Below are 48,159 nucleotides of genomic sequence, written 5' to 3' on the forward strand. Positions count from 1 at the left end.
TTTGACAACCTGTACGGCTGCCGCGAGTCCTTGGTGGATTCCATCAAGCGCGCCACCGACGTGATGATCGCCGGCAAAGTGGCCGTGGTCGCCGGTTACGGCGACGTGGGCAAGGGCTCGGCCCAAGCTTTGCGCGCCTTGAGCGCCCAAGTCTGGGTGACCGAGATCGACCCGATCAACGCCCTGCAAGCGGCCATGGAAGGCTTCAAAGTGGTGACCATGGAATACGCCGCCGACAAGTGCGACATCTTTGTCTCGGCCACTGGCAACAAGAACGTGATCCGCTACGAGCACATGGCCGCCATGAAAGACGAAGCCATCGTTTGCAACATCGGTCACTTTGACAACGAGATCGATGTGGCTTCGCTGGAAAAGTGCCAGTGGGACGAGATCAAGCCGCAAGTCGACCACATCATCTTCCCCGATGGCAAAAAGATCACCCTGTTGGCCAAAGGCCGCTTGGTCAACCTGGGTTGCGCCACGGGCCACCCCAGCTTTGTGATGAGCGCCAGCTTTGCGAACCAGACGATTGCCCAAATCGAGCTGTTCACCAAGCAAGACCAGTACGAAAACGGCAAAGTCTATGTGCTGCCCAAGCACCTGGACGAAAAAGTGGCGCGTTTGCACCTCGAAAAGGTGGGCGCCATGTTGACCGTGCTGAGCGAAGAGCAAGCCGCTTACATCGGTGTCTCGAAAAACGGCCCTTACAAGGCTGACACCTACCGTTATTGACCCCACCGCATGCGCATTGACCAACTTCTCGTCGAACGTGGCTTGGCCGCTTCTCGCTCGCAAGCCCAGCGCTTGATCGCCGGGGGCTTGAAGTGGCAGCAGCCTGACGGGCTCTGGCGCAGCGTCGTAAAAAACCGCGACGAGGTGCCCGAAAGCGCCGCTTTGGAACTGTTGGACGATGCCGAGTCGCGTTATGTGTCGCGCGGTGGCCTCAAGCTCGAAGGGGCTTTGAAGGCCACAGGCCTTCAGGTGAAGGGTTTGCGCTGCTTGGATGTGGGCCAAAGCACCGGGGGTTTCACAGACTGTTTGTTGCAACACGGCGCGTCTGAGGTGGTGGGCATTGACGTGGGCCATGCCCAAGTGCATCCGCGCATCAGCCAAGACGAACGGGTGGTGTGCATCGAGGGTGTGAACGCCCGCGAGCTCGAGCCAGGAGACGAACGCGTACCCGATGCACTGGCGGGCTTTGACTTGGTGGTGGGTGATGTGTCCTTCATCTCACTCACCCTGGTGCTGCCCGGCGTGGTGCATTTGCTCAAGCCCACGGGCCAGCTGCTGATGCTGGTCAAACCCCAGTTTGAGTTGCAACCGGGCCAAGTGGGCAAAGGCGGCATTGTGAAAGACGACACGCATTTCCCCTTCATCGAACAGCGTGTGCGCACGGCCTTGACCGAATTGGGCATGACAGTGACGGCCTGGCTCGACAGCCCCATTGCGGGCGGTGACGGCAACCACGAGTTTTTTGTCCAGGCCTGCTGGCCTGAGCCTGCTGCGGTGCAGCCTGCGCGTGAAAAAACGCGTCTGGCGCACGAGGCCGATCTGGCCGCCAAGGCCTATGCCAAGGCCAACGACTATTGAATTTGAAGGTGTTGTGATGTCTGGTTTGAAGCTGCCCATCAGCCTGGAATTTTTTCCGCCCAAAACCCCCGAAGGTGCAGAAAAACTGCGCGGCGTGCGTGAAAAGCTCTACGCCTTGAAGCCCGAGTTTTGCTCGGTCACTTACGGTGCGGGCGGCTCGACACAAGAGGGCACCTTTGCCACGGTGAGCGCGATCCAAAGCGAGGGCGTGTCAGCGGCCTCCCATTTTTCTTGCATCGGTGCCAGCAAGGCCTCGGTGCGCGCCGAGCTGGCCACGCTCAAAGCCATGGGCGTCAAGCGCTTGGTGGCTTTGCGCGGCGATTTGCCCAGCGGCTATGGCGCAGGCGGTGAGTTCCACTACGCCAGCGATCTGGTGGCTTTCATCCGCGCCGAGACCGGTGACGACTTCCACATCGAGGTGGCCGCTTACCCCGAGATTCACCCGCAGGCCAAGTCGCCCGAGGCCGATTTGCAAGCCTTCGTCACCAAGGTGAAGGCCGGGGCCAACTCGGCCATCACGCAATATTTTTACAACAGCGATGCGTACTTCCGCTTTGTCGACGATGCCTACAAATTGGGCGTGGACGTGCCGGTGGTGCCGGGCATCATGCCGATCACCAGTTCTTCGCAGTTGCTGCGGTTCTCGGATGCCTGCGGGGCCGAGATCCCGCGTTGGATCAGGCTGCGTTTGCAGGCCTATGGTGACGATGCCGAGTCGATCAAGGCGTTTGGCCTGGACGTGGTGTCTGACCTGTGCGAGCAACTCGCCAACGGCGGCGTGCCCGCGATCCATTTCTACACCATGAACCAGAGCGCACCCACGCTGCACATTGTGCAGCGCCTCGGTGAGCTCAGCCGCTGACTTGGCCTGCGCATGCTGGACCTGACCGATTGGCCCCGCCCAGCGCAGCCCTGGCTGGGCGTTTTCACCGACATCGACGACACCTTGACCACCGCAGGTGCCATCACGGCCGATGCCCTGCAAGCCTTGGCCGACCTGAAAGCCGCAGGCCTGCTGGTGGTGCCGATCACGGGGCGGCCTGCCGGCTGGAGTGAAGCCTTTGCGAGCCGCTGGCCTGTGGACGCGATCGTGGCTGAAAACGGCGCGGTCGGGCTGCTGCACCCCGCTGGCCAAGCCCTTCGCAAGCTGTACCAGCAAGATGCCAACACGCGGGCCTCCAACTTTGCCCGCATGCAACAAGTGTTGGCGCAAATCGAACACCAGGTGCCTGGCGCAAAGCGCTCACAAGACAGTCTGGGGCGTGAGACCGACATCGCCATTGACCACGGCGAGTTCACACATTTGCCGCAAACAGCCATCGACAGCGTGGTGCGCTGCATGCAAAGCGCAGGCATGACCGCAACAGTGAGCAGCATCCACATCAACGGCTGGTGGGGCGAGCACAGCAAACTCACCGGTGCCCGCTGGATCTTGCGCGAGTTGTGGGGCCGTGATCTGTCGGCCGAAATCGACCGATGGGTTTATGTGGGAGACTCAGGCAACGACCAAGTGATGTTTGCACACTTCCCGCACAGTGTGGGGGTGGCCAACATCCGCCGCTTTGAGGCGCAGTTGACCCACCCTCCGCGCTACATCACCCCCAGTGAGCGTGGTGCCGGTTTTGCCGAAATGGCCAGGCACCTGCTGGCGCAAAGGGCCTGACCCACGGCGCTGTCCAAGCGCCATTCCCACTCAGTTGCTGCGTTGTGCCCCTTTGGCGCACCATGGCCAATGCAGTTGGGTCCAATCGGTGTTTGGGCTGATCCCGAGGTCGCTCGTGTTCATCCGAGGCAAAGGTCCAAGATGACAAAAATTGCGGCGCGAGTCGCCCTTGCCAAAAGCCCCTTGCCCTACACCCACAACGACAGCCTTTTTCACTGAAATGGACAGCGCATGACCGCCCCCACCCTCTTGACATGGTCTGAAAAAGACGGCCCACGCTCTGCCCTTTGGCGCTCTGACCAAGTGCTGCCCAAAACCGTGGTGCTGGCCGACGACACCATGAGCGCCGACACCGCTTACCGCCTGGCCTGCGCGGGCACAGCTTTGCTGTGGCGCAGCGACTTTCAGAACGCGCGGCAAATGCTGCAAGCGCTGACACGGCGCATCGACAAGCCCAAAAAAGCCCGCGTCAAAAAGCCCAACACCGAGACACCCGCCCCCCCCGGCACGGCCTTCCACACCCACCGGCAAGCGCAAGCACAGCGCACGCGCATCTTGAGCCAAGTCTTGCTGGAGCTGAACAGCGACTACGGCATTGACCTGCGCCGCGCGCCCGATGTGCAAGCCGCCTGCGTGCAGGCTTTTGGCCCGTCCAACGCGCAAGCCTCGGTCATCTCGCTGCGCAGCTTGCAAGGCGTGATCGGCGCTTTTGAGTGGCGCAAAAACGGTGTTGAAGTGCCTGCCATGGGCGAGGCCTTGCGCATTTACCCGCATTACGGCGTGTTCTCGCCAGTGCGCGGCGAGTATGTGGCTCTGGTTGCCAAAGCCCCGCTGCCGCAAGCGCTGCGCACACACTCTGTGGCGTTTGACATCGGCGTGGGCACTGGCGTTTTGTCGGCGGTGTTGGCGCGGCGCGGCGCAGCGCAGGTGGTGGGCACCGACCTGTCCGAGCGTGCCATGGCCTGCGCCTTGGACAACTTGCAACGCTTGGGCTTGCAAAACCAAGTGCAACTGGTGCAGACCCCTTTGTTTCCACCAGGCCAAGCGGCCTTGGTGGTTTGCAACCCGCCTTGGTTGCCCGCCCGCCCCACCACCTTGCTGGAGCAAGCGGTGTACGACGAGGGCAGCCAAATGCTCAGGGGCTTCTTGACCGGCCTGCCCGCCCACCTGTGTGCAGGTGGCGAAGGCTGGTTGATTTTGTCGGACCTGGCCGAACACCTGGGTTTGCGCACCCGCGAGGCTTTGCTGGGCTGGATCGCAGATGCGGGCTTGCAGGTGCTGGGCCGCATGGACGTCAAACCCGAGCACGCCAAGGCCCAAGATGCGAGCGATCCGCTGCATGCTGCGCGCTCGGCCGAAGTCACCTCTTTGTGGCGTTTGGCGGCGCTGCCCGCATGAGCCTGAAAACCCTTACCGAACCCTTCCTGAACCCTCCCTGAAACCTTGCTGAGCCCTGTTGCTTGCCCGCCTGCCAGCCCCAGCAGTGCGGGGCCCCAAGTTTAAAAAAGGTAACTCAGCGCCAAATCTGCTCGGTTGTTCACGGGCTTGGACTCGGACGCATGGGGCACCCCAAGCGCATGGCTTTTTTGGCCCCTGGCCCACGTCAAGGTGTAGTGCAATTGCGCAACCTGGCCCTGCAATTGCACACCCACCGCCTGCAAGGCATAGCGGGTCACAGACGCGGCTTGCAAAGGGTCCGCCTGCAGCTGCACGCGCCCGCCGTCATAAAAGGCCGAGACCGACACGGCTTGGCCAATGTCTTGGATCAAGGCCGCACTGACCAAAAAGCCGTGGTCACCCACACCGTCGGCAGAGGTGTACGCCCGCACCCCTTGGACACCTCCCAGCGCGATTTGGTTGTGGGCCGACAAGTTGCGACTGGCCCACTGCGCTTTGGTGTGGCCTGCCAAGCGCAAACTGCCGCTGTGGTTCAACAAGACATGCCCTTTGAACGCCGCATTGACACGCGCGTAATGCCCGGCCCGCACCGCCTCGCTGGCCGCTTGGAGGTGATAGCCGTGCACCAGCGACAACTCGGCCCGCATGGGATAGCGTGACAGGCGCTCGTTGTCCATGGCCCAGCGCCAGCGCCACTGGTGGTCATGCAATTTGAATGGTGGTGCAGCCGCGTCCTGCCTGCGGCTTTCGCTGGCGCGGCTGAACAGCAGCACATCGGCTTGGTAGACCCGGTCCCTGCTGCTGCCCACGTTGCGGCTCAAGCCCATGCCGAATTCAGCGACCTCGCCCTCCGTGGCGCTGGCCTGGTGTGTCACCGAACGCTGGCGCAGGCTGGTGCCAAACACCGTCCAACGTGCGTCAAACTGGGGCCACAGCCCTTCGTAATCGGCACGCAGGTAGGCCAAACCCTCCGCGGCCTGCGCCAACAAGGCCAGTTGCGACTTGGCCGCTGGCATGCCCAGCGTCAGTGCGGCCAACAAATGGGGCTGTCCGTGCTCGCGCAAGCCATGGGTAGCCAACATCACCCCACCCCGGGCGGGGCGGTCCGGCATGGCCGCGGCGGGCAGGATGTTGACCCGTAAATCAATCAACTCAGAGCTCACTGCCGACAAGCTGGCCTCCAGTTGAATCGGCAGACCATAGGCGGCCGAATCCAGCACCTGACTCAAGGCCACGGTGTCCAAGGGCAAGCCCGCCTGAAAAACCCGCCCCACGCGGGTTTGGACAGACGCCAGATGGGCGGCAGCCTGCGGATTCTCGGGCCGCACAATGCGCACGCTGTTGAGCTTGGGCTGCACCACTTGGATGTTCAGTTGTTGGCCCCCACGAACGGTCAACACCTCGGTTTTGGCATAGGCCGTGAAGCCTTTTTGGGCGGCATGTTCATCAAACCACGCATGAAAAGCACGGATGTCATCGACCGACACCGCCCCCCCGATGCGGGCCCGCCAAAAGCTTTCAAGGGTGTCGGGCAAGACCGCGCTTTTGACCTGAACCGCCACCAGAACGTCTATGGGCGTGTTGGCCACCAGGCCCAAAGTGTCCACATGCGCGGGGGCTTGGGGCCGCAGGCCCGCACGCAGCTGCAAGCCCAAGTCCTGCATCAGTCTGTGCGCCGCTGCGGTATCGGGCGGCGCTGCCGACACCGCCGCACCACCTGAGGCGGCCACCAGCGTCGCCAGCCCCATCTGGGCGAACCTGGGCATTGAAAAAAAGCTCGTCATGGCAAGCACTCCTGTCCATCCACATTCAACCTGCAAGCCCCCACCGGCACAAAGCGAGAGCGCAAGCGCCATTTTGGCTCAATTGGCCGCAGACCCACCAGAGGGTTCACACCCGTGCCAGCACCGGCCCCAAGGCCACACCCGTGTGCGTGCCCAACATCACCAAGGCCTCGGGTGTCATCGCCGCCACAATGCGGCCCCCGGCGTTGCCGCCTTCTGGCCCCAGATCGATCACCCAATCGGCTTCGGCGATCACATCCAGGTCATGCTCGATCACGATCACACTGTGGCCCGCGTTGACCAGCCGGTGCAGCACCCTGATGAGTTTGTCCACATCGGCCATGTGCAGGCCCACGGTGGGCTCGTCCAGCACATACAAAGTGTGCGGGGCCTTGTTGCCGCGTTTGCCCACTTCGTCGCGCACCTTGGTCAACTCGGTCACCAGCTTGATGCGCTGGGCTTCGCCGCCACTGAGCGTGGGCGACGGCTGGCCCAAGGTGAGGTAACCCAAGCCCACATCCTTGAGCAACTGCAGCGGGTGTGCGATGCTGGGCATGCTGACGAAAAAGTCCACCGCCTCGTCCACCTCCATCTGCAGCACATCGCCAATGCTCTTGCCGCGCCAAGTCACCGCCAGGGTCTCGGGGTTGAAACGCGCGCCCCGGCAAGTCTCGCAAGACACCTTCACATCGGGCAAAAAGCTCATCTCGATGGTGCGCATGCCCTGCCCCTCGCAGCCCGGGCAGCGGCCTTCGCCGGTGTTGAAGCTGAAGCGCCCGGCGGCATAACCCCGTGCTTTGGCCTCCAGGGTTTCGGCAAAGAGTTTGCGGATGGTGTCCCAAAAGCCAATGTAAGTGGCAGGGCAGGAGCGCGGTGTTTTACCGATCGGGGTTTGATCGACCTCCAGCACGCGGTCAATCGTCTCAAAGCCTTGCACATCGCTGCACGCCGTCAAAGCCACACGCTGACCGGCGTCTTGTGCCGTGCGGCCTGCAAAGGTGGCGCGCTGGCTGACCAGCGCCTGCACATTGGCCAACAACACGTCGCGGGCCAGGGTGGACTTGCCGGAGCCACTGACACCGGTGACGGCCACCAGGCGCCTGAGCGGCACGTGCACATCGACCTGGCGCAGGTTGTGCAGGTTGGCACCCGTGAGGGTGAGCCATTGCGGTTCAGGCGTTTTCGGTGCATCAGGCATGGATTGCCGCGTCGCTTCGCTCCTCGCAATGACAGCCTGCCCGTCATCGCGTGCAGTTTTCGATTCGTCATCGCGAGCGAAGCGTGGCGATCCAGTGACGCCACGCCGGGGCTGCATCGGGTGCCCGTCATCGCGTTCAGTTTTCGATTCGTCATCGCGAGCAGATTTCCGTTCATCATCGCGTGCAGTTTTCAATTCGTCATCGCGAGCGAAGCGTGGCGATCCAGTGACGCCACGCCGGGCCTGCATCGGGTGCTTCATCGCGTGCAACAAATAGCGGCCGGTTTGCGAATCGGCCGACGCCGTGATGTCGGCCACCGAGCCCTCGGCCACCAAGCGGCCACCGCGCTTGCCCGCGCTCGGGCCGATGTCGATGATGTGGTCGGCGCGGCGGATGGTGTCTTCGTCGTGCTCCACCACCACCAGGGTGTTGCCCTTGTCGCTCAAGCTTTTCAAAGCCTTGAGCAATATCTGGTTGTCACGCGCATGCAAGCCAATGGTGGGCTCGTCCAGCACATAGCACACGCCTTGCAGGTTGCTGCCCAACTGAGCGGCCAGGCGGATGCGCTGGGCCTCGCCGCCCGACAGCGTGGGCGCACCCCGGTCGAGCGTGAGGTAACCCAAGCCCACTTCTTCCAAAAACGCCAAGCGGCTTTGGATCTCAGGCACCAGGTCGCGGGCGATCTCGGCGTCGCGCCCGGTCAGGTGCAGCTTTTGCACCCAATGCCGCACGTCGGTCACCGACAAGCTGGCGATGTCGGTGATGCGCCAGCCTTGTCCCGGCGCTGAGCCCAGGCGCACGGCACGCGCCGTGGCGTTCAGGCGGGTGCCCGAGCAGCTGGGGCAGGCCACGTTGGCCAGGTCTTCGATCTCGGGCTCGGCAAAGGTTTGCTCGCGGCCTTTGTTTTTGTCGTCTTGCACCGAGTCGTCAAACACCAAGCGCTCGTCTTTGCTCAGCTTGACGCCCGTGCCCACACAGTCGGTGCACCAGCCGTGCTTGCTGTTGTACGAGAACAAACGGGGGTCAAGTTCCGCATACGAGGTGGCGCACGCGGGGCAAGCGCGCAGGGTCGAGAACACGCGGTGCTGGCCGATGCGGGCAGTGGACTCGCCCTGAAACATGGCTTCGCGCAGGCCATGCAGATCGCTCAGCACATGCACCACGCCTTTGCCGTGCTCCAGGGTTTTGGCCAAGGCTTGGCGCAAGGCGGCCTCTTGCTTGGGCAGCACATCCAGGCTGGCCACGGGCAGCTCGATGTTGTGCTCTTTGAAGCGGTCGATGCGCGGAAAACCTTGTGTGGGCAAAAACTCGCCGTCCACACGCAGGTGGGTGTAGCCACGCGGCCGCGCCCAGTCGGCCAACTCGGTGTACACGCCCTTGCGGTTGACCACCAGCGGGGCCAGCAGGCCGATGTGCTGGCCTTTGAACTGCGTCATCAGCTGGGCAATGATGCTGTCGGGCGTTTGGGGTTGCACGGGCGTGTTGTCGTGCACGCAATGCTGAATGCCCAGCTTGACGTAGAGCAAACGCAAAAAGTGCCAGACCTCGGTGGTGGTGCCCACAGTGGATTTGCGACCGCCGCGCGACAGGCGCTGCTCAATCGCCACGGTGGGCGGGATGCCATACACCGCATCGACCTCGGGCCGGCCTGCGGGCTGCACGATGGAACGGGCGTAGGCGTTCAGGCTTTCCAAATAACGGCGCTGGCCTTCGTTGAACAAAATGTCAAAGGCCAGCGTGGACTTGCCCGAACCGCTGACGCCGGTGACCACATTGAACTTGCCGCGTGGAATGTCCACGCTCAGGTTTTTCAGGTTGTGCTCTTTGGCGTTGACGATCTGGATGTTGTTGTTCAGCGCTGACTGGCGACGGGCATGCACCTCACCGTGTCCCACACCGGTATTGCGGTCATCGCGAGCGTAGCGTGGCGATCCAGACATGGACTGCCGCGCTTTGCTCGCAGTGACGGACCCTGGGTCGTCAATTCCCGTCTCCCGCACCGCCCCCTTCTCCCGCACCGCCCCCTTTTCCCACACAAACCCCTTCTCCCGCACCACCCCCACCTCGCCCATGGCCTGTGCGTACTCACGCAGCGCAAGCCCGGTGTGCGATGTGGTGTGTTGGCGCACATCTTCGGGCGTGCCCTCGGCCACGATCAGGCCACCGGCATAGCCGCCCTCAGGCCCCAAATCGATCAACCAGTCGCTGGCGCGGATCACGTCCAGGTTGTGCTCGATGACGATGAGCGAATGCCCGGCTTCCAGCAGCTTGCGCAGGGCGCGCATGAGCTTGGCGATGTCGTCAAAGTGCAGGCCGGTGGTCGGCTCGTCAAACAAAAACAGCGTGCCCTTGCGCGCCAAACTCTGGCGGCTTTTGGCGGCGCTTTTGGCGGCCTCGGCCAAAAAGCCTGCGAGCTTCAAGCGCTGTGCCTCGCCGCCAGACAAGGTGGGCACGGGCTGGCCCAGGCGCACGTATTCCAAGCCCACATCGACAATCGGCTGCAGGGCACGGATCACGTCGCGGTCTTGCGCAAACAAAGCGGCGGCTTCGCTCACCGTCAAGTCCAGCACGTCGGCCACGTTCAGGTGCCTGACACCAGACCCCACAGGCATGGACTGCCGCGCTACGCTCGCAGTGACAGCACCAGAAACACCACCACCATCTCTAGCCGCACCCGGCGTTATGGACTGTCGCGCTGAGCCACCAATAAGGGCGCTTGAAACATTGCCGTCATCGCGAGCCAAGCGTGGCGATCCACCCAGAGCCTGGCGCTCGATGGTGATTTCCAAAATCTCGGGGCGGTAACGCTTGCCATCGCAGTCGGGGCAACGCAAATACACGTCACTCAAGAACTGCATCTCGACGTGCTCAAAACCCGAACCGCCGCAAGTGGGGCAACGCCCATCGCCGCCGTTGAAGCTGAACTTGCTGGCGGTGTAGCCGCGCTGGCGCGACAGCGGCGCAGTGGCAAAAATCTCGCGGATCGCGTCCCACGCGCCCACATAACTCACCGGGTTGGAGCGGGCGGTTTTGCCAATCGGCGACTGGTCGACAAACACCACATCGCTCAGGTGGTCAGCGCCCAGCAGGCGGTCGTGAGCGCCGGGTGTTTCGGTGGCTTTGCCAAAGTGGCGCTGCAAGGCCGGGGCCAGCACGTCTTGAATCAAACTCGACTTGCCCGAGCCACTGACACCGGTGATGGTGACCAGGCGCTGCAGCGGAAAGTCCACGCTGATGTTTTGCAGGTTGTGCTCGCGGGCACCTTCCAAGATCAAGCGCGGCGTGCTGTCGCTCACCATGCGCTTGAAGCCCAGGCCCACTTGCTTGCGTCCACCCAGATACGCACCCGTGAGGGTGTCGGCATTGCGCAGCTCGGCGTTGCTGCCGTCAAAGACAATTTGCCCGCCGCGCTCACCGGGGCCAGGGCCCATGTCGATCACGCGGTCGGCGGCCATCATCACGGCCGGGTCGTGCTCGACCACCACCAGCGTGTTGCCCGCATCGCGCAGGCGGTGCATGGCCAAGGTGATGCGGTGCATGTCACGCGGGTGCAGGCCGATGCTGGGCTCGTCCAGCACAAACAGCGTGTTGACCAAACTGGTGCCCAAAGCCGTGGTGAGGTTGATGCGCTGCACTTCACCGCCGCTCAGGGTGCGGCTTTGGCGGTCGAGTGTGAGGTAACCGATGCCCACGTCGCACAGGTATTTCAAGCGGGTGGTGATTTCTTCGAGCAACAGTTGCAGGGCTTTTTGTTCGGCGCTTGGGCCTTGGGTTTTTGCCTGGTTTGCTTCGGTGGTTTCTTCGGAGAAGCGGTCTGCATTTGAGCGTTTGAATGCAGTGGTTTCTTTGGCGGTTCGGTCTGCATCAGAGCGGGGGGCGGGCTCCTCATACGGCGGGGGTACGCCCAAATCGTCGCCCGCCCCCCGCTCTGACACAGACCTTGTGGTCGATCGTGCGTCTGGCGCCCTCTCGATCGCTGTATCAATCGCCGTCTTGGTGACTCCGTGTTTAGGTGCGTTTGCACCCGCCCCCACGGCTTCGGCCGGGGATGGGCTGGGCGACGATTTGGGCGTACCCCCACCGTATGAGGAGCCCAGTCCATCCCCGGCCGGAGCCTCCCCAGCCACGAGCACCGTGCCCTGCCCCAAATGACCCGAAGCCGACACCCGGTCAAAGAACAAGCGCAGCCGATCCAGCGGCATGATCATCATGTCGTGCAGACTCAAACCCGGCAACGCCTCCAACTGCGCCCGCGTCCACTTCACACCTGCGGGCATGAAGCGTTTTTCGACCGGCAGCACCCCATCGGCATCCGAATGGCTGCCGATGCGCCAGAGCAAACTCTCGGTCTTCAAGCGCGCGCCTTGGCAGCTGGGGCACTCGGTGTAACTGCGGTACTTGGACAAGAGCACGCGGATATGCATCTTGTAGGCCTTGCTCTCCAGGTACTCAAAAAAGCGCTTCACGCCATACCACTGGTGGTTCCAGCGACCCTTCCACTCGGGCGAACCTTGAATCACCCAGTCTTGCTGCGCTTTCGTCAACTTGTCCCAGGGCGTGTCGCGCGGAATGCCGGCCGCCTCGGCGTGGCGCATCAAGTCGTCCTGGTTTTCTTGCCAGGCCGGGGTTTGCAGCGTCTTGATGGCCCCGGCGCGCAAGGTCAGCTTGGGGTTGGGAATGACCAGGCCATAGTCAACGCCAATCACCCGACCAAAACCCCGGCAGGTCTCGCACGCGCCCACGGCCGAGTTGAAGGAAAACATCGACGGGATCGGGTCGGTGTAACGCTGGTCGCTGTCGGGGCAATGCAGGCCTGTGGAAAAACGCCAGATGTCAAAGCTGCTGGCCGTCTCAGCGATGGATGGCCGCGCTTCGCTCGCCATGACAAGACCCGCTTCATCGCGAGGCACGAAGCGATCCATGGTGGAAGAGGCACTGCTCGCCATGACAAGACCCGCGTCATCGCCAGGCACGAAGCGATCCGTGGTTGAAGAGGCACTGCTTGCCATGACAAGACCCGCGTCATCGCGAGGCACGAAGCGATCCGTGGTTGAAGGGGCACCGCTTGCCATGACAAGACCTGCGTCATCGCGAGGCACGAAGCGATCCGTGGTTGAAGAGGCACTGCTTGCCATGACAAGACCTGCGTCATCGCGAGGCACGAAGCGATCCGTGGTTGAAGAGGCACTGCTTGCCATGACAGGAGGCGAATTGGGGTCTGACCCCAATTTCTCTGCATACACATTCAGGCGACCGCCGCGCTTCAAGGCCACTTCGATGGCTTCGACCACGCGGGTTTTTTCGGCCTTGCCGATGCGAAAACGGTCGGCGATCACGTCCAGCAACTTGCGCGGGCCGGTGGGTGTGGCCACTTCGCGCTCGGCCTGCACCTTGGTGAAACCGCTGGCCGACAGCCATTGCGCAAGCTGCTCGGCGCTGGTGTTGGCGGGCAGCTCCACCGGGAAGGTCAGGTACAGGCGCGGGTCTCCTGCCTGCGCGGCACGCTGGGCCAGTTCGGCATAAATCGTGTCGGGGTTGTCGTGGCGCACCGGCTGCGCGGTGTCTTTGTCAAACAGCTGACCCAAACGGGCAAACAAGAGCTTGAGGTGGTCGTTCAGCTCGGTCATGGTGCCCACCGTGGAGCGAGAGCTGCGCACCGGGTTGGTCTGGTCAATCGCAATCGCGGGGGGCACGCCCTCGACCTTGTCCACCGCCGGTTTGTCCATGCGGTCCAGAAACTGTCGGGCGTAGGCGCTGAAGGTCTCCACATAACGGCGCTGGCCTTCGGCGTACAGCGTATCAAACACCAGGCTCGATTTGCCCGAGCCGCTCGGCCCCGTGACCACGGTCAACTCGCCCGTGCGGATGTCCAAGTCGATGTTTTTGAGGTTGTGCTGACGTGCACCACGGATGCGGATGAGACCTTGGGACATGCTGGGCTTTGTGGGGTGGAGGCCAAACATTCTAGGGCCGCGCCCGATGCACCCCGAACAGGTCAAGTTTGTCCCTTTTTCTTGACCGGGATCATGAAAACCACTGGCCTTGATACCCCACAAACGTGGCGTCTGACAGAATGAAAAAACCTTTCTCACCCAGAAAGGCCGGGGCCAGATCATGTCCACTGAGAGCACCAATGAGGCTGTACCACCCCATGCCATCGCCTTGGGCGATTCAGCTCGAAGACTCGCTGAAAACGAGCCATGCCATTGCAAGCCTTGGTTCAGCGCAACCCCATCACCTTGCCATTGAATGCCAGCGTGCTCGAAGTGGCCCGCACCCTGCGCTTGATGGGCATGCTGACCACCTCCGACCTGATGCGCCAGCAAAGCACATCTCCGGTGGACTTGGCGCGCAACATCCACCGACAAAGCACGCTCGAGGGTCTGGTGGGCATCGGTCATCAAGTCAAGGCTTTGCAAAACCATTTGAGTGCAGCCAACACCAGCGCTTACCAAACCGGTCACATCATCACCGCCATCACCGATGCTTTGACTTGTCGCTTGATTGCACTGGCCGAGGTGGACTTAGGCCCACCACCCGTGCCCTGTGTCTGGGTGGCGGCAGGCTCGCAAGGGCGGTGCGAACAAACCGCCAAGTCGGACCAAGACAACTGCATGGTTCTGAGCGATGCCTACATCCCGGCTTTGCACGGCGACTATTTCAAGACCTTGGCGCGCCTGGTCTGTGACGGCTTGGCCACCTGTGGGTATGTCCACTGCCCGGGAGAGATGATGGCCATGACCGATGCATGGCGACAGCCCTTGCATGTTTGGCGACGGTATTTTCAAAGCTGGACAGAAAACCCCGAGCCCAAGGCCTTGATGCTGATCACGGTCTTTTTTGATCTGCGGGCGGTTCACGGTGAGTTCGAACTGCTGGAGACTTTGCGCCGAGACGTGTTGGCGCATACGCCCCAGAAAAGCTTGTTTTTGGCGCATGTGGTGAACAATGCACAAAGGCAACGCCCGCCACTCAACTTGTTTGGCCAAATCGCCAGCAAGCACAGCGGCGCGCACGCCGGAACGGTCGATCTGAAAAACCATGCCATCACGCCCATCGTGGACTTGGCCCGCATCTGCGCCTTGGAGGCTGGCTTGCTCGAAGTCAACACCGTTGACCGCATCGAAAAAGCCTCGAAACTGGGCGAGCTGTCTGAGCCCAGTGCGCGCGACTTGCGGGACGCTTTCGAGTTTGTGTCCCGCCTGCGCATCGCCCACCAGCGCCTTTGCATGCAGCGAGGCCTGGAGCCCGACAACCACCTGCATTTGCAAGAACTGTCGAACTTCGAACGCCATCATCTGCGCGACGCGTTCTCAGTCATTCAATCCCTGCAAGATGTCTGGGCTCAGCGCTACCCCTCGGGCATGCTTTGAAACTCTGGACGCTCTCGGGTGCTTGCCATGCACCATGGTTTGCATGCAAGGGTAAACACTGAATATCGGTGTGGCGCTGCACATACAAACGCCATGGGTTTTTTGCGTATCCTTGCGCATGCCTGAAATCCACACGCCATCTGCCGCGCTGAAAAAACGTCAAAACCGTTTGAAGTAGACCTTGTTGATGGTTTGGCTTTTGACCAGTTTTGGGCCCGGTTTTTTTGCGCGCGACTTGGCCATCGACATCAGTGGATGGCCACTTTATTTTTGGATGGCCGCACAAGGCTCTTTGCTGATTTTCATGGCCATCGTGGTGCTGTATGCATGGCTCATGAACCGCTGGGAGGCCGAAGAAGTTGCCCAACTCAGCGCGGCACCCCATCGCCCCTCTCCTGCAGACCCACACGATCCCCACTGATTGCGCCTTCAACGCACCCCACCAACACGAGGCCGTGTTGAGTTGTGCCCTTCTCCTGAGCCGCTTGAGCCGCCTGCAATCTCGACACACCCTTTGATCTGGGTCAAAACAACATGCGGGCGGCATCGCTATGGTTCAACCTGAGCACGCGCATGCCTTCAATTGATCTACAGGCACATCAAGCGGCAGCCGCCTCAATTTAAGTGTTTACCCTAGGTTTTGCGGCGTCTTATATCAGATGCAATCCCCTAGTAAGTTAACAAGCCTAAATTTATAAGGTAATTATGTGGCAGGCACACCACCCGTCCATCAGTACAGGCTTCACCTAAACCGTTGGGCTTTGAAACCCGACAACCCTTGAGGAAACGATATGTCAACAACAGATCAGTCAAGCAACGTGCGGTAGCGCTCCCGCCCGATGACGCCGGAGGAGAAGAAGGTCATCATGGCTTCTTCAGCCGGCACCATTTTTGAGTCGTACGACTTTTACCTTTACGGCGCACTGGCCGCCATCATTGGTGCGCAGTTCTTCACCGCCTTCCCGGAAAACACCCGCAACGTTTTTGCGTTGCTGGCTTTTGCCGCGGGCTTCATCGTGCGTCCCTTCGGCGCGTTGGTGTTCGGCATGCTGGGCGACATGATTGGTCGCAAATACACCTTCTTGATGACCATCGTCATCATGGGCATTTCTACTTTCCTGGTGGACGTTTTGCCCAACTACGAAAGCTGGGGCGTTGCGGCGCCCATCATCCTGATCTTTTTGCGCATGGCCCAAGGCTTGGCACTGGGCGGTGAATACGGTGGTACGGCCATCTATGTGGCCGAACACGCACCTGCCAATCAGCGCGGCTACTTCACAGCCTTCATCCAGACCACGGCCACTTTGGGCCTGCTGCTCTCGCTGATCGTCATTTTGTCGGTGCAAGGCTATGTCAACGGCCACTACCCAGACGTGCCCTTGTTGAAAGACGGCGTGGCCGTGCTCATGGCCGACGGCAACCCCACCATGGTCAAGGCATTCAATGCATGGGGCTGGCGTGTTCCGTTCATTGGTTCCATCTTCTTACTGGCGATTTCGCTGTACATCCGCTTGCAGATGAACGAAAGCCCTGCCTTCAAAAAAATGAAGGAAGAAGGCCGCACCTCCAAGGCGCCTTTGAGTGAAGCCTTTGGTAACTGGAAAAACGGCAAGATCGCCTTGATCGCTTTGCTGGGTCTGGTGGCGGGTCAAGCTGTGGTTTGGTACACCGGCCAGTTCTATGCTTTGTTCTTCATGCAGAACGTCATCAAGATCGACAGCTTCACGGCCAACGTGATGGTGGCTTGGTCGCTGATCTTGGGTACAGGCGGCTTCTTGTTCTTCGGCTCTTTGTCGGACCGCATTGGTCGCAAGCCGATCATCTTGGCCGGCTGCGCGCTGGCGGCTGCCACCTTCTTGCCCGTGTTCAACTTTTTGACTGAAACGGCCAACCCCGCCATTTACAAAGCGCATCAGACTCCGGTTTCTGTGAAAGTGTTTGCTGAAGATTGCTCTTTCCAGTTCAACCCCACGGGCACTGTGAAATTCACGTCGTCTTGCGACATTGCCAAAGCCCAATTGGCACGCTCTTCGGTGAACTACACCACCGAAGAAGGCGCTGCGCCTGGCACATTGACCGTGGTGAAGGTGGGCGAAACAGCCATCGAGTCTTATGACGCAGGCAAGCTGACCGGCGGCGATCTGAAAAAGGCCAAAGCCGCTTTCGATACCAGCCTGAACGCAGCCCTGAAGCAAGCGGGCTACCCGCTGGTGCCTGCTGACAACAAAACCATTGCCAAAGCCAACAGTTTTGTTGACATCTTCACCACACAGAAGATCACCATCATTGTGATCCTGACCTACTTGGTCCTGCTCGTGACCATGGTCTACGGCCCCATCGCCGCCATGCTGGTTGAAATGTTCCCCACCCGCATCCGCTACTCGGGCCTGTCTTTGCCCTACCACATCGGCAACGGCTGGTTCGGTGGTTTGATGCCGGCCACCGCGTTTGCGATCTCTGCGCAAACTGGCAACATCTACTCAGGTCTCTGGTATGCCATCGTGATTGCGGTCATGACGGTGGTGATCGGTACCTTGTTTGTGCCAGGCGGCACGCACAAGAAGGACATCTTCGCCGGCGACCACGACGCGCGATAAGTTCAACGTCAACCCGACTCGGTTTTAAACATCCGAGATCGGGTCCAACTGCTCCATCGCTCCTGACAAGACGATGGACTGGTTGGCTTCTTGCAAATCGGGCTCGTCCAACCCAGCCCGATTTGCAAGGCGCAGACCATGGCAAACTTCATGCTCGCTTCACGCAAAAGGAAATGACAACGTGATTGAACTGGTCCTCTCGCAATTGAGCGACGTGTTTCGCATCGGTCTGATCATTGCCTTGGTGGTCACCATGCTCAGAACTTCCACGGTGACCAGGCGTGTCTTGCCCTTGATCGCGGGCGTGGTGTTCGTGGCCGTGATCGTGCCGAGCACCCTGTCTGGCCGCACGGAAACCCTCAGCCAAGAAATCGCCGCTGGCCTGATCTCCAACCTGATCATTCTGACCCCTGTGCTGATGCTGGCAAGACTGATTGCCCACCTGCGCCGCTGACGCTGCACCTTTGCCCCCATCCCTTTGGGGCTTCATGACAGCCAAACAAGCGGGCCGCAGCCTGCGTTTGCGCTGTATATCGGCGCCATTTGCCTAAGTGTTTTCCCTCGAACCCACATCGCCCAGGCTGTAAGCCTTCGGACAGCAATTTGTCAGGCCTTTGTCAGCTTGGCAATTTCCCCGAATGAGGCCACTGAAAAGGCGTAAATAAATAAGGTTTTACATCAACTGCCATTCGGTTTTGGCCGGGACTCGCTGGGTTTGGACGATTGCAATCTTGCCCCTAGAATCCAAAAAAATTGATCCGGTCACCCCATTAATGGAGCCTTATGCTGCTTGCTGTTGTCATCGCCAAGAGTCTGATTGAACTTTCTTTGATGTTCATCATTGGGCGTTTCTTGCTGGGACTGCTGGCGGGCGCCAAACGCGACACCAATGTTTTTTACCAACTGCTGGACGTGGCCTCCAAGCCCGCGCTTTGGATCACCCGCAAGATCAGTCCCAAACTGATCCTCGACCAACACATTCCCTTGGCCACCAGCAGCTGGCTTTTGATCGCTTGGGTCGTGGTGGTGCAATTGAAGATCGAACTTTGCCTCGAAATGGGTATCGCAGCATGTCAGTGAAAACCCATCTCACACCCGCCAACACCCACACGTCGAGCCGTGGAAAGTGTTTTTGGCTGCGCCTCCAAGCCAAGGCGCTGTTGGTCGTAGGCATGCGCAGCAAAGCCCACGAGGTGTTTCAAGACATCCTGGATCTCGATCCCCAAGATGTCTTGGCCCTGAACAGCCTGGGTTTCAACGAATTGAACGATCGGCGCTGGGTTCAGGCTTTGGGGTTTTTCGAGCGCGCTTTGGCGCTCACCCCCGCCAACGCCAATGCGCACTTCAACGTCGGCTTTGTCTGCGAAGAATTAGGCCGGAGCCAAGAGGCCGAACACGCGTTCAGAGCCGCCCTTCAAATTGACGAAAAAATGGACCGTGCTTGGTATGGCCTCGGCTTGGTGCTGGTGCGTCAACGGCGATTTGATGAATCTTTGGTGGCCTTCAAGCGCAACACCGAACTGCAAGCCATGAGCCCCTACGCCTGGTACCAAATGGCCCGTGTGCACATGGAAATGCAAGACCCCGAAAAGGCGCTGGAAGTCATGCGCCACCTGAATGGTTTCGAGCCCAAAGTGGCCGCCCAACTCGAGCGGGAAACAGGGCTCAAATTGAACACGCTCATGTGATCTCAACCTGCGGGTTGGATTCAAGAATTTCAAATGTGACAGTTGGTATTTTGATTTTTTAACAAGAAGGAGATGGCGATGCTGCTCACTGCAAGTCACCAGGAATACTGGGGCAAAAACTTAAGAATCACGGGGCTGTTATTGGCCTTGTGGTTCTTTGTCACGTTCGTGGTTTTGTTTTTTTCACGTGACTTGACGTTCAGCTTTTTTGGCTGGCCGTTCTCGTTTTGGGTCGCAGCCCAAGGCGCATTGATCGTGTATTGCCTGATCATTTGGTACTACGCGCGCTATATGAACAAGCTTGACGAGGAATATGGCGTGTCCGAAGGAGAAGAATCATGAGCGTTTTCGGCGGAGAAGGCCAAAGCCAAGGCCAATTTAAACAATCCCTGAACAGGGTATTCGCGTTCTACATCGGAGGCTTTGCAGCCTTCGTCATCACGCTCGCCATCCTTGAGCAAATGGGCTTGCCCAGAGAGTACATCGGCTACGCCTTTTTAGCGGCCACCGTGCTCTTGTACGGCGGCATTGGTGTGATGAGTCGCACCAACGATGCCGCCGAATACTATGTGGCTGGCCGACGTGTGCCTGCCCTTTACAACGGCATGGCCACCGGTTCTGACTGGATGTCGGCTGCGTCCTTCATTGGTATGGCCGGTACGCTCTACCTGACAGGTTACGGCGGTCTGGCCTTCATCTTGGGCTGGACCGGCGGCTACTGTTTGGTGGCCTTGTTCCTGGCGCCTTACCTGCGCAAGTTTGGTCAATTCACCATTCCTGACTTTTTGGGCGCACGCTACGGCGGCAACATGGCGCGTCTGATCGGCGTGTTTGCGGCCATCTTGGTGTCCTTCGTGTATGTGGTGGCGCAGATCTTCGGCGTGGGCCTGATCACTGCTCGTCTGACAGGTCTGTCCTTCGACGTGGGTGTGTATGTCGGTTTGGCCGGCATTTTGGTTTGCTCATTCTTGGGCGGTATGCGTGCGGTGACCTGGACCCAAGTGGCGCAGTACATCATCCTGATCGTCGCCTACATGATCCCCGTGGTTTGGTTGTCGGTGAAACACACCGGCATGCCTGTGCCTCAGGTCTCTTATGGCTACCTGCTTGAAAAAGTGACTGCCAAAGAAGAGCAACTGCTGAAAGACCCCAAAGAACTCGAAGTTCGCGGCATCTTCAAAGCACGTGCCGATGCGGCCGCTGAAAAGCTGAAAGATGTGCCAGCCGCCATGGCTGCAGACAAACAAGCTGCCACCCAAAAGCTGGAAGAGCTCAAGGCCGCCAACGCACCTGAAGCAGACATCAAGGCCGCTGAAGCTGCTGTTGCCGCTTTGCCCAAGGACGAAGCAGCTGCCAAAGCGGCCTACACCGCTGCGCGCGCTGCCAATGCGCCCCGTGCAGCACCGCCCCTGCGCCATGCTGAGCCCTTCCCAGGCAAAGACGAAGCCGCCCAAAATGTTGCCCGCAAGAACTTCTTGGCACTGGTCTTTTGCTTGATGATCGGTACGGCCGCATTGCCGCACATCCTGATGCGCTTTTACACCGTGCCTTCGGTGCGTGCAGCGCGTGAGTCGGTGGCCTGGTCGCTGTTCTTCATCTCCTTGTTGTACCTCACAGCGCCTGCTTTGGCGGTGTTGGTCAAGTACGACATCTACACGCTCTTGGTTGGCACGCCGATAGACCAGTTGCCGGGATGGATTGCACGCTGGAACGTGGTCGACCCCACGCTGATGGCGGTGTCTGACATCAACAAAGACGGCATCTTGCAGTTGGCAGAAATCCGATTGGGTGGAGACATCATCGTCTTGGCCACACCTGAAATTGGCGGCTTGCCCTTCGTGATTTCTGGCTTGGTGGCAGCCGGTGGTTTGGCTGCGGCCTTGTCCACAGCCGACGGCTTGTTGCTGACCATTGCCAACGCCTTGTCGCACGACGTGTACTACAAAGTGATTGACCCCAACGCATCGGCCAGCAGCCGTGTCGCGGTCTCCAAAACCATTTTGGTGTTCGTGGCCTTGGCTGCGGCTTATGTCGCATCGCTGCGCATGGCCGACATTTTGTTCCTCGTGTCTGCGGCCTTCTCGTTCGCTGCTGCAGCCTTCTTCCCGGCCTTGACCCTGGGCATCTTCTGGAAGCGTGCCAACAAATGGGGCGCCTCGCTGGGCATGGTGGCGGGTTTGGGCATCTCGTTCTACTACATGACCAAGACCCACCCCTGGATGTACGGCTTGTTCCATGAGGGTTCGCTGACGCCTGAAATCCTCAAAGCCAACACCTGGTGGGACATCGCCCCCATCTCGGCCGGTATCTTTGGTGTGCCGCTGGGCTTTGCGGTGATCATCATCGTGTCCTTGCTGACCAAGGCACCGGACCAAGAAGTTCAGGACATGGTGGAGAACGTCCGCTTCCCCAGCTTTGACGGCTCGACCTCACAAAGCTCTGCTGCACACTGACAAGACAATCTTGGCAAGCTGCCACTTGCCAAGCGCTTGCTCTCCTAGCAAAAACCCCCGATCGCTCGACGCGTTCGGGGGTTTTTTTTCAGCGCGCTTCAGCCCGCAAGCTCGGATGCCTGTCCCACCTCGCACACAACCGATACGCCTCAACACCAAGCACACCCAAAGCACCCTCCCACGTCCAAGACCACTTCGAAAACACGCAGCTTGCAAGCACTGCTTTACCCGTGCGTGTTGCGCTTGCCCAGTTGTTACCCCGAGGCAAGCGGCGATCATGGGGTGTTTCTTCGCCCCGGATGACACCCAACACGCGTGAGCACGCCCTGTGCGCATCAAACCCTCAAACCGAGGGTATTCACTGGCACAAGCTCAGCTTGTTTTGTCTTTAAGCTCACCCATGCTCGAAATCCACCGCCCTTCTCTCACCTTGAAGAAACGCCAACGCAGCCTGCAGTGGGTGCTGTTGTGCGTTTGGTTGCTGGCGAGTTTTGGTCCGTCTTTTTTTGCGCGCGATTTGGACTTTGAGGTCTTTGGCGCGCCATTTCACTTTTGGATGGCAGCACAAGGTTCCGTCTTGATTTTCATGGGCATCGTGGCGCTTTACGCCTGGCTCATGAACCGCTGGGAAACGCAAGACGCGGCCACGGCAGCCCTGCATGCTTCGGCGAGCGATGGCACCTCAGCCAGCTGAGCGCACAACTTTCATGCCCAAGCAAGCCCTTTGATTCTTTGACTTTGCCCTTGCACTCTGTGGCTTGGCGGCTCAGCGGCGAGCGCCCTGCACGCAAGCCGATACGGCCTGCCAGTCAGGGCCGTCAAACCAAGCATCGCCTTGCAGAAAAGCCCGCAACATGGGCAATGCATCTTGCCCCCAAAACAAATGGCCATCGACCACCCATGTCGGCACACCAAACACGCCAGCGCCAATGGCCGCTGAGGTGTGCTCTTGTAGGGCTTGTTTGACGTGGGGGCCCGAGGGGTCTTGCACCGGCTGCATGGCGCAGCTCAGCTGCGCCATGCCTGCGGGATCGGCGGCATCCAGCCCCGTGCACCAAACATGTCTGAAAATGTGTTCGCAGACATAGCGATTGGGCTCACCACCGGGGTCACAGGCAGTGGCCAAACGCAAACAAGCCAGCGGGTTAAAAGGGTGTACGGCAGGCAATTGCAATGGCGTGCCTTGCTGGCGCGCCAACCACAACACCTGTCGGTAAGTCCAATCACGCTTGCCGGGCATCTCGGCCGGCCCTTTGTGGCCATGGTGCTTGAGCATCGCGGCAAACAGCACCGGGTGGTGCACCACCCGGTGGCTGATGCCTTGCAGCGCCCGAGGCAACGCATCAAAGCCTAACCAGGCGTAAGGCGAAATGAAGTCAAAATAAAAGTGAATCGTTTTCATGACGGCTTGGAAACACTGTGCTGCACCAAAGGCACAGTCTATAGGGTCATCACCGACTTGCAAAAATCGGTTTTTCCTTAAAATGCATTTGACCCAATGTGCAGCCCCATTACGACCTGGAGAGACCATGTACAAACACATCATCTTGGCCTATGACGGCTCGAACTCTGGACAAAAAGCCTTGCTGGAGCTGGAAGAATTGGCCCACTGGGGTCAACCCCAGCTGACCTTGGTGGCGGTTGCGCCCAATCCCATGGATGTGGGCTCTATGGAAATGGGCTATTACACCTCTGCTGACCACGGCCCTCTTGAAGAAACATTGAAAGCCCAGCTGTCCCAAGGCGTGCAAGTTTTGCAGTCCATGGGCTTTTCGGTGCAAGGGGAGGTGCTCAAGGGCGAGGTGATCCGGGAACTCTCGTCATTTGCCAGCCGTACCGGTGCCGATTTGATCGTGGTGGGGCACAAACATGAACCCAATTTGCTGCGCCGCTGGTGGAGCGGCTCGACCGCCAAATCCTTGGTGGAGGAGTCGCCTTGCAATGTCTTGATCGTGGTGGATCGCAGCACGGCGTGATCGCGTCAGCCCAACTCAATCGCCTGCGGTCGCAGCCAAGCGCTGCGCGATGCGTCGCCAAACTTGTCTTTTCTCGTCATCTGAGAATCGGCCCCAAGCGCCGATTTCATCCAAGTCGCGCAGGCAACCTTCACAAACCGCGGTTTGCGGGTGCATCACACACACCGACACACATGGCGATGGCACATGGGGCAGCTCTTTGCCCAACACGAGCGCCGCTCTTTTGCTCAGCAGCGAAAAGCGCACACTCATACGCCCATCCCGCCGCGCAAGGGGCGCGCGCCTTGTGATGAGCCGCTGACACAGGGATAAAAAACAAGGATCATGGTGGTTATCGGGCAGCACTGCCAGTGGGTCAGATAGGCCTTGATTGTGCGTTGATCTGTTTACCCCAGCAGCGCCCGGGGCTGCACGCTTTGCGAGCGCCATGACGGGGCTTGTCGGATGCTTAAGGGTTTTCACTGGACGCCGATTGGATTTGCACAAATACAATTGGCCTGCCTTTTCAACGCCAGAACAAGGCTTCAGGGAGGCTTGCCTCCCTTTTTTTGGCCCTCACGCTCTGCGCAGGACTCTGGGTTTGTCGTATGCTCAGCGGTCACGATCTTGCATAGCCATGCCACCCACCCCAGCTCTGTCAACCCACCCCGACCCAGGTGCAAGCGCTCATCCGCTGAGTCATTCACCTGCCAATGCGCCCGCATTGAGCGAACAAGCCGCAAGGGTGTTGCGGCAATTTCGCTTGATTTTCAACACGGTGCGACGGCATTTCCAGCGCATGGAAAAGCAAGCGGGCATAGGCGGTGCGCAGGTTTGGGCTTTGAGTTTGGTGGCGCAACACCAAGGCATAGGCGTCACGCAGCTTGCAGATTTGATGGACATTCACCAGTCGACCACCAGCAATTTGGTCAAGTCCTTGATGAAAATTGGTCTGCTGCACAGCGAGAAGTCGTCTCATGATCGGCGCGTGGTGGAGTTGTATGTATTGCCGGAAGGCTTGAAATTGCTGAAGAAAATTCCAGGCCCGTTCGCTGGTGTTTTGCCCCATGCTTTGCAACGCATGGACGTCGCCAATTTGCTGCAACTTGAAGAGAACCTTGCCGCTTTGATCACCCGCTTAGAAGTGGATGAAAAGGCAGCCCAAACCCCCATTGCGATGATGTGAGCGCTTGGGCCAAAACAGGCCCAATGCGTTCCTGAACGTGCTCAAGACCTGCGCCAGGCACCTGGGTGACAGGGCCAAGCCATGGGTCAAAAACGGCTTTTTTGGTATTTACATTTCTTCAAATGTAAAATGCAGCGCGCACAAGCTCTTAAGCTGAAATTGGGTGGACCAGACCTCTATTGGGGGGACAAAGGCTTCGCACAACAACCAAGAAGGTGAGAACCCATGAACTTTTGGCAACGCATCTGGCAATGGGTATCAGCGCGGGTCATTCGTTGGCAAGGCCCCGGCGCAGCCACCACGGCTGGGCCCGCAGCGTTAAAAGCACCCCCAACGCCGCTCAGTCTGGCAGCACCTTTGCCTGCTTGCGTGAGCGTGATCATCCCGGCCCTGAACGAGGAAAAACGCATTGCTGATGTTGTGCGCTATGCCCTGAGTGATCCAGCCACGGCCGAAGTGATCGTGGTGGACGACAGCTCGACGGACGACACAGTGGCCTTGGCCAAGGCGGCGGGGGCACGCGTCATCACCAGCAGCTTGCTTGGCAAGGGTGCGTCGATGAGCGATGGTGTGCAAGCCGCACAACATGACATCTTGGTGTACTTGGACGGCGACTTGATGGGCTTACGCAGCGGCATCATCAGCGACTTGGCCCGTCCCTTTGTGGCCGAGAGGGCCGACTTTGTCAAAGCCCGCTTTGGCCGGGGCGGCGGGCGCGTCACCGAGCTGACGGCCAAACCCATGCTCAAAGTGTTCTTTCCTGAGTTGGCTCACTTCAGCCAACCCCTGGGAGGCATCATCGGCGCACGTAAAGCGCTGCTCAAGCAACTCACTTTTGAAGACGGCTACGGCGTGGACATCGGGCTGCTGATTGACGCCTGGCGCACCCATGCGCGAGTGACAGAAGTGGACATTGGCCACCTTGAGCACGACAGCCAGCCGCTGGTGGACCTGACGTCAATGGCCAATGAAGTCTCGCGTGTCATTTACAGCAGGGCGCGTGAATCCGGGCGCTTGCATGTGGAGCAGATCACCGCCATGTACGAAAGCCAGCGCCAAGCCACAGCCTCATGGGACTACGCGATCACACGCCAAAAAAACCGCACGAAGCTTCTGCTACTGGACATGGATGGCACCGTCACCACCAGCCGCTTTGCCACCTTGCTGGCGCAAGCCACGGGCCAGGTTGAGGCACTCAGCCAGCATTTGGACGGCAGCAACCCCGATGTGCTGACACGCAGCGCCAGCATCGCACAAATCTTTCGCTTTGTGCACCGAGAAAAGTTTGAGGCGGTGGCCAAGGCCATGCCCATCCGTGCGGGCGTGATCGACTGTGTCAAGGCCTTCAAGCGGGCAGGCTTCATGGTGGGCGTGGTGTCTGACAGCTATTTTGTTGCTGCCGAGATTTTGAGGAAACGCATTTTTGCCGACTTTGCGCTGGCGCATACGGTGCAGTTTCAAGGCGATGTGTGCACCGGTGAATTGAGCATCAACAGCGCCTTTGTGCCCGACCCAGAAGCCGAGTCCAACCCAGCGCAGGCCATCATTTCCAAACACCATGTGGTGACGAAGTTTCGCCAAGCCGGCCTGCAGCCACGGTTCGAGCTGATCTGGGCCGTAGGTGACAACGAAAACGACATCGACATGTTGAATTTGGCCGACCGGGCTTGGATGATCGAGCCCAAATCACCTCTTATGAAAAACATCAAGGGCGTTGTTGAAATAGCGCACTTTGACGAACTCACTGCCGCATTGACTTTGGCGCTGCAACAAGCGGCGGCTCAAGCGCCCCCCGATGCCAATCAGGCCGTGCGAGCTTGACGCCAAACGCATGGGAGCGGTGGGCCCAGCCGAGGCTCATCGCAGCCCGTGCATCACGTCAATCGCATGTTCAAAATGGCCTTGGCCACGTTCGAGTGGGGTTTTCGGCCCAAAAAATCGCTGATGAACGCGCCCGCATCCACCAGCTTGCCCAGGTCAATGCCGGTGGCAATGCCCATGCCGTGCAGCATGTACACCACGTCTTCGGTGGCCACGTTGCCAGTAGCCCCCTTGGCGTAAGGGCAGCCCCCCAGACCCGCCACCGAGGACTGGAAATTCCAGACCCCCATTTGCAAAGCCGCCAGCGTGTTGGCCAGTGCTTGGCCATAGGTGTCGTGAAAATGGCCGCTGATGTGGTCAAGGTCGAAGTGCTGGAGGGTGGCCTCCATGGCGTGCTGCACCTTGAGCGGTGTGCCGGTGCCGATGGTGTCGGCCACGTCCACGCGCTGCACGCCGATCTGTTTCATCAAACCCGCCAGGTGGGCCACACTGTTCGGCGAGACCTCGCCTTCATAGGGGCAGCCCACGGTGCAGCTCATGGCCCCACGCACCGCGATGCCTGCGGCCAGCGCCGCTTGCACCACGGGCGCAAAGCGCTCCATGCTTTCTTCGATTGAGCAGTTGATGTTCTTCTGGCTGAAGGCCTGGCTGGCGGCACCAAAGACCACAATTTCGTCGGGGCGCGACGCCACTGCCGCCTGAAAGCCCACCATATTGGGCGTGAGCACCGAATAGCGCACGCCCGCTTGGCGCATGATGCCCGCCATCACCTCTGCGTTGTCGGCCATTTGCGGCACCCACTTCGGAGACACGAAACTGCTGACCTCGATCTCGGTCAGGCCTGCCGCCTGCAGGCGGTGCACCAGCTCGATCTTGACCTCGGCCGGGACCGGCTGCTTTTCGTTTTGCAGGCCGTCGCGTGGGCCGACGTCGATGAGTTGAACGCGTGAGGGAAGCTTGCTGAGGGACATCATTTCATCCAATTTTCAGGCTAACAGGAGGCAACACGGCCCCTTTGAACACAGCTGCTGCAGCAGTCAAGTTGCTTGGGGTTCTTTTTAGAGGCAACGCACTCATTTATCGCATCAAGGCAGCAGTCGCGTTTGGCCATTTTCAAACCATGCCGCATCAAACCCGTCGCGTAACAAAACCACCTGGGTTGTCGCCAAGCTGGTTTCACGCGCACGTTCGAGGTACTTGGCCAAGGTGCCGGCATCTTCGCTGATCAAGTGCGTGATGGACTCGCAATCACATTGAGCCAAGAGCTTGAAGTCGTCTTTCACTCGGACCCGGTCATCGCCAGCATCTCGTGGCATTTGTCGAATCATCAAGCCACAGCGCATGGCGTGGTCTACGTTAAACGGCAGCATGACAAAGTTGCGCAAAGGCAAATCGTGGATCGCTTGCCTCATCTGAAACTCAGAAACCACCACAGTGGACAAATACATGGCCACCTGTCGGCGAACACACTCTCTGTAGTAAGCCATAGCTGCGGCATGGTGTGGACGAGAGAGGTCGCTCAAACTGATGAGGAAGCTGGTGTCCAACAGAACGCTGTTCACGGCTTGTTTCCGCGCAACTCATCCACCCAAGCCGTGGCGTTGGGCACATCTTTCCAAGCAGCGGCACCCCTGCGCGTCAGCCGAGACAAACTCTCTTCATCCACCGTCGATGCATGCTCTACAAATTCGACCAACCGCGCATTGCGCAGCTCGCGGGTCAACACGTTGTACTCCGCCTTGATGCGCAACATGGCCAGCTTGTACAAGCGGTTCACGGTGTCGTTGCGTAAAACCTCGCGCTCTGTTGTCACCTTCAGCGTGCGTCCATCCGGCAACTTGATGTGTGCATTGGCCTTGGTGATACCGCCCAAATCTTGAATTTCGCCACGCACATAACGCTCGACTTGAACCCATTGGTCGGCATCGTCGGCGTGATAGTCGGTTTCGGCATTGATGTGAATCGACTCACCAAGGAAAGGGGCCGTGATGCGGTAAGACACTTGCTTGGATTGCCTTGACGCTTTCTGCCACCGCTCCATCACCTCGCGTCTTTTCGCGTCCAAACTGTCCAAGAGCTCGCCACCCAAAAGCGTACGCAAATCCCGGAACAAATTGGGGGCTACCAGCAAAGGCGCAGTTTCAATGGCCAAAGAACCTTTACGGACCGCGACCTCCAGGTTGTTGGTGTCGACTTCTTTGTCTTCACCGCGCAAGAAGGCGGTCACGTCTGCCGAGAAAGCAACCAAATCGCCCAAGCGCACGCGATCGGGCGTGGCTTCAAAGCCAGCCGAATGGTCTGTCATTGCGATGGTGATGCGTGGAGCTTGCATGATGGGATCATTTTAGACAGCGCAAGACTCAATAACCGCGCTGGGTGTCCACCACGCCCTTGATCGGCTCACCGCGCTGCAGTGCCTGCATTTTGCCCACGATTTGCGCGATGCTTTCTTCGCGCAAAGTACGCGCCGAGGTGTGGGGCGTGACAGTGATTTTCGGGTGTTGCCAAAACACATGGTCGGCGGGCAATGGCTCGGTGCGGAACACATCGAGCGCAGCCCCAGCCAGGTGGCCGCTGTCGATCAGGGCCAAGAGGTCGTCGTCCACCAAGTGCTTGCCGCGTGCCACGTTGATGACGTAGCCGCCTTTTGGCAGTTGCGACAGTGTGGCGTGGTTCAGGATGTTTTCGGTCTCAGGCGTGAGCGGCATCAGGTTGACCAGCACGCGCGTGGCGGCCAAAAAATCGGGCAAGGCCTGTGGCCCGCTGAAAGAACGGATACCCGGCAAGTCTTTGGCGCTGCGGCTGTAGCCGTTGACGGAGAAGTCAAACACCTGCAGCGCCTTGGCCACCCGCTCGCCCAACACGCCCAAGCCCATCACCCCCACGGCAAAGTCGGCGCGGCTGCGGGGTTTGCGGTAAGACCATTTGCCCGCTTGGGTGTCGGCGTCGTAGCCGTCGAACTCGCGGAAATGCCGGATCACCGCGTGGCACACGAACTCGGCCATTTGCACCGACATGCCCGCATCGTCCAGGCGCACGACTTTCAGCTTGGGCGGCAGTTTCAATTGCAGCAAAGCGTCCACACCCGCGCCGATGTTGAACAGGGTTTGCAAACCCGGCTGCTCGTCGATGAACGGCTGGGGCGGGGCCCAGACGATGGCGTGGTCGGCCTGTGGCGCGCCAGGTGCCCAGGCGGACACGCTGGCCAGCGGGAAGGCCAGTTGCAGGCCTTGCACCCACGGTGCAGGGTCGAGCTTGTCAAAACAGACCGTGATTTTCATGGGGTGATTTTGTCAGCCCAGCTTGAGCAGCTCTGCCCCGTCGGCGACTTGGTCGCCTGGGGCGTAGAGCAACTCGGCCACCACGCCGTCTTTGGGCGCGCTGATGGTGTGTTCCATCTTCATGGCTTCCATCACCGCAAGGGCCTGACCGGCCTTGACCTTGTCGCCCGCCTTGACGGCAAAGGACACGACCTTGCCCGGCATGGGGGCCGTGAGGCGCCCGCCTTCTTGCGCCGCTTCACCCGCGTGGGCCAGCGGGTCGAGCACGGTGATGCGGGTCGCGCCCTGGGGCGTGAAAATGTGCGCGGTCTCGCCTTGCCAGTCGATCTGACTGAAACAGCGCGCACTGCCCCACTGCACCCACAGGCCTGCGCCATCGGGGGCAAAGCTCAGCATGCCCGACACAGTCTCTTCGCCTTCCAGCGACAGGCTCAAAGCGCCGTCGTGCAAATAGCTCAGGCGGGCCGAGCGGGGCTGGTCTTGCCAGACAAATTCAAAGCGGCGCTGCGCCACCCCGTGCGACTGCCAGCCATCGCGGCGGCTGAACGGGTCTTGCCCCTGCAAGGCCTTGTCGGCCTGCAAGCTGTGCGCCACCACGGCGGCCACAGCGGCGGGCAAGCCCAGCTTGTCTTGCTTGAACAAGACGGCGGCTTCACGCTGGATGAGCGCGGTGTCGAGCTTGGCCGTGGCAAAGGCCTCGCTGCGCACCACGTGGCGCAAGAACTGCACATTGGTGTTCAGGCCCACGATGTGGGTTTGTGCCAAAGCGGTGTCCAGCCGGGCCAGTGCTTGCTCGCGGGTGTCGCCATGCACGATGAGCTTGGCCACCATCGAGTCGTAAAACGGGCTGATGGTGTCGCCCTCGCGCACACCATCATCCACACGGACCGTGCCCCGCTCAAAACTGCTGGCTTGCGGCTTGCGGTAGACCCGCAGAGTGCCCGTTGCGGGCAAGAAGTTGTTGTCGGGGTTTTCAGCGCAGATGCGCGCCTCGATGGCGTGGCCGTGGATGCGCAACTGGTCTTGGCGCAAGGGCAGCGGCTCACCACTGGCCACACGCAATTGCCATTCCACCAGATCGAGACCGGTGATGGCTTCGGTCACCGGGTGCTCGACCTGCAAGCGGGTATTCATTTCCATGAAGAAAAAGCGCATGGATTCAGGTTGGTCGTAGGCGGTTTGCTCGACGATGAATTCCACCGTGCCTGCGCCCACGTAGTTCACCGCTTTGGCAGCGGCCACAGCCGCTGCGCCCATTTGTTCACGCAGCGTGTCGGTCATGCCGGGCGCTGGCGCTTCTTCCAACACCTTTTGGTGGCGGCGTTGCACCGAGCAGTCGCGCTCAAACAGGTACACACAGTTGCCGTGGGTGTCGCCAAAGACTTGAATCTCGATGTGGCGCGGGCGCTGCACGTACTTTTCAATCAGCACCGCGTCGCTGCCAAAGCTGTTGATGGCTTCGCGTTGGCACGATGCCAGCGCAGCGGCGAAGTCTTCGGACTTGTCGACCACGCGCATGCCTTTGCCGCCACCCCCCGCGCTGGCTTTGATGAGCGCGGGGTAACCGATGCGATCGGCCTCGGCTTGCAACAGCGCCGGGTCTTGGTCGGCACCGTGGTAACCGGGCACCAGGGGCACACCGGCTTGCTCCATCAAGCGCTTGGACTCGGCTTTGAGGCCCATGGCCAAAATCGCCGATGCGGGCGGGCCGATGAACACCAAACCCGCTGCAGCGCAGGCCTTGGCAAAGTCTTCGTTCTCGCTCAAAAAGCCATAGCCGGGGTGCACCGCTTCGGCTCCAGTAGCCTTGGCGGCTTCGAGGATGCGCTCCCATCGCAGGTAGCTGTCTTTGGGTGCGCTGCCGCCAATGTGCACCGCTTCGTCACACGCTTGCACATGCTTGGCCCCGGCGTCGGCGTCCGAATAAACAGCCACGGTTTTGAGCCCCATGCGGCGGGCGGTGGCTGCAACGCGGCAGGCGATTTCGCCACGGTTGGCGATCAGTATTTTTTTGAACATTCATAACTCCTAAAAAGGCTGCAACCGCAATATGGATCGCTTCGTGCCTCGCGATGACGTCAGGGTGCTTGACGACGCTCTGGTACTTGACGGCGCTCTGGTACTTGACGACGCTCTGCCCGTCATTGCGAGCGCAGCGCGGCAATCCATGCCTCGATGGTCCACCGTGGATCGCTTCGTGCCTCGCGATGACGTCAGGGTGCTTGATAACGCACTGGCACTTGACAGCGCTCTGGTACTTGACGGCGCATTGCCCGTCATTGCGAGCGCAGCGCGGCAATCCATGCCTCGCTGCTCCACCGTGGATCGCTTCGTACCTCGCGATGACGTCAGGGTGCTTGACGACGCTCTGGTGCTTGATAACGCCCTGGTGCTTGACGGCGCTCTGGTGCTTGACGACGCTCTGGTGTTTGACGGCGCTCTGGTGCTTGACGGCGCATTGCCCGTCATTGCGAGCGCAGCGCGGCAATCCATGCCTCGCTGGTTCACCGTGGATCGCTTCGTGCCTCGCGATGACGTCAGGGTGCTTGACGGCGCTCTGGTACTTGACGGCGCACTGCCCGTCATTGCGAGCGCAGCGCGGCAATCCATGCCTCGATGGTCCACCGTGGATCGCTTCGTGCCTCGCGATGACGTCGGGGTGCTTGACGGCGCTCTGGTGCTTGACGGCGCTCTGGTGCTTGATGGAAAACTGTGGTGCAACATCACAGGGACCACGACGGTTGGCGTTTTTGCAAAAAGGACAGCACACCCTCTTTGCCTTCACTGCTGGCGCGGATGTCGGCGATGCCTGCCACCGTCTGCACCACCAGCGCGTCGTTGATCTCGCGTTCGGCCACGTCTTGCACCAGCTTTTTGCAAGCGCGCACCGCCTTTGGGCTGGCGCTGACCAGCGCTTGGGTGAGCTCGGCCACTTTGGCGTCCAGCGCGTCGGCGCTCACCACCTCGTGCACCAAGCCGATGCGGTGCGCCTCGGCCGCGCCAAAGCGCTCGGCCGTCAAAAAGTAGCGGTGCGCCGCACGCGCGCCCATGGCGCGGATCACATAGGGGCTGATGGTCGCCGGGATCAGGCCCAGCTTGACTTCGCTCAGGCAGTAGTGGGCCGTGTCCACGCTCACCGCCATGTCACACGCCGCCACCAGGCCCATGCCGCCGGCATACACATCGCCTTGCACGCGGGCGATGGTGGGCTGGGGGCATGCGTAAATGGCGCGCAGCATGGCAGCCAGTTCGCCCGCGTCGGCCAAGTTTTCGTCCCGGGTGTAGTCGGCCATGCGGCGCATCCAGTTGAGGTCGGCACCGGCGCAAAAGGCAGGGCCCTCGGCGGCCAGCACCACGCAGCGCACGTCGTCTCTGGCGCCCACAGCCTCAAAGGCCGACTTGATTTGCGCGATCAGCTCGTCGTTGAACGCATTGCGCACCGTCGGGCGGGTCAAGGTGATGCGGGCCACTTGGTCTTGGACGGTGACGCTCAGGGCGGTGTTCTGAACGCTGCTCATGGTTTTTTGGCCTCGGCGGCTTGCTGTTGCAAGTGATAGACCCAATCGATTTCGGGTGCGGGCTGGCCCATGGCCGTCAATGCCGCTGTGATCTGGCCGCGATGGTGAGTGGCATGGTTGAAGACATGCGCCAAGCTGGCCGCAAAGGGCAAAGACTGCGGCACGCCCTTGCTGGTGCGGTAGTCCAGATGGCCGTCAAAACGCTCGGCCGTCCAGCTGTCGATCAAGGGCGTCCAATTCGCCGAGCCCCCTTTGAGCGCCTGGGCCAGGCGTTCGCGGTGCGGCTCAATCTCGGCGTCCAGCGCCAGCACAGGCGACGCGCCTTTGGCAAATCGCGCATACCAAAGCAAGTGCTCAGCCACCAGCAGGTGGTTGAGCGTGCCGTGGATGCTTTTGAAGAACAGGCCCACATCGCGCTGGTATTCGCCATCGGACAGGCGCGAGACCGCTTCGAGCAAGCGGTGTGTGGCCCAGACGTGGTATCGCGCTTGGGAGTTGAAGTGACGGTGCCAAGGGGATGTGTTCATTGCGGCCATGTGTCCAGCCCTCCCAAAGTTTTGAGCGATTCAAAATCGGCGTCACGGTGCAGCAGTGTGTGGCCGTGGGTCATGCAGTAGCTGGCCAAAAGCACGTCGATGGGGCTGTGCACGGTGCGGCCTGATTGGCGCAAGCGTTGGTAGAGTGTGGCCGCCTGCAAGGCGTTGTCGAGACCACCGATCTCCACCACCTCCAAGTTCAGCAGAAGGTCGCGCGCCCGGGCCTGGGCACTGACTGTGGAGAAGCCGCGCACCACCTCAAAAACAACCAGATCGGCCACGCCAATGTCGGGTGGCCCCTCCTGCCCGGTGAGCCAGCGCTTGAGCTGTTGGGTCTGTGGGTTGATCGTGCCTCGAAAGTGATCGATCAGCACGCTGGAGTCCACCAAAATCATGCTGGCTTGCCTTTCGCAGGCAGCCGGGTGGCAGCTGTTGCTCGGGATTTGCGGCCCTTCACAGCGGGCTTGAGCGCATAAGCAGCCACAGGTTCTTGCACGGTCTCTGCAACTTGCCTCGCTTCGCGCGCCTTGGCCCAAGCTTCGTCGGAGTCGTCCCAAAACAAAGTGCCACGCGCGGCCAACAAGGCCGCGTAAGCCTTCTTGCGCTTGAGCAGCCGCAAGCCCTCTTCGACCGCTTCTTTTTTGGTCTTGAAGCCGCCCGCGGCCATGGCAGCGGCCATCAAGTCGTCGTCAATTTCAATGTTGGTTCGCATGTGCACAGCCCCTTAATGTGTATGAATTTATAAAATCATACACATCACATGCGAAAAAGTCCAAATTTTGTTTCGGGTATCGGTGCATTGAGCGATGCGCTCAGACCCAGCGCCAGCACGCGGCGGGTGTCGGCCGGGTCGATGATGCCGTCGTCCCACAGGCGTGCGGTGGCGTAATAGGGGTGGCCCTGCACCTCGTATTGCTCTTTGATGGGGGCCTTGAAAGCAGCCTCTTCGTCGGCGCTCCATTGGCCGCCCTTGCCCTCGATGCCGTCGCGCTTGACGGTGGCCAAAACGCTGGCCGCCTGTTCGCCGCCCATGACGGAGATGCGGGCGTTCGGCCACATCCACAAAAAGCGAGGGCTGTAAGCGCGGCCGCACATGCCGTAGTTGCCCGCGCCAAAACTGCCACCCATGATGATGGTGAACTTGGGTACCGCAGCTGTGGCCACGGCCGTGACCATCTTTGCGCCGTTGCGGGCGATGCCTTCGTTTTCGTATTTGCGGCCCACCATGAAGCCGGTGATGTTTTGCAAAAAGACCAGCGGGATCTTGCGCTGGCAGCACAGCTCGATGAAGTGCGCACCCTTGAGGGCCGACTCGCTGAACAAGATGCCGTTGTTGGCAATGATGCCCACCGGCATGCCCTCGATGCGGGCAAAACCACAGATCAAGGTGGTGCCAAAGCGCGATTTGAATTCGTCGAACTCAGAGCCGTCGACGATGCGGGCAATGATCTCGCGCACATCAAAGGGCTTGCGCGTGTCGGTGGGGATCACGCCGTACAACTCTTGCGCGTCAAACAGCGGCGGCACAGGTGCATGCGTGGCGATGTTGGGGGCCTTTTGCGCGTTCAGGTTTTTCACGGCTTGGCGGGCCAGCACCAGCGCGTGCACATCGTTTTGCGCCAAGTGGTCGGCCACGCCGGACAAACGCGTGTGCACATCGCCACCGCCCAAATCTTCGGCACTCACCACCTCGCCCGTGGCGGCTTTGACCAGCGGTGGGCCGCCCAAGAAGATGGTGCCTTGGTTCTTGACGATGATGGTCTCGTCGCTCATGGCGGGCACGTACGCGCCACCGGCTGTGCACGAGCCCATGACCACGGCGATTTGCGCAATGCCCAGTGCGCTCATGTTGGCCTGGTTGAAGAAGATGCGGCCAAAGTGGTCGCGATCCGGAAAGACTTCGTCTTGGTTGGGCAGGTTGGCGCCGCCCGAGTCCACCAGATAAATGCAGGGCAAATGGTTTTGCTGCGCGATCTCTTGCGCGCGCAAATGCTTTTTCACGGTGAGGGGGTAGTAGGTGCCGCCCTTTACCGTGGCGTCGTTGCACACGATCATGCAGTCCACCCCACTGACACGGCCAATGCCCACGATCACGCCCGAGCTGGGCGCGTCGTTGTTGTACATGTTGAGGGCGGCCAAGGGCGCGACTTCGAGGAAAGGCGTGCCGGGGTCGAGCAACATTTGCACGCGGTCACGCGGCAGCAACTTGCCCCGGGCGGTGTGCTTGGCGCGGGGGGCATCACCACCGCCCAAAGCCACGCGCTCCAAGTGGGCACGCAGGTCGTCCACCAAGCTGCGCATGGCGGCGGCATTGGCCTGAAAGTCGGCCGAACGCGGGTTCAGTTGAGAGTGCAAAACAGTCATGTGTCTTCCTTGGCTGTGGCCCCGGGCATGTGGCAAACACCGCGCCTGTGGGGCAATGCCTGACAGCTTAAGCCCTGACGGCCGGTTGCAGGGTGTCAAATGGGTTGCAAATCGTGCCACAATTTCATGCGCCATGAACCCGCCATGAACCCGCCATGAACCCACCATTACCCGCCCCACCACGACCGAGCCACACCGGCCGCGCCGAGACACCCATGGTTTTTGTCAATGCCATTGTGCAGGCCTACACCCAACGCGGCATGGACCCGCTGCCCGCCTTGGCCGAGGCACAAATTGCGCCAGAAACCCTGCACCATGCCGAGGCCCGCATCACCGCGCTGCAAATGGAATGGCTTTCGGCCAGCGCCATGCGCGAGCTGGACGACGAGGCCCTGGGCTGGTTCAGCCGCCGCCTGCCCTGGGGCAGCTATGGGCTGTTGGTGCGCGCCTCACTGACCGCGCCTAGCTTGGGCGTGGCACTGCAGCGCTGGTGCCGTCACCACGGATTGCTGACTGACGACATTCACCTGCAAGTCAGCACCGAAGCGGGCGTGGCGCACCTGCAGTTGCGCGAACACCGCCCACTGGGCACGCTGCAAGAATTTGCCGTGGTGTCGGTGCTGCGCAATGCTTTAGGCGTAGCCTGCTGGCTGACCGACTCGCGCATTCCGCTTGTGCAAACCACTTTGCGCTTCGCCCCACCTCCGCACGCCGACAGTTACCGCGTGCTGTTTGACGGCCCCACACAGTTCAACGCACCCGCGCACAGCCTGCAGTTTGATGCGGGTTACCTCAGCCTGCCCGTGCGCCGCGACGAAGCGGCTTTGCAACGCATGCTGCAGCGCGCCCTGCTGCTCACGGTGCGCCCTTACCGGCGTGACCGCTTGCTGGTGGAAAAAGTGCGCCAGACCCTGGCCGAACACCCCGAGCACAGCCGCAACGCCGACGACCTGGCGGCCTGGCTCAACCTGTCAGCGCGCACCTTGCACCGGCAACTGAAAGAAGAAGGCGCAAGCCTGCAGCAACTCAAAGACGCGGTGCGCCGGGACTTGGCCATGGACTTGCTGCTGCGCACACAACGCCCCATCAAACAGATCGCAGCCGAGGTGGGGTTTCAGAACGAGAAAAGTTTCATGCGGGCGTTCAAGGGGTGGACGGGGGTGACGCCGGAGGGGGTGAGGTCTCGTCGGCCGTCCCAGCCCCACTGAATTGGCTTTTACCAGTGGGAAAAGGGCTTTAAAATTTAAATAAGCCCATTTTATATTTTAAATTTGTCTTTATTTGTGTTTAAATTTGGCCAAGACTGAAAGCCCAAACAAGCCACATGCTCGCCGACAAACCCCGCACGAATGAGCCAGAGATCCGACGCTTTGTTCAAGCCAAAGTGGCCATCGCCCTACAGGACACGCGCGTGGTGCTGATCGTGGGCCCTCGCCAAGCGGGCAAAACCACCCTGGCACGCCGGTACGCCAACCCTGCTCGGCCCTTCATCAGCTTGGACGACCCCGCCACTTTGTCTGCTGCGCGCGCCGACCCCACAGGTTTTGTTCGGGGTTTGAGCCAAGCCGTGATCGATGAAGTCCAACGCGCACCCGATCTCTTGTTGGCCATCAAGGAGAGCGTGGACAAGGACACCAGGCCAGGTCGCTTTCTCCTCACCGGCTCCACCAACCTCATGGCCATGCCTTTGGTCGCCGACTCTTTGGCGGGTCGTTTAGAGGTCGTCACACTGCTGCCCTTTGCGCAAGCCGAGTTGGCCGACACGCCGGGTGATTTGCTGGACCGTTTGTTTGACGGCCAAGGCTTGCCCGATTTGGGCATGCCTGTGGTGAGTCATGAGCTGATGGATTTGGTGCTCAAAGGGGGTTACCCAGAAGCCCTGCGGCGCGCAACGGTGGGTCGGCGTCAAGTGTGGCTGCAAGACTATGTGGCCCTGATCCTTGACCGCGATGTGCGTGACATCGCCCACATCGACCAGCTCGATCGCATGCCGCGCCTGTTGAACATGCTGGCGGCGCACGCGGGGCAATTGGTGAACCACAGCACTTACGGTGCCGCACTGGGCCTGACATCGCCTACCGCGCAAAAATATGTGGGTATTTTGGAGCGCTTGTTTTTGCTGCGCCAAATACCCCCATGGTCAAACCAGGCGATCAACCGGTTGACAAAAACGCCCAAGCTGCATTTTCTAGACACCGGCTTGCTGGCCGCACTGCGCGGCCACACGGCAGATCAATTGCAAAAAGACACATCGCCCGAGCGCGTGCACTGGGGTCCGGTGCTGGAAAATTTCGTGGTGTCCGAGGTGCTCAAGCTCGTCACTTGGTCAGACAGGCGACTGCGCGTTTCGCACTTTCGCAGCAAAAACCTGGACGAAGTGGACTTGGTCATTGAAGACCAGCAGGGGCGTGTGGTGGGCATTGAAGTCAAAGCATCGGCCACGGTGCGCAGCGCTGATCTGCGTGGACTGCGCCAACTGCAGGCCGCGGTGGGCGACAAGTTTGTACATGGACTGGTGCTGCATGACCATGACCGCATCACACCGTTTGACGCGCAACTGCATGCAGGTCCTGTCTCTCTTTTGTGGCAGTGAGCGGAATGCTGAAGACTTGAGAAACTGCGCTTGGACCCTGTCCCGCGCTCATGAGCCCAAGCGCAAACCCCGCATGTGCTCAAACACCTTCGCCGCACCGGCTTGGCGCAGGGCATGGGCATCAGCGCCGGGTGGTGCATAAGCCCACACAGTCGCCCCTGCAGCCACACCCGCCGTGATGCCCACGGTGGTGTCTTCCACCACCAGGCAGCGCGCCGGGTCTATTTGCAAGTGCGCGGCAGCGGCCAGGTACACATCGGGGTGCGGCTTGCTGCGCGGCATTTCGTGGCCGCTGAAAATGCGGCCTGCAAAAAACGCCATCAGGCCCACTTGCTTGAGCATCATCTCGACCTTGAAACGGTCTGCACCCGAGGCCACGGCGATGCGGCCTTGGCAGTGCTCGTTCAGGTGCGCCACCGCCTCGTGCACTCCGTCGATGGCGGTGATGCTTTGTGTCAGGCGTTCGTTGCGCCGGGCAAAAAACTGCTCCAGCCAGGCATCGGTCAGCGGCTGGCCGGTATGCGCTTCGATCACGCTGCGCTGGCTTTTGACGGTGTGGCCCACAAAGCGCTGCATGCACTCGGCCAGCGTCATGCGCCAGCCTTGCGCTTCAAACATGTCACGCAGCACGCCGCAGGTGATGGCTTCGCTGTCCACCAGCACGCCGTCGCAATCGAAAAGAATGGCTTCAAAGTTCATGGGTTGATCATACGGGGTGGACTGACAGGATGGTCTTGCTGCGCAGCCCCAAACCAACTTCACAACACATCGCCGTCCACGTAAAACCAGCGCCCGTCTTCACGCACAAAGCGGCTGCGCTCGTGTTGGCGCACGGCTTTGCCGCTCACCCGAAAACGCGCGACAAACTCGACCTCGGCCGTGTCGGCACCGGTGACGCGGTGCTGCTTGATCTCCAAACCCAACCATTTGCCGCTGGCTTCGAGCTTCAGCTCAGCAGGGCGTTGGCTGCTGTGCCAAGTCGCCAGCAGATAAGGCACATCGGCCCGCACAAAAGCGCTGTAGCGCGAGCGCATCAGACTTTCGGCATCAGGCGCGGACTGGCCCGCGTGGTACAGACCGCAGCAAGCCTCCAGGGCCATCGGATGGCCTTTGGCCGTGGTCCGACCGCAGGGGCAAGGCGTCATCATCCAGAGTTTTTGCGCGCTGCGCTTTCGGCCTTGTGTTGTTCCATGGTGACCATGGGCGCCGCTGCTTTTTTCCAGGCCGCAAAGCCGCCGTCGATGTGGGCCACGTTGGTCATGCCCATGTCTTGCAGGGTTTTGCTGGCCAGGGCGCTGCGCCAGCCTGCGCCGCAAAACAAGATGAACTGCTTGCTTTCGTCAGCAAACACCGGCTTGAAGTAGGGCGAGGCCGGGTCCACCCAGAACTCGAGCATGCCCCGGGGCGCGAGCAAAGCGCCGGGCACGGTGCCATCGCGCTCGAGCTCACGCGGATCGCGGATGTCGACGATTTGCACGGCAGGGTCGGCCAAACGCGCTTGCACCTCGGCCACGCTGTGCGTCGTGACCTGGGCCATGGCTTCGTCCACGAGCGCCTGAAATCCTTTGGTGATGGGCATGTGTTTCTCCTTCAGTTGACGGCAAACCTGCCGACTTTATTTACGCCAAAAATGTGCGCTGAACAAGACCAGCACCGACAGCAACTCCAGGCGACCCAGCAGCATGGCAAAGCTCAACACCCCGAGCTGAAAGGGGTTGAGGCCGCCGTAGTTGCCCGAAGGCCCCACTTCACCCAAGCCCGGGCCGATGTTGTTGACCGTGGCAATCACCGCCGAAAATGCGGTCACGATGTCCATGCCGCTGAGCAAGAGCAGCATGCTCAGGCCCATGGTAGCCCCGCCATAAATGAGCATGAAGCCCAGTACCGCCGTCATCACCGACATGGGCATGACACCACCACCCAAGGTGACCGGGTTGATGACACGCGGGTGAATGATGCGCACCAACTCACGGCTCGCCTGCTTGACCAGCAAGATCATGCGCACCATCTTGATGCCGCCGCCGGTGGAGCCGGCGCACGAGACAAAACAGCCCAAAAACATCAACATGATCGGGATGAAAACCGGCCATTGGGCGTAATCGGTGGCGGCATACCCGGTGGTTGTGGCCAAGGACACCACATGAAAAGCACTGATGCGCAAGGCCTCCAGGCCATCGTCATACACCCCATGTACAAGCAACAAAGCGGCGACCAGCACACTGGCCGCTGACAAGACACTCAAATAAGTGCGAATCTCAAAGTCTTTGCTGATGGGTGCCAAAGAGCGGCTGCGCAAGACCACAAAATAACGCACAAAGCTGATACCGGCCAAGGTCATGAACACGATGGCCACCCATTCGATCGTGGGCGAGTTGAAGTGCCCAAAACTGGCATCGTAAGGCGAAAAGCCACCCAAACCCATGGTGGTGCACATGTGCATGAAGGCATCGGCCCAGCTCATACCCGCCCAGCGGTAAGCCAACAGACAAGCACCCGAAAACAAAAAGTAAACACCCCACAGGCCACGCGCTGTCTCGGATATCCGGGGGGTGAATTTGGTGTCCTTCATGGGGCCGGGGGTTTCGGCTTTGTACAACTGCATGCCACCCAAACCCAGCATGGGCAACACCGCCACCACCAGCAGCATGATGCCCAAGCCGCCAATCAACTGCAAAAAACAACGCCAAATGTTGACCGAGACGGGCAAATGATCGAGCCCCGACAAGGCTGTCGCCCCCGTTGCGGTGAGGGCGCTCATGGCTTCAAAATAAGCCTTGATCCAGGTGATCTCAGGCACCAAGACCAAGAGCGGCAATGCCGAATAGGCAGGCAACATCAACCACACCAAGTTGACCAATAAGAAGCCGTCTTTGGCCAGCAATTCGCGGCGATGGCGCTGCGTCACAAAGGCCAGCCCCAACCCACTGGCGGCCGTCAAACCAAAGCCTGCCAGCCAGATCCACTGCAGGTCATGGTGGTCTTCGAACCAAGCCCAAATGCCCGGCACCAAAAAGGTGACTGAGAACGCGATCAAGATGCGCGCCATCACCGACAGCACGGGGAAGAAGGTGTTGAGCATCAGCCAAAAAAGGTCGCACTGACCTGAAACAGTTTTTCCACCGCGCGCACATCGCGCTTGTTGGGGATGAACAAGATGATGTGGTCATCGGCCTCGATCAGGGTGTCGTGGTGCGGCATCAGCACTTCGGATTTTTTGCCCTCGCCGCGCACGATGGCGCCCATGCTGACCCCCTTGGGCAGCTTGATTTCTTCGACGCGCCGCCCCACCAGTTTGGAGGTTTTGACATCACCTCGCGCAATGCCCTCTAGGGCTTCGGCCGCGCCTCGGCGCAGGCTGTGCACCGCCGCCACATCGCCCCGGCGCAGGTGCGCCAGCAACTCGCCGATCACGGTTTGCGCGGGCGAGATGGCAATGTCGATCGTGCTGCCTTGCATCATGTCGGCATAGGCTCGGCGGTTGATCAGGGCCATCACGCGTCGCGCTCCCATGCGCTTGGCCAGCATGGCCGACATGATGTTGTCCTCGTCGTCGCTGGTCAGCGCCAAAAACAAATCCATATCGCCCACGTTTTCTTCCTGCAGCAGGTCTTCGTCAGCACCGTCACCATTCAAGATGAGGGTCCGCGACGGCAACTGGCTGGCCAGGTATTCGCAGCGCTTTTTGTCGCGCTCGATCAGCTTCACAGCGTAGTTGTCGGCCAGTTTGCGCGCAAGACGCAAGCCGACTTTTCCGCCCCCGGCCAGCATCAGGCGCTGCACAGCTTTGTCTGTTTTGTGGATACCGGCCAGCACGACCGGTATCTTCCGGGTGTCGGCCAGCACAAAGACCTCGTCACCGGGCAAGATGCGGGTTTCGGGCAAGGCGTCAACCTGCGCGTCTGAACGGTACAAAGCCACCACCCGCATTTCGGCGTGCGGTAAACGGTCGCGAAATTCTGCGATCGTGTGGTTCACCAACAAACTGTCGGCCGATGCGCGCACCACAATCAGGCTGACCCGACCGCTGGCAAATTCGAGCACCTGCAAAGCCTCAGGGTACTGAATGAGTTGCTCGATGTAGCGCATCACCGACTCTTCAGGGCAGATCACGTGGTCCACCGCAAAACCGGACTTGCCCAGCAACTCGTCGCCCTCGTTGAACTCGGGCGAGCGCAAACGGGCAATGGTGGTGGGCACGTTGAACAGGTCGTGGGCGATCTTGCAAACCACCAAGTTTGACTCGTCGGCTGCCGCACAAGCAATCACCATGTCGGCATCTTTGGCCCCAGCCTCCCGCAGCACCGAGGGCTGGATGCCATTGCCCAGCACACCGCGCAAATCAAGACGGTCTTCCAATGCGCGCAGACGGACCGGGTCTTGGTCAATGACGGTGATGTCGTTTTGCTCAGAGACCAAGCTTTCAGCGACGCTTTCGCCCACACGACCGGCGCCCAGGATGATGATGTTCATGGTGCGCGATGATACGTGAGCAAAGGGTTTGGCCGGTTAATGCAGCATCATTTAAACGTTCAAAGCGCGCGTTGGATGATGATTTTTTGCACGTCGCTGGTGCCTTCGTAGATCTGGCACACCCGCACATCGCGGTAAATGCGCTCGACCGGGAAGTCGCTCACATAGCCATAGCCGCCCAGGGTCTGGATGGCGGCAGAACACACTTTTTCGGCCATTTCGCTGGCAAACAGCTTGGCCATGGCGGCCTCTTTCAGGCAGGGCCGCCCCGCATCGCGCAGGCTGGCGGCGTGCCAGATGAGTTGTCGCGCCGCTTCGACTTGTGTGGCGCAATCGGCCAAACGAAAACCCACCGCTTGGTGGTTGAAGATGGCCGTGCCAAAGCTTTCGCGCTGCTTGGCGTAGTCAATCGCCACATCAAGTGCGCTGCGCGCCATGCCCAGGCTTTGCGCGGCGATGCCGATGCGCCCACCTTCCAATGAGGACAAGGCGATCTTGTAACCTTCGCCTTCTTGGCCAATCAGGTTTTCAGCCGGAATGCGGCAGTGGTCGAAATTGATCTGGGCGGTGTCGCTGCTGTGCTGGCCCAGCTTGTCTTCCAGGCGCGCCACGTTGTAGCCCGGCGTGCGGGTGGGCACCAAGAAAGCGCTCAGGCCCTTCTTGCCCGCGCCCTTGTCGGTCACGGCAATCACCACCGCCACATCGCCGTGCTTGCCGCTGGTGATGAACTGCTTGACGCCGTTGATGACGTAGCCGTCGCCGTCTTTCATGGCGGTGGTGCGCAGGGCCGAAGCATCCGAGCCCACATGCGGCTCGGTCAGGCAAAACGCCCCCAGCATCTGGCCTTGGGCCAGCGGGGTGAGCCACTGCGCTTGTTGTGCGGCGTTGCCGTACATCATCAAAATCGCGTTCACCGGGCAGTTGGTCACGCTGATGGTGGTGCTGACGCCGCCGTCACCGGCAGCAATTTCTTCGAGCACCAGCGCCAGCGTCACATAGTCCAGGCCCGCGCCGCCCAGCGCTTCGGGCACACAAATGCCATACGCGCCCAGCTCGGCCAGGCCCTTGTGCGCCTCTTTAGGAAAGTGGTGCTTCTTGTCCCACTCGGCGGCGTGGGGCCACAGCTCGCGCTGCGCAAAATCGCGCACGGCGTCGCGGATCATTTCTTGGTCGGGGGTCAGCAGCATGGGCGTCTTTCCTTATCGGGTCACCAGGGCAAAGCTTGCCCATCGTGGTTCAAAAATGCACCACGGTCTTCAGGGCGCGTTTGCGTGCGGATGCGCTCCAGCGTCTGGCGCAGACTGCTGGCGCTTTGCGCGGGCGTGAGGGGTGCCTGGGGGCCGCCCATATCGGTCTGCACCCAGCCCGGATGCAAGGCCACGCAAACAATTTCAGGGAAATCGTGCTGCGCACATCGGATGTACATGTTCAGCGCCGCCTTGCTCATGCGATACAGCGCCGCCATGCTGGTGTGCGTCAGTGTCAGGCTGCCAAAGTGGCTGCTGATGGCGGCAAATACGCCTTTTGCCTCCAACAACATGGGCGCGATCTGCGGCAACACCATCATCGGGCCCATGGCATGGGTATGCATCAAGAGGTCGAATTTTTCACGTGTGGGCGGCGAAGCGGTGGTCTCTCGATCCACCACGCCTGCCACATAGATGGCCAGGTCGATTTTTTCACCGCCCAGCTGCCACGCCAGCCCCGAGTTGCTGGCGGGATCGGCCACATCGAGGCGCAGGGTTTGTGCACCCAGCGCTTTGAGCCGGGCCAGGCCCTCGTCCGAGCGGGCGGTGGCGATCACGCGCCAGCCGTCGGCGATGTATTGATTGGCCAGTTCCAATCCGATGCCGCGTGAGGCACCTAAGAGAAGGATGGTCTTCATGTCTCGGTACTGTTCCTCACTGCACGCACAGCGCTGCCGTCCAGCGCGTGTGCCCAACGAGCATCTGAGTGGATGGCCACGTCGCTGCGCTCCTCGCCATGACAGCAACTTTTTCATCGCGAGAAACGAAGTCGTCCATCACAACAAGCCTGTCATCGCAAAGGACAAAGCCATCCATGGCAACAACTCTGTCATCGCAAAGAACAAAGCCGTCCATGACAACAACTCTGTCATCGCAAAGAACAAAGCCGTCCATGACAACAACTCTGTCATCGCAAAGAACAAAGCCATCCATGGCAACAGCTCTGTCATCGCAAAGAACAAAACCATCCATCACAGCAAGCCTGTCATCGCAAAGAACAGAGCCGTCCATGGCAACAACTCTGTCATCGCAAAGAACAAAGCCGTCCATCACAACAACTCTGTCATCGCAAAAAACAAAGCCATCCATCACAGCAAGCCTGTCATCGCGAGGAACGAAGCGATCCATGGCAACAACTCTGTCATCGCGAGGAACGAAGCCATCCATGGCAACAACTCTGTCATCGCAAAGAACAAAGCCGTCCATGGCAACAACTCTGTCATCGCAAAGAACAAAGCCGTCCATCACAACAACTCTGTCATCGCGAGGAACGAAGCGATCCATGACAGACCGTGCGGCGCTTGTCATCAGACCAATTCCAGCGCCACCGCCGTGCCTTCGCCCCCGCCGATGCACAAGGTGGCCAGGCCTTTTTTGAGGCCACGGGCTTTGAGCGCGTGGATCAGCGTGACCATGATGCGGGCACCGGACGCGCCAATGGGGTGGCCCAGGGCGCAAGCGCCGCCGTTCACATTGACCTTGTCGTGCGGCACGTTCAGCTCTTTCATGAGCGCCATGGGCACCACGGCAAAGGCTTCGTTGACTTCCCACAGGTCGACGTCTTGCACCGTCCAGCCGGCTTTGGCCAGGGCTTTTTGGGTCGCGCCCACCGGGGCGGTGGCAAACCACTCAGGCTCTTGCGCGTGGGTGGCGTGGCTGACGATGCGTGCCAATGGCTTGCAGCCCAGCTTGGCGGCGGTGCTCTCGCGCATCAGCACCATGGCGGCCGCGCCATCGTTGATGGACGAGCTGCTGGCGGCGGTGATGGTGCCGTCTTTCTTGAAGGCGGGTTTCAAGCTGCTGATTTTGTCGAGCTTGACTTTGCCGGGGCCTTCGTCGATGGCCACCACGCGTTCGCCGCTGCGGTCTTTCACCGTGACGGGCGTGATCTCGGCCGCAAATGCGCCTGACTCGGTGGCGGCCTTGGCGCGCTGCACGCTGGTGGTGGCGAAGTGGTCTTGCTCGGCGCGGGTGAAGCTGTATTTGGCGGCGCAGTCTTCGCCAAAGGTGCCCATGCTGCGACCGGCTTCATAGGCGTCTTCCAGGCCGTCCAGCATCATGTGGTCGTAAATTTTGTCGTGGCCCATGCGGTAGCCGCCGCGGCCTTTGAGCATCAAATACGGCGCATTGGTCATGCTTTCCATGCCTCCGGCCACCAACACCTCGTGCGTGCCCGCCACCAGCATGTCGTGCGCGAACATGGCCGCGCGCATGCCCGAGCCGCACATTTTGGACAGCGTGACCGCGCCCGCGCTCTTGGGCAAACCGCCCTTGAAGCCCGCTTGACGCGCCGGGGCTTGGCCCTGGCCTGCCATCAAGCAGTTGCCAAACAGCACTTCGGTGACCAGCTCTGGGCTGATGGCTGCACGCGCCACGGCAGCGCGGATGGCAGCGCCTCCCAGGTCGTGGGCGGCCAGCGCAGAAAAGTCGCCCTGGAAGCTGCCCATGGGGGTGCGGACAGCGCTGACGATGACGATGGGGTCTTGCATGGTGTTCCTCTGTAAAAAAGTGACGATTGAGGCCATCAGCCGCCTCTTGGATAGCGCTTGAGTGCATGGCGAAAAACACCCAGCACCTCGCCCGGCTGGCTCATGCTCACGCCAAGGTCTTTGGCCAAGCCATCTTTGAGACCGTAACACCAACCATGGACACTGAGTTTTTGACCTCGGGCCCAAGCGTCTTGCACCACGTTGGTCAAGGCCACATTGCCCACTTGCTCGATCACATTCATCTCGCACAGGGCATCTTCTTGCTCTGGCACCGTGAGGTGGTCGAGGCGGCGGCGGTGCCGCACCTTCACATCGTGCACGTGGCGCAACCAGTTGTCGGCCAAACCCACACGCATGCCGCGCAAAGTGGCCAACACACCACCACAGCCGTAGTGGCCCACCACCATGATTTGCTCCACCTTGAGGGCATCCACCGCGTACTGAATGACCGACAGCGCGTTCAAGTCTGAGTGAACAACCAGGTTGGCCACATTGCGGTGTACAAAAATCTCACCCGGGTCCAAGCCTGTGATTTGGTTGGCTGGCACCCGGCTGTCGGAACAGCCGATCCACAAAAATTTGGGGGTTTGCTGGTTCGCCAAACGGGTGAAAAAATCTGGGTCTTCGCGCACCATCCGCGCGGCCCAGGCTCGGTTATTGGCCAACAGTGTTTGCATATGCATGGTCTCAGCAGGTTTCGGCAAACAACTCGCGGCCAATCAGCATGCGACGGATCTCGGAGGTGCCCGCACCGATTTCGTACAGCTTGGCGTCGCGCCACAAACGGCCCAGCGGGTAGTCGTTGATGTAGCCGTTGCCCCCAAAAATCTGCACGCCTTCGCCGGCCATCCAGGTGGCTTTTTCGGCGGTCCACAAGATGACGCTGGCGCAGTCCTTGCGCACTTGGCGCACATGCTCGACGCCCAACAAGTCCAGGTTTTTCGCCACGGTGTA

The 48,159-nt window shown here is 60.3% G+C and carries 44 protein-coding genes; 19 read left to right on the forward strand and 25 right to left on the reverse strand.

The features are described 5' to 3' along the window. From ACIQ39_RS02905 to ACIQ39_RS02925, 5 genes are all read left to right on the forward strand, one after another. On the forward strand, positions 1–732 hold a 732-nt coding region (locus ACIQ39_RS02905; protein WP_396433111.1), incomplete at its 5' end, for an adenosylhomocysteinase. A 9-nt stretch (positions 733–741) separates the two neighbouring features. Continuing rightward, positions 742–1,590: a TlyA family RNA methyltransferase gene (locus ACIQ39_RS02910; protein WP_396433112.1), complete on the forward strand. Its 849-nt coding sequence runs from the start codon at positions 742–744 to the stop codon at positions 1,588–1,590. A gap of 16 nt (positions 1,591–1,606) precedes the next feature. Continuing rightward, complete coding sequence (gene metF / locus ACIQ39_RS02915; RefSeq protein WP_396433113.1) at positions 1,607–2,452, forward strand: methylenetetrahydrofolate reductase [NAD(P)H]; 846 nt, start codon at positions 1,607–1,609, stop codon at positions 2,450–2,452. A gap of 12 nt (positions 2,453–2,464) precedes the next feature. Continuing rightward, on the forward strand, positions 2,465–3,253 hold the full coding sequence (locus tag ACIQ39_RS02920) for an HAD-IIB family hydrolase (protein ID WP_396433114.1): 789 nt from the start codon (positions 2,465–2,467) through the stop codon (positions 3,251–3,253). A gap of 231 nt (positions 3,254–3,484) precedes the next feature. Then, the gene (locus ACIQ39_RS02925; RefSeq protein WP_396433115.1) at positions 3,485–4,651 is read left to right on the forward strand and encodes a methyltransferase; all 1,167 of its coding nucleotides are present in this window, start codon (positions 3,485–3,487) and stop codon (positions 4,649–4,651) included. A 101-nt stretch (positions 4,652–4,752) separates the two neighbouring features. On the opposite strand, the gene ACIQ39_RS02930 is transcribed toward ACIQ39_RS02925, so the two are convergent. Further along, entirely contained in the window at positions 4,753–6,435 is a 1,683-nt protein-coding gene (locus ACIQ39_RS02930; RefSeq protein WP_396433116.1) for a ShlB/FhaC/HecB family hemolysin secretion/activation protein, read from the reverse strand. 106 nt (positions 6,436–6,541) lie between these two features. Then, a complete protein-coding gene (locus ACIQ39_RS02935) occupies positions 6,542–13,567 on the reverse strand; it encodes an excinuclease ABC subunit UvrA (RefSeq protein WP_396433117.1) in 7,026 nt (2,341 codons plus the stop codon). 267 nt (positions 13,568–13,834) lie between these two features. On the opposite strand from ACIQ39_RS02935, the gene ACIQ39_RS02940 reads away from it, so the two are divergent. The 9 genes from ACIQ39_RS02940 to ACIQ39_RS02980 all read left to right on the forward strand — a co-directional run bounded on the left by ACIQ39_RS02940 (position 13,835) and on the right by ACIQ39_RS02980 (position 22,439). Beyond that, the gene (locus tag ACIQ39_RS02940) at positions 13,835–15,007 is read left to right on the forward strand and encodes a putative nucleotidyltransferase substrate binding domain-containing protein (protein WP_396433118.1); all 1,173 of its coding nucleotides are present in this window, start codon (positions 13,835–13,837) and stop codon (positions 15,005–15,007) included. A gap of 187 nt (positions 15,008–15,194) precedes the next feature. Then, complete coding sequence (locus ACIQ39_RS02945; protein WP_396433119.1) at positions 15,195–15,428, forward strand: DUF4212 domain-containing protein; 234 nt, start codon at positions 15,195–15,197, stop codon at positions 15,426–15,428. Positions 15,429–15,846: 418 nt separating this feature from the next. Then, complete coding sequence (locus tag ACIQ39_RS02950; RefSeq protein WP_396433120.1) at positions 15,847–17,604, forward strand: MFS transporter; 1,758 nt, start codon at positions 15,847–15,849, stop codon at positions 17,602–17,604. 181 nt (positions 17,605–17,785) lie between these two features. Then, positions 17,786–18,058, forward strand: coding sequence for a hypothetical protein (locus tag ACIQ39_RS02955; RefSeq protein WP_396433121.1), 273 nt, complete (start codon positions 17,786–17,788; stop codon positions 18,056–18,058). Positions 18,059–18,387: 329 nt separating this feature from the next. Continuing rightward, positions 18,388–18,684, forward strand: a complete 297-nt coding sequence (locus ACIQ39_RS02960) for a hypothetical protein (RefSeq protein WP_396433122.1) — start codon at positions 18,388–18,390, stop codon at positions 18,682–18,684. After that, positions 18,675–19,292 carry a tetratricopeptide repeat protein gene (locus ACIQ39_RS02965; RefSeq protein ID WP_396433123.1) on the forward strand — a complete coding sequence of 206 codons (618 nt, stop codon included), beginning with the start codon at positions 18,675–18,677 and terminating at the stop codon, positions 19,290–19,292. Before ACIQ39_RS02960 ends, ACIQ39_RS02965 begins: the two co-directional genes overlap by 10 nt. A 78-nt stretch (positions 19,293–19,370) precedes the next feature. Further along, complete coding sequence (locus ACIQ39_RS02970; RefSeq protein ID WP_396433124.1) at positions 19,371–19,634, forward strand: DUF4212 domain-containing protein; 264 nt, start codon at positions 19,371–19,373, stop codon at positions 19,632–19,634. Next, a complete protein-coding gene (locus tag ACIQ39_RS02975) occupies positions 19,631–21,745 on the forward strand; it encodes a sodium:solute symporter family protein (protein ID WP_396433125.1) in 2,115 nt (704 codons plus the stop codon). Before ACIQ39_RS02970 ends, ACIQ39_RS02975 begins: the two co-directional genes overlap by 4 nt. A gap of 400 nt (positions 21,746–22,145) precedes the next feature. Then, complete coding sequence (locus ACIQ39_RS02980) at positions 22,146–22,439, forward strand: DUF4212 domain-containing protein (protein WP_396433126.1); 294 nt, start codon at positions 22,146–22,148, stop codon at positions 22,437–22,439. Between the two features lie 72 nt (positions 22,440–22,511). Here ACIQ39_RS02980 and ACIQ39_RS02985 read toward each other — a convergent pair whose 3' ends face one another. Further along, positions 22,512–23,147 carry a 2-hydroxychromene-2-carboxylate isomerase gene (locus tag ACIQ39_RS02985; RefSeq protein ID WP_396433127.1) on the reverse strand — a complete coding sequence of 212 codons (636 nt, stop codon included), beginning with the start codon at positions 23,145–23,147 and terminating at the stop codon, positions 22,512–22,514. Between the two features lie 127 nt (positions 23,148–23,274). Here ACIQ39_RS02985 and ACIQ39_RS02990 point away from each other — a divergent pair, with 127 nt between their 5' ends. Continuing rightward, a complete protein-coding gene (locus ACIQ39_RS02990) occupies positions 23,275–23,721 on the forward strand; it encodes a universal stress protein (RefSeq protein ID WP_396433128.1) in 447 nt (148 codons plus the stop codon). Positions 23,722–23,736: 15 nt separating this feature from the next. Here the strand turns inward: ACIQ39_RS02990 and ACIQ39_RS02995 are convergent, their stop codons facing one another. Beyond that, positions 23,737–24,150, reverse strand: coding sequence for a DUF1289 domain-containing protein (locus ACIQ39_RS02995; RefSeq protein ID WP_396433153.1), 414 nt, complete (start codon positions 24,148–24,150; stop codon positions 23,737–23,739). 274 nt (positions 24,151–24,424) lie between these two features. On the opposite strand from ACIQ39_RS02995, the gene ACIQ39_RS03000 reads away from it, so the two are divergent. Both ACIQ39_RS03000 and ACIQ39_RS03005 read left to right on the forward strand, forming a co-directional pair. After that, positions 24,425–24,886: a MarR family winged helix-turn-helix transcriptional regulator gene (locus ACIQ39_RS03000; RefSeq protein WP_396433129.1), complete on the forward strand. Its 462-nt coding sequence runs from the start codon at positions 24,425–24,427 to the stop codon at positions 24,884–24,886. 225 nt (positions 24,887–25,111) lie between these two features. Continuing rightward, the gene (locus ACIQ39_RS03005; protein WP_396433130.1) at positions 25,112–26,707 is read left to right on the forward strand and encodes a glycosyltransferase; all 1,596 of its coding nucleotides are present in this window, start codon (positions 25,112–25,114) and stop codon (positions 26,705–26,707) included. Positions 26,708–26,760: 53 nt separating this feature from the next. On the opposite strand, the gene ACIQ39_RS03010 is transcribed toward ACIQ39_RS03005, so the two are convergent. The 10 genes from ACIQ39_RS03010 to ACIQ39_RS03055 all read right to left on the reverse strand — a co-directional run bounded on the left by ACIQ39_RS03010 (position 26,761) and on the right by ACIQ39_RS03055 (position 36,406). Then, the gene (locus tag ACIQ39_RS03010) at positions 26,761–27,678 is read right to left on the reverse strand and encodes a hydroxymethylglutaryl-CoA lyase (protein ID WP_396433131.1); all 918 of its coding nucleotides are present in this window, start codon (positions 27,676–27,678) and stop codon (positions 26,761–26,763) included. A 114-nt stretch (positions 27,679–27,792) separates the two neighbouring features. After that, entirely contained in the window at positions 27,793–28,269 is a 477-nt protein-coding gene (locus tag ACIQ39_RS03015) for a hypothetical protein (protein ID WP_396433132.1), read from the reverse strand. Then, the gene (locus tag ACIQ39_RS03020) at positions 28,266–29,039 is read right to left on the reverse strand and encodes a hypothetical protein (RefSeq protein ID WP_396433133.1); all 774 of its coding nucleotides are present in this window, start codon (positions 29,037–29,039) and stop codon (positions 28,266–28,268) included. Before ACIQ39_RS03020 ends, ACIQ39_RS03015 begins: the two co-directional genes overlap by 4 nt. Before the next feature lie 28 nt (positions 29,040–29,067). Beyond that, positions 29,068–29,988, reverse strand: a complete 921-nt coding sequence (locus ACIQ39_RS03025) for a 2-hydroxyacid dehydrogenase (RefSeq protein ID WP_396433134.1) — start codon at positions 29,986–29,988, stop codon at positions 29,068–29,070. 12 nt (positions 29,989–30,000) lie between these two features. Then, the gene (locus tag ACIQ39_RS03030) at positions 30,001–32,007 is read right to left on the reverse strand and encodes a biotin carboxylase N-terminal domain-containing protein (RefSeq protein WP_396433135.1); all 2,007 of its coding nucleotides are present in this window, start codon (positions 32,005–32,007) and stop codon (positions 30,001–30,003) included. 704 nt (positions 32,008–32,711) lie between these two features. After that, positions 32,712–33,506 carry an enoyl-CoA hydratase/isomerase family protein gene (locus ACIQ39_RS03035; protein WP_396433136.1) on the reverse strand — a complete coding sequence of 265 codons (795 nt, stop codon included), beginning with the start codon at positions 33,504–33,506 and terminating at the stop codon, positions 32,712–32,714. Then, positions 33,503–34,042 (reverse strand): DinB family protein, encoded by a 540-nt coding sequence (locus ACIQ39_RS03040; protein ID WP_396433137.1) that lies wholly within the window; start codon positions 34,040–34,042, stop codon positions 33,503–33,505. Before ACIQ39_RS03040 ends, ACIQ39_RS03035 begins: the two co-directional genes overlap by 4 nt. Continuing rightward, on the reverse strand, positions 34,030–34,437 hold the full coding sequence (locus tag ACIQ39_RS03045) for a PIN domain-containing protein (protein ID WP_396433138.1): 408 nt from the start codon (positions 34,435–34,437) through the stop codon (positions 34,030–34,032). Before ACIQ39_RS03045 ends, ACIQ39_RS03040 begins: the two co-directional genes overlap by 13 nt. After that, positions 34,434–34,754, reverse strand: coding sequence for a type II toxin-antitoxin system VapB family antitoxin (locus ACIQ39_RS03050; protein WP_396433139.1), 321 nt, complete (start codon positions 34,752–34,754; stop codon positions 34,434–34,436). The genes ACIQ39_RS03045 and ACIQ39_RS03050 overlap by 4 nt, the downstream gene beginning before the upstream one ends. A gap of 44 nt (positions 34,755–34,798) precedes the next feature. Further along, complete coding sequence (locus ACIQ39_RS03055; protein WP_396433140.1) at positions 34,799–36,406, reverse strand: carboxyl transferase domain-containing protein; 1,608 nt, start codon at positions 36,404–36,406, stop codon at positions 34,799–34,801. 155 nt (positions 36,407–36,561) lie between these two features. On the opposite strand from ACIQ39_RS03055, the gene ACIQ39_RS03060 reads away from it, so the two are divergent. Then, positions 36,562–37,614 carry an AraC family transcriptional regulator gene (locus ACIQ39_RS03060; protein WP_396433141.1) on the forward strand — a complete coding sequence of 351 codons (1,053 nt, stop codon included), beginning with the start codon at positions 36,562–36,564 and terminating at the stop codon, positions 37,612–37,614. A gap of 116 nt (positions 37,615–37,730) precedes the next feature. After that, positions 37,731–38,999, forward strand: a complete 1,269-nt coding sequence (locus ACIQ39_RS03065) for an ATP-binding protein (protein WP_396433142.1) — start codon at positions 37,731–37,733, stop codon at positions 38,997–38,999. Between the two features lie 48 nt (positions 39,000–39,047). Here ACIQ39_RS03065 and ACIQ39_RS03070 read toward each other — a convergent pair whose 3' ends face one another. From ACIQ39_RS03070 to ACIQ39_RS03120, 11 genes are all read right to left on the reverse strand, one after another. Continuing rightward, entirely contained in the window at positions 39,048–39,698 is a 651-nt protein-coding gene (locus ACIQ39_RS03070; RefSeq protein ID WP_396433143.1) for an HAD family hydrolase, read from the reverse strand. A 59-nt stretch (positions 39,699–39,757) separates the two neighbouring features. Then, positions 39,758–40,147, reverse strand: a complete 390-nt coding sequence (locus tag ACIQ39_RS03075; protein ID WP_396433144.1) for a YchJ family protein — start codon at positions 40,145–40,147, stop codon at positions 39,758–39,760. Beyond that, the gene (locus ACIQ39_RS03080) at positions 40,144–40,578 is read right to left on the reverse strand and encodes a rhodanese-like domain-containing protein (protein ID WP_396433145.1); all 435 of its coding nucleotides are present in this window, start codon (positions 40,576–40,578) and stop codon (positions 40,144–40,146) included. Before ACIQ39_RS03080 ends, ACIQ39_RS03075 begins: the two co-directional genes overlap by 4 nt. A gap of 36 nt (positions 40,579–40,614) precedes the next feature. After that, the gene (locus ACIQ39_RS03085) at positions 40,615–42,078 is read right to left on the reverse strand and encodes a TrkH family potassium uptake protein (protein ID WP_396433146.1); all 1,464 of its coding nucleotides are present in this window, start codon (positions 42,076–42,078) and stop codon (positions 40,615–40,617) included. Then, positions 42,078–43,469, reverse strand: a complete 1,392-nt coding sequence (gene trkA, locus ACIQ39_RS03090; protein ID WP_396433147.1) for a Trk system potassium transporter TrkA — start codon at positions 43,467–43,469, stop codon at positions 42,078–42,080. Before trkA ends, ACIQ39_RS03085 begins: the two co-directional genes overlap by 1 nt. Before the next feature lie 59 nt (positions 43,470–43,528). Next, entirely contained in the window at positions 43,529–44,656 is a 1,128-nt protein-coding gene (locus tag ACIQ39_RS03095) for an acyl-CoA dehydrogenase family protein (RefSeq protein WP_396433148.1), read from the reverse strand. A gap of 20 nt (positions 44,657–44,676) precedes the next feature. Beyond that, positions 44,677–45,354 carry an SDR family oxidoreductase gene (locus ACIQ39_RS03100; RefSeq protein WP_396433149.1) on the reverse strand — a complete coding sequence of 226 codons (678 nt, stop codon included), beginning with the start codon at positions 45,352–45,354 and terminating at the stop codon, positions 44,677–44,679. A 16-nt stretch (positions 45,355–45,370) separates the two neighbouring features. After that, a complete protein-coding gene (locus ACIQ39_RS03105) occupies positions 45,371–46,000 on the reverse strand; it encodes a hypothetical protein (RefSeq protein WP_396433150.1) in 630 nt (209 codons plus the stop codon). A 23-nt stretch (positions 46,001–46,023) separates the two neighbouring features. Beyond that, positions 46,024–47,205 (reverse strand): acetyl-CoA C-acyltransferase, encoded by a 1,182-nt coding sequence (locus ACIQ39_RS03110; protein WP_396433151.1) that lies wholly within the window; start codon positions 47,203–47,205, stop codon positions 46,024–46,026. Between the two features lie 35 nt (positions 47,206–47,240). After that, entirely contained in the window at positions 47,241–47,882 is a 642-nt protein-coding gene (gene can / locus ACIQ39_RS03115; RefSeq protein WP_396433154.1) for a carbonate dehydratase, read from the reverse strand. A 10-nt stretch (positions 47,883–47,892) separates the two neighbouring features. Continuing rightward, positions 47,893–48,159: acyl-CoA dehydrogenase family protein (locus ACIQ39_RS03120; protein ID WP_396433152.1), on the reverse strand; the 267-nt coding region annotated here is incomplete at its 5' end.

The sequence above is a fragment of the Limnohabitans sp. genome (assembly GCF_044361645.1).
Taxonomy (GTDB): Bacteria; Pseudomonadota; Gammaproteobacteria; order Burkholderiales; family Burkholderiaceae_C; genus Limnohabitans_A.

Bases quoted from the DNA above. Each gene is read 5' to 3' on its own strand.
- ACIQ39_RS03025 (WP_396433134.1), bottom strand. From the start codon at position 29,988: ATGAAAATCACGGTCTGTTTTGACAAGCTCGACCCTGCACCGTGGGTG.
- ACIQ39_RS02910 (WP_396433112.1), top strand. From the start codon at position 742: ATGCGCATTGACCAACTTCTCGTCGAACGTGGCTTGGCCGCTTCTCGC.
- ACIQ39_RS03020 (WP_396433133.1), bottom strand. From the start codon at position 29,039: ATGCAAGCTCCACGCATCACCATCGCAATGACAGACCATTCGGCTGGC.
- ACIQ39_RS03045 (WP_396433138.1), bottom strand. From the start codon at position 34,437: ATGATTTTGGTGGACTCCAGCGTGCTGATCGATCACTTTCGAGGCACG.
- ACIQ39_RS03110 (WP_396433151.1), bottom strand. From the start codon at position 47,205: ATGCAAGACCCCATCGTCATCGTCAGCGCTGTCCGCACCCCCATGGGC.
- ACIQ39_RS02930 (WP_396433116.1), bottom strand. From the start codon at position 6,435: ATGACGAGCTTTTTTTCAATGCCCAGGTTCGCCCAGATGGGGCTGGCG.
- ACIQ39_RS03035 (WP_396433136.1), bottom strand. From the start codon at position 33,506: ATGAGCAGCGTTCAGAACACCGCCCTGAGCGTCACCGTCCAAGACCAA.
- ACIQ39_RS03100 (WP_396433149.1), bottom strand. From the start codon at position 45,354: ATGAAGACCATCCTTCTCTTAGGTGCCTCACGCGGCATCGGATTGGAA.
- ACIQ39_RS02980 (WP_396433126.1), top strand. From the start codon at position 22,146: ATGCTCGAAATCCACCGCCCTTCTCTCACCTTGAAGAAACGCCAACGC.
- ACIQ39_RS03050 (WP_396433139.1), bottom strand. From the start codon at position 34,754: ATGCGAACCAACATTGAAATTGACGACGACTTGATGGCCGCTGCCATG.
- trkA (WP_396433147.1), bottom strand. From the start codon at position 43,469: ATGAACATCATCATCCTGGGCGCCGGTCGTGTGGGCGAAAGCGTCGCT.
- ACIQ39_RS02970 (WP_396433124.1), top strand. From the start codon at position 19,371: ATGCTGCTCACTGCAAGTCACCAGGAATACTGGGGCAAAAACTTAAGA.
- ACIQ39_RS03055 (WP_396433140.1), bottom strand. From the start codon at position 36,406: ATGACTGTTTTGCACTCTCAACTGAACCCGCGTTCGGCCGACTTTCAG.
- ACIQ39_RS03030 (WP_396433135.1), bottom strand. From the start codon at position 32,007: ATGTTCAAAAAAATACTGATCGCCAACCGTGGCGAAATCGCCTGCCGC.
- ACIQ39_RS02940 (WP_396433118.1), top strand. From the start codon at position 13,835: ATGCCATTGCAAGCCTTGGTTCAGCGCAACCCCATCACCTTGCCATTG.
- ACIQ39_RS02945 (WP_396433119.1), top strand. From the start codon at position 15,195: ATGGTTTGGCTTTTGACCAGTTTTGGGCCCGGTTTTTTTGCGCGCGAC.
- ACIQ39_RS03070 (WP_396433143.1), bottom strand. From the start codon at position 39,698: ATGAACTTTGAAGCCATTCTTTTCGATTGCGACGGCGTGCTGGTGGAC.
- ACIQ39_RS03010 (WP_396433131.1), bottom strand. From the start codon at position 27,678: ATGTCCCTCAGCAAGCTTCCCTCACGCGTTCAACTCATCGACGTCGGC.
- ACIQ39_RS02965 (WP_396433123.1), top strand. From the start codon at position 18,675: ATGTCAGTGAAAACCCATCTCACACCCGCCAACACCCACACGTCGAGC.
- can (WP_396433154.1), bottom strand. From the start codon at position 47,882: ATGCAAACACTGTTGGCCAATAACCGAGCCTGGGCCGCGCGGATGGTG.
- ACIQ39_RS03085 (WP_396433146.1), bottom strand. From the start codon at position 42,078: ATGCTCAACACCTTCTTCCCCGTGCTGTCGGTGATGGCGCGCATCTTG.
- ACIQ39_RS02990 (WP_396433128.1), top strand. From the start codon at position 23,275: ATGTACAAACACATCATCTTGGCCTATGACGGCTCGAACTCTGGACAA.
- ACIQ39_RS02995 (WP_396433153.1), bottom strand. From the start codon at position 24,150: ATGGCGCTCGCAAAGCGTGCAGCCCCGGGCGCTGCTGGGGTAAACAGA.
- ACIQ39_RS03080 (WP_396433145.1), bottom strand. From the start codon at position 40,578: ATGCCCATCACCAAAGGATTTCAGGCGCTCGTGGACGAAGCCATGGCC.
- ACIQ39_RS02985 (WP_396433127.1), bottom strand. From the start codon at position 23,147: ATGAAAACGATTCACTTTTATTTTGACTTCATTTCGCCTTACGCCTGG.
- ACIQ39_RS03060 (WP_396433141.1), top strand. From the start codon at position 36,562: ATGAACCCACCATTACCCGCCCCACCACGACCGAGCCACACCGGCCGC.
- ACIQ39_RS03005 (WP_396433130.1), top strand. From the start codon at position 25,112: ATGAACTTTTGGCAACGCATCTGGCAATGGGTATCAGCGCGGGTCATT.
- ACIQ39_RS02950 (WP_396433120.1), top strand. From the start codon at position 15,847: ATGACGCCGGAGGAGAAGAAGGTCATCATGGCTTCTTCAGCCGGCACC.
- ACIQ39_RS03040 (WP_396433137.1), bottom strand. From the start codon at position 34,042: ATGGCCGCAATGAACACATCCCCTTGGCACCGTCACTTCAACTCCCAA.
- ACIQ39_RS02925 (WP_396433115.1), top strand. From the start codon at position 3,485: ATGACCGCCCCCACCCTCTTGACATGGTCTGAAAAAGACGGCCCACGC.
- ACIQ39_RS02935 (WP_396433117.1), bottom strand. From the start codon at position 13,567: ATGTCCCAAGGTCTCATCCGCATCCGTGGTGCACGTCAGCACAACCTC.
- ACIQ39_RS02960 (WP_396433122.1), top strand. From the start codon at position 18,388: ATGCTGCTTGCTGTTGTCATCGCCAAGAGTCTGATTGAACTTTCTTTG.
- ACIQ39_RS03065 (WP_396433142.1), top strand. From the start codon at position 37,731: ATGCTCGCCGACAAACCCCGCACGAATGAGCCAGAGATCCGACGCTTT.
- ACIQ39_RS03095 (WP_396433148.1), bottom strand. From the start codon at position 44,656: ATGCTGCTGACCCCCGACCAAGAAATGATCCGCGACGCCGTGCGCGAT.
- ACIQ39_RS03105 (WP_396433150.1), bottom strand. From the start codon at position 46,000: ATGGATCGCTTCGTTCCTCGCGATGACAGAGTTGTTGTGATGGACGGC.
- ACIQ39_RS02920 (WP_396433114.1), top strand. From the start codon at position 2,465: ATGCTGGACCTGACCGATTGGCCCCGCCCAGCGCAGCCCTGGCTGGGC.
- ACIQ39_RS02975 (WP_396433125.1), top strand. From the start codon at position 19,631: ATGAGCGTTTTCGGCGGAGAAGGCCAAAGCCAAGGCCAATTTAAACAA.
- ACIQ39_RS03075 (WP_396433144.1), bottom strand. From the start codon at position 40,147: ATGATGACGCCTTGCCCCTGCGGTCGGACCACGGCCAAAGGCCATCCG.
- metF (WP_396433113.1), top strand. From the start codon at position 1,607: ATGTCTGGTTTGAAGCTGCCCATCAGCCTGGAATTTTTTCCGCCCAAA.